Raw genomic sequence first — 57,671 nt, 5'->3', positions numbered from 1 at the left:
CGTAATCTCTACCTCTTTTTTGAATTCTTTTCATAGCTTCATCTACTGATATTTCTAGGTATACCATTAATTTTGGTGCTTTAACATGCTCTAGCATATTTTCTAAAAGCTCTTTATATAATTCAAACTCCTCAACTGTCATTTCGCCCTTTTCACATAACATCTTAGCAAATATAACATCTCCATATATACTTCTATCCATAACTGAATTTTCTACAAGTCCAGCTTCTTTTATATGCTTGAATCTTTTATTTAAAAAGAATACTTGAAGTGGAAAAGAATATCTATTCCTATCATAATAGAATTTTTCTAATATAGGATTGTCCACCACAGGTTCCTCATAAGCTATTAATCCTCTCTCTGCTAAGATGTTCATTAAAGTACTTTTACCTACTCCAACAACTCCATCTACAACTATCATTTCCCAATTTCCTCCTCTATCTATCCTATCTAGTATCTCTCTGTAAAGATTATTTTTCGTATTTAGAGACAACATTGTTCCTCCTTAAGCCTTATAAGTCATCGTTCACCTTATAAAATATTTTATGATCTCTCCATTCACCATTAATGTATAAGTATTTTTCACTAATACCTAATTCATTAAATCCACAAGCTTTTAATACTCCTTGAGATCTAGAATTATCCATTAAGGTTGAAGCCTCTAGTCTATGTAAACCCATTTCTTCAAAAGCGTAACTACATACAGTATTAAGTGCTTCTTTCATATAGCCTTTTCCTTGATGCTCCTTATCTATGGAGTATCCAACAAAGGCATTTCTTAATATTCCATAGACTATATTGGATAATTTTATTTTTCCTATTAGTTTTTCATCTTTAAATATACCTAAATCAATTGAAGTCCCATCTATAAACTGTCTAAAACTTTCTGTTAAAATTTCCTTTTGTCCTTCATAAGTATAAAAACCGCTATCTCTAGTAGGTTCATACTGTCTTAAATGCTCTTCATTTCTTATATAATAATCAAGCATTTCTTCTGTATTCTCTGGAGTTAAATTTCTAAGGGCTAATCTTTCAGTATTTAATTGAAACTGAACTAATTTAACCTTATCATTAAAGTCATTTATATTTATCCCCATAATATATTCATCTTTCTGAATACCATTGTTACATACATTATCTGATAATATACCCTCAAGCATAAAACCTAAATCTAAATAAGCATTAAAGTTTTTTATATCTGAAACAAAAAGATTAATTTTATATATGTCTTTTTCAGCAAATAAAACCTTTAAAATCTTTCTTAAAGTCTCTTTCATAAGTTTATAGTTATCTTCTTTGTAAAATTTAAATTTAACATCAACTTTCTTATTTTTACTATCTAAATCCTTCAAGAAAAATCTACCTAGTATTATGCCAACTTTATCTTTTACAACGTATTCCCTATCATTTCCTCTTATTGCTTCTATAAATACATTTTTATCAAAAGACATACTCTACTCTCCAATTTATATTTTTTACTTTACTAGCCTCTTCTTAGTATTTAAGTATAAGTAGAACATTAAAATGGCAGATAAAATTGCACTTGCAGGTATAATATAAAATGCCTTATCTGGTCCAACACTTTCATTTAACAATCCAATAGCCTTGTTAAGAATCATACCAACTAAACTAGCTGATGTTATTACAATACCTGTAATATATGCAACATTCTTATCAAAAACCTTACTAATAGTTAAAACTGTAGTTGGGAATGTTATTGAGAAGAATAATCCTGATACAGATATTATCACCATACCGTTTCTACCTAAAAGTAAACCTAAGATACAAAGTGCAGCTCCTATTATTAATGTTTTATATAATATATTGAAATATCCTCTTTTTTCTACTACAAATCCACCAAATAGTCTTCCTATGGTGAATATAGCAAAAAATAGTGATAAATACATTCCTGCCTTTTGCTCATTTATATTATAACCGTACTTCATGTAATTTACGAACCAATTTGATATACCTTGCTCTGTAAATACATATAATCCTAAGGCAAGCATATAGGCAACTATTACCTTATTTGATAAAGCTTCTATTATAGTCATCTTATCTTTTTCTTTAACTATTTCTGTTCTAGGTATTTTAACGAATATAAAGCATATGAATACTGCTAAGTAAACTAAACCTACAAAGAAATACATAGTTCTCCAGTTAACTCCTCTTGCAGTTAATGAACCAAATAATCCTTGGCCAACTGAAGAGCCTAACCCGTAGCAAGCATGCATAACATTCATTATTACGTTTTGTGCCGTTAATGCTAATATAGGAAGAACTGTGTTACATGATATTGCAACCATAGCTATACCAGCACTACTTATTACCATTCCTGTATATAACATTAAATAGTTTTTTGTAAAAGATAAAAATATAAGTGATAAAAATATCACCATCAATCCAGCTAAAAATACCTTTTTCTGTCCAAACTTTTCGCAAAGCATTCCACCTATAAATGTTAATACCATATAAGCAGCTGAAGTAGAAATAAGTAAGTTACTTATAGTATTATCGTTAACTCCAAATTCCTGTTTAAATACTGGTATGAATATACCTTTAGTATTTTCAACTATAGCTGCTAAAATCATCATTATAAATAGAAAAGCTAATGCAACATAATTTTGCTTTTTACTGTTCATTATTACTTCTCCTTATTATTTAAAATAAATAAAACTTTATTAGATCTATATTATTAAAATATACTACTTTAAACCATAAAAAATATATAATCTATAGTAGTTATTTATAAAAAACAAAAACATAAAAATTATACCATAAAAACATTGAATAGTGCTTAATTATGTATACTTACTCTACATAATTAAAAACTTCTTTATATTTTAAAATTAAAACCTTTATAAATAGAAAATGGGCCCATACCAAAATAAGTTTTATTATATTTTGATAAAGCCCAAAATTCTCTATATTAAATATATTCTTTTATTAAATCTTTAACCACTTCTGATGCTATTATCATACCAGCTACTGGAGGCACGAAAGATACACTTCCTGGTATTTGTCTTTTAGCTGAACATTTTTTAGTTCCACCAGTACAAACACATCCTGTTTTACAAGTAACTACATCTTCAACCTTTGGTTTTCTAGGCATTTCTTCTGAATAAACAACCTTTAATTTCTTAACCCCTCTTTTTCTTAGTTCATATCTCATAACCTTAGCTAGTGGACATACCTTTGTATTATATATATCAGCTACTTTAAACTCTGCTGGATTTAATTTGTTTCCAGTTCCCATTGAACTCATAAGTTTTATTCCTTTTTGTTCACAATAAACAGCAAGAGCTATCTTAGCTGAAACAGTATCAATAGCATCTACCACATAGTCTACATCATCTGGTATTATTTCTTCTAAATTATCTGGAGTAACAAAAACTTGTATAGTTTCCACATTACAATTTCTATTTACTGAAAGAACTCTTTCCTTCATAACCTCTACTTTGTTTTTACTTATAGTTTTATATGTAGCATGTATTTGTCTGTTTAAATTTGTTAAACAAACAGTATCATCATCAACTAAAATTAAGTTTCCTACTCCTGCTCTAGCTAAAGCTTCTACAGTAAAGCTTCCTACTCCACCAACTCCAAATACCATAACTTTGCTCTTTGCTAATTTATCTAAAGCATCTTTACCTATTAGTAATTCTGTTCTTGACAATGAATGTTGTAACATAAACTTTCTCTCCTTCTTAAGTTAATAAAATTTCCCCTATGTTAATCCTCTATAATATGTTCTAAAATAAATATCTCAAACTTATAATGTTTATTCTTATACTTAATAAACACACAAATTCATTAATATTATATACATTCTACTTAATATAAATAAAGTTTTTCATTTATATTAACATATAATTCTTTTAAAAACTTACTTCTCTCTAGAAAATTTATATAAAATTTCTTAGATTAAACTCTAATTTAAGTAAATTCTAATTAATAATAAAATTATAAAGTTTGTTTTTAAATTGATTTACTTTCTAAATTTCTATGATATGATCTTTTTTTAATATATAATAACTTTATGAATTTAATTTGAGGAGGAATTTAAAATGACTTTAGGAATAATCGCCGCTATGAGCGAAGAATTAGAAATTCTTTTAAAAGACATGGAAGTAAAATCTAAAGAAACTAAGGCTAATATGACTTTCCACCAAGGTACTCTTTGGGGTCAAGAGGTTGTAGCCGTTGTATGTGGTATAGGTAAGGTTAATGCTGCAGTTTGTACTCAAATATTAATAAGTGAATACAAAGTTAATAAGGTTATAAACGTTGGTGTTGCTGGTGGTATAGGCATGGAAATATATCCTGGAGATGTTGTTATAGCTAACTCATTAGTTCAATATGATATGGACACATCTGCCTTTGGAGATCCTATAGGACAAATACCAAGATTAGATACATTTGATTTTAAATGTTCACAAGAATTAGTTAACCTTTGCGAAGAAGCTTGTAAAGAAAATGAAGAAATAAAGAGCTTCACTGGAAGAATAGTTACTGGTGACCAATTTGTTGCTAGTGTAGAAAAGGTTAAATGGTTAGGAGAAGAATTTGGAGCTTCTGCTTGTGAAATGGAAGGTGGAAGTATAGCTCACGTTTGTTACTTAAACAATATTCCATTTGTTGTTATAAGATCAATATCTGATAATGCCAATAATGGAGCACATATGGACTTCGCTGAGTTTACAGCTATAGGAGTTAAAAACTCTACTTCAATATTAAAATCAATGATTTTAAAAATGGCTTAATATAAAATAAGATTTATTATTTTTAAAAACAAAAACCTTAATCAAAATATTGATTAAGGTTTTTAATATAAATTAAATCATATCCTGTAAAATGTTGAATTTATTCTCCATTTCCTTTTCACAAGTTCCACTATGAAACTCATTGCAATTTAAACAGCTTTTACAAGAATTCATTGAAGATACTGCCTCTCTATGCCTAGCTGAATAATCAACACAATTTTCTGCTATATCTATAAATTCTTCACTAATAGCCATACAAATTCTCCTTTCTCAGAACAATACTATATGCTTAGTATTTTCTAAGAAAGTTTTTTTATACTAATTTATTCCTCTTCATCATTCCAAAATAAAACTGACTCTGTTTCTCTACAGTATTTTACACATATACATTGTCCTAAATTTCTAGGGCAAAGTCTACAAAGACAATTTTTTTCTGTTCCATCACATCTATCATTCTTAAAATCTATACAATACTTACAATTTATACTTGTTCCAACAGCCATAACAAACCTCCTGTTTCTCTCTTACATACAGTTAAAAGTATATCACTTTTAATCTTTTCTTTAAAACAAAAAGATTCTTATAAATATTATATTTATTTAAATTGTAAGTTTAAGAGGAAGACTACTCTATTTGCTTAATTCTCATTTATCTTATAAACTATCATTAAAATTTTCTTCCTTATCAATTGTCTTATTATCTAAAAACCCTGTAGTTTCATCAAATTCAATAAAATCACCTATATAAGGTTGAATCTCATTGCATACTTCAATATTATCTTCTACTAAATCCTTATTTAATATCTTTCTTCTATATAAAATCTCTAAAAAAACAAATAATAAAACCATAGAAATTAAAGATGCTATGTTAACAATAAAAGTTCCCTTAACATAACTTACACTTGGAATAAACATTATAATTAAATATCCTATGGCATTTACAAATACAAATCCAATTAATATACTCATAGAAATATAAATAAAATATCTAGGTATTTCAAAGAAATATGGTCTATCTAAATATTTAAAATTTATTATTTTTAAAATTAATCTTGAAAGATAAATAAGTAATACTGAAATTAACACTAAGATTATTATAAATATAAACTGTCTCCATAAAGAAAAGGAATTTTTATCAAAATCTAAATTTAATAAATTAAAAATTAATAAGACTTTCTCACCAATAAAACCTAAAGAATTTCTTACCCAAATAAGTTTATCACTAATTAAAAGCTCACTTACTGAAAAGATTAAAATTAAACCCTCCATAAAGAATATTGGAAAGATTCCTGCAAACATTCTATCCTTAACAATTAAATTCATAGTAAAAATTATGGAAGTAAATAATAATCCTAATGCTATGAAATAAAGAAAACTTATAATAAGCTTATCTAAACTAAAAGAATTTCTATATGGTATATAAAAAATTAATTTTATAAATATGTTAATTAGTATAGATATTAGGGAAACTCCATAAATTAAAATAACTTTAGAAAAGAAATATTTCTTTGTATTCTCCTCTCCCACAGCTAAATTTTCCTTTAGCTCCTTTTCCTTATCCTGAAATAAAAATCCAACACTCCAAACTAAAAATAAAAATAATAAAAATTTATCTACACTCCCCATTGAAAAACATTTATTTATTATGGAAATATCTAAATTCCCTTGCCCTGCCTGAAAAAAGTATCTTATCATACTGTAATTTCCCATTAAAAAGAAATAAGCTATTCCTAAAACTATTAATCCTCTAATCCCTCTAGACTTGTATTTATCTAGAATTAAGTTATTACTCTTCATAAAATTCTCCATTCACTAAAGTATAAATTCTCTATAAATATACTTTTATAAATATATTTTTATGATTTTTATTTCTTTAAGTAGCAAATTTTATTTAAAAACATATATTAATATAAAGAGTGATTAATTGCTTCTTCATTTTTTGACTACTCCTCTCCTTAGAAAAGGAAGAAGTGCTTAATACATTCCTTGCTTACTTTGCAAGTTTCCTCCCATCTAAAAATAAAAAAACAGGTGATTTCACCTGTTTTTTTATTTATATAAATTCTTATATTTATCTAACAAAAACTTGGAATAATATCATTAAAACTACTCCAGGTATTCCTAAAATACCTGCTATTAAAGCAGTTAATAAGTTTATTCCTATAGTTATGCCAAAATAAGCTCCAAAGTAATTAACAATCATAAGTAGTATAGCCCCAAAGACACTATTAATAACTAAGCCTATTATTTTCCCTATTGATCCAAATATTAATCTTAAAATTAATATTGCAACAAGCACTCCTACAATTAGAAGAATTATATCATCTAAGGATAACGCTCCTATATCCATAAATCTACCACCTTTTTAAATTATACTTATCCTAGCATTCTTAAATATATGTTCCATACTAACTTTTATACCTCTTTTTTTAGCTTCTCTTATTAGGTATTCATATCTAGCGTTAATATCTTGCTCTTTATATATTAAAGATTCTATAAGTTTATCATCACAAGCATTTTGAAAAGCTGATCTTGCAACCTCCATTTCTAGTATGGTTTGCTCAATAGCTTTTAATATTTCCTCATCTTGATTTGAATAATCTATCTTTTTTATTAAGTAATCAGAAATTTTCTTTTTATCCATAACTAACACCTCCAACTTATTCTTTTGGAATTATTACCAAAATGTCCAAGTTATATTCAGGTGTTATAAAGATTTAACTTTGTATTTTAACTTTTTTAACTAGTTAATTTCCTTTGTGTTTATATTATTTAATTACCGATATAAAGATTTAATACTATATTTTAATCTCAATTTGTATTATAAAATAATTTAGCTCTTATTTAGAATCACAATCTCTAAATAATCTTTATATAACAGTTCTACCTTCTAAGGCTTTAGATAAAGTTACTTCATCTGCATACTCTAAATCTCCCCCAACTGGGATTCCTGCTGCAATTCTAGTAACCTTAATATCTAACGGCTTTAATATCTTTGAAATATACATAGCTGTAGCTTCCCCTTCAATAGTAGGGTTTGTAGCTACAATAACCTCTTTTACATCTCCGCTCATTCTTGCTACTAATTCTCTTATTCTTATATCCTGTGGTCCTCTTCCTTGCATTGGAGAAATAGTTCCATGTAAAACATGATATAAACCATTAAATTCTTTAACTTTTTCCATTGTCATAATATCCTTAGGTTGTTCAACCACACATATTATATCTTTTTCTCTATTAGGATTTGAACATATTGCACATGGATCTGTATCTGTAAAGTTACCACATACAGAACAATATTTAATAGTTCCTCTTGCTTTTACTAAGGCATTTGCAAATTCCTCTACCTCATCCTTTGGCAAATTTAAAATATGTAAAGTTAATCTTTGAGCTGATTTTTTTCCTATACTAGGAAGCTTTGCAAACTCTTCAATTAACTTTTCTATAGCTACTGGATAAAATTCCATCCTTTTTCCTCCTATTATTTAAACTAAATTCTCTCTATTTATAAAAAACTCCGCTGAGAAGTTTCAGCAGAGTTTTCAAATTTAATAAGTATTTCTATTAGAATAATCCTGGCATTCCCATTCCACCAGTTAATTTACCCATCTTTTCTGAAGTTTCTTCAGAAGCTTTTTCTAAAGCTTGCTTAACAGCTGAGAAAACTAGATCTTCTAACATTTCAACATCATCTGGATCTACAACTTCTGGCTTTATATTAAGTGCGATTAATTCTTTCTTTCCGTTAACTTTTGCAACAACTGCACCGCCGCCAGCTGAGCCTTCGAATTCTGATGCTTCGATTTCCTCTTGCATTGATTGCATTTGTTTTTGAAGCATTTGTGCTTGCTTCATTAAATTATTCATGTTTCCCATTCCGCCTGGAAATCCACCTCTTGCCATACTTACATCCTCCTTAAAAATTAACTCCTTAATATTATATAGTATTTTTGAAAAATTTACTATAATATTAGATTATATGCTTAACCATTATTATTTGGTTACAATTTTATTCTATTCTTCAACTATTTCTAGACCATCACCCATAATACCTGAAAGTCTAGCTTCTAAATCAGCTTCCTCAGCTTTTTCCTCTTCTGTTCCTTGTTCTACACTATATACAACTCTTACAGGTTCCTTTAAAACTTCTGAAAATATATCATTTACTATTTTAGAGAAATCATGTTTTTCAAGTCTTTCTTTATTATGTCTATATTCATAAGTATATCTAAATTCAACAACACCTTTGTTACAAGAAACTTTGCTTATACCCTTTGCTAAGGCTATATAAACCATATACTTTCCTCTACTCTTAAAGGTTTCAAGTATATCTTTCCAAACCTTTCTTAAATACTCTGGTGTTAGGGTTGAATTTTCATTTACTACCTCATAATTATTTGAACTTTTTGTAGCATTCTGTTGTTTATTATTTAAAGTTTTATTATTTGAAGTCTCATTTGAAACTTGTGATTTAACCTCTTCTAAATTAGTATTAACCTGTATATTTCCACTTCTTATTGCTTGTTCTAACTTATTTATTCTTGCTAGCATAACTTCCTTAGATGTATCATACTCTATTTTGCACATTTTTATTACTGCAAGCTCTAAATAAACTCTGGCCTGTTTACTAAGTTTAGCCTCTTCATCACATTCTTGCACAATTCTTATGCATCTCATGATTTCTTCAACCTTTAACTTAGCACCTTGCACTTTAAGTTTTTCTATATTTTCCTCAGCAGTATCTAAAACTTCCTCTGGATTTGAAGTTACCTTTATCATAAGCAAGTTTCTATAATGAACTATTAAGTCCTTTATAAAAAGAGTCATATCCTTTCCTGTAAGAACTAATTCTTCTATTATTTCCATAGCACTTTCTATATCTCTTTTTATTATAGAATCCACTATTTTAAATAAATTATCATTAGTTACAAGACCTAACATAGAAACTAACTCATCATAATCTACCTTACCATCCCCTATAGAAATAGCTTGATCTAATATACTTAAAGAGTCTCTCATAGCTCCATCAGATACTCTTGCAACAAGGTCTAAGCTCTTATCATCACAGAATATACCTTGCTCAGTAACTATTTTTCTTAATCTTCCTGTTATATCTTTTCTACTAATCCTTTTGAAGTCAAATCTTTGACACCTTGATAATATAGTTATAGGTAATTTTTGAGGATCTGTTGTAGCCAAAATAAATACCACATTCTTTGGTGGCTCTTCTAAAGTCTTTAAAAAAGCATTAACTGCCCCAATAGAAAGCATGTGAACCTCATCCATTATGTAAACTTTAAATCTAGCTTCTTGAGGTGGGTATTGAACATCATCAATTATATCCCTTATGTTATCTACCCCATTGTTTGAAGCTGCATCAAGTTCAGTTACATCTATTGCTAATCCTTCATTTATTTTTTTACACATCTCACACTGATTACAAGGCTCTCCGTCTTTTAAATCTAGACAGTTTAAAGCCTTAGCCATTACCTTAGCTGTAGAGGTTTTACCAGTTCCTCTAGTACCACAAAATAAATATGCATGAGCTGTTCTTTCATTTATTATCTGATTTTTTAATGTAGTGGTTATATGCTCTTGACCTACAACATCGTTAAAAGTTTGTGGTCTCCACTCTCTATACAAAGCTTTATATGCCAAATTATTCACCTCTCTAAGCCTGTATTAACATATAATTATTATACATCAAAACAAGCCATAATACCTATCACACTTATTTTATATTTTTCTTAGTTAAACCATTATATCATGATTAATATTTTCTTTTTTAAAAATAAATATATAATTATCTTAATAATATTTTTATGTTAACCTTGAAAGGATTTTTTATATGTTTTCTATAATTGTTGCCAAAAGTATTAATAATATCATTGGAGTTAACAACAAAATGCCTTGGAATATTCCATCTGATCTAAAAAGATTTAAAGAACTTACTATGGGGAAAAAAATATTAATGGGAAGAAAAACCTTTGAATCTCTTCCTTTTGTTTTACCTGGAAGAACTCATTTAGTTTTAACTACAAAAAAAGATTTTTCTTATAATCATAAGGACGTAATTATTTATAATGATTTAAATAAGCTTATTTCTGAGTATAAAGATAGCAATGAAGAAATATTTATAATAGGTGGTGGAAAAATATATTCTGAGCTTTTAAAATATACCTCCAAATTATATATAACTGAAGTTTTAAGGGAATATAAAGGAGATACCTATTTTCCTAAAGTAGATTATTCTAAATGGATAAAAACTTACAAAAGTTCTATTTATGAAGAGAATGATACTAAATTTAAATATGTAATATATGAAATTTTATAATATATAATAAAACCGAATATATTTTAATTGAAAAATATCAATAAAATATATTCGGTAAATAATATTAAAAGCAAATTATATTCTTTCGCTCAAAACTCCATTTTCCATAGTGTATACACAATCACATATTTCATCTATATCGTCACTGTTATGACTTGCTAATAAAATTGTAACAGAGTTAGACTTTAGCTTTAATAAAATTTCTCTAATTTGTTTTACACCTTCTGAATCAAGACCGTTCATAGGTTCATCAAGTATCAATAGTTTAGGATTCTCCATAAGAGCTTGGGCAATACCTAATCTTTGCTTCATACCTAAAGAAAATTTCTTTACTGTTTTTTTATCTTCAGGATCTAGCCCTACTAAAGCGATTGTTTCTTTTATTCTTTCATCACTTATTTTATTGTTTATACTAGCTAATATTTTTAAATTTTTAAAAGCAGAATATTGAAGTAAAAATCCCGGATTTTCAATAATCATTCCTACATCATCTGGAAAACTTCCATTCTTTATAACCTTATCAAATACAGTTATACTACCTTCTGTTGTATTAATTAAACCGCAAATAGCTTTAAATAACATACTTTTTCCTGATCCATTCCTACCAACTATTCCATATGCTTTCCCACTCTCAAGTTGTAAATTAACTTTATTAAGTACTTTTGTACCTTTTATATCTTTTGTTAAGTTAGAAATTTCTACAACATTTCTATTTCCCATGTATTTTTTCCTCCTACCCCTATATGTTTAATACGTAATATCTAATAAATCTCTCTTTACTATTAATCTATTAATAATAACTAAATTAATAAATATAAGTATTCCTAAAAATATAAATGACCAATTATAACTAAAATTATAAATTATATGTTTTGATAATATCCCTTGATTTAATGGAATAAACTTATCTATATTAAAAATATTTCCTATGGAAATTGATACATAAAATTCTACTATTAAAATTAAAAATGATTTAATGTGACTTTTAATAACCATTATATTAAAAATATACACAGTTATAGCGTAGTAACTGGATAATGATAATAATACAACAATTTGTAAAGTATCAATTATATTGCTAAAATTAAAACCTTTATTTAATATAGCTGTAAATATAAATTCAATAAAAGTTCCTAAAGCAAAATATATAATACAAGCTAAAAAGCACGTAATTTGTAAACAGATATTCCAATACTGTTTATTTCCTAATCGTGGTATAACATAGATACTTCTTGTACTAAGTTCATTAAATATATAATTTCCAATAATATATATTAAAAAAGCTTGATAAAATGTCCATGTAAATATTTCAGATATATTATCTAAATTAATTGGTCCAGCAAATATAACTTCAAGAATTTCATTAAAACTAAAATTGGAATCATAATTATTAATTTTTACTGAAAAAACATAAATAAAAATAACAATTATAAAAATTAAATTTTTAATGGAAAATATTGATCTTAAATTATTACTTATAATATTCAAATATTTTTTCATATCTAATCACCAAAATTACAATCTTTCTTCTTAGTCAATACAAAACCTATAAAAGAAACTAATAGTATTAAAATTATCCAATAACATAATCTTGATATTATATAAGTGCCATTAGTTATTTCAATTGCTTTAGAATTTAATATGTAAATATTATTAGTGAATAATAATTTACTATTATCAATAGCCATATTAATACCATTTAATATAATTATTAAAATAAAAGAAAGAGCTCTTTTTTTAAAAATTAAATTAAATACAATAAATAAAATAGAAATAAAAACTAAGTATAACATAACAAAGATATTAGTAATAAATACATATGATATAGGAGTTAAACTGTCAGTAACAAGTTTCACAGTATCCTCATTTAAAGCTAGGTTTACATTATTTAAATTTGCTGCAAAAAAGTATTCACTCCATGAATTATCAAAACTCATAAAACTTCCCATTAGTATAGATATAATATTTATAGCTATAATGAACATTATAGAAAAAATTAAAGCTGTAAGTATATTTGCTATATACATTTCCTGCCTTGAAGCAAATTTAATACTTAAATAATTATAAAAATTCTTTTTCTCAAAAATATTGTAAATCATAATTAAAAAAATTAAACTTGTGAAATAAAATAATGCTAAATATGAAAAGTTAGACCAAATAAAATCATAAACATTATAACTTCTACCATCAAAAATTAATGATAATAATAATGAAAACTGATAAATTACTAATATAGTAAAAAATATTAATAAATTTGTAGAATGAATTTTAAATGATATATAATTATAAATCCTTCTCATTTTTAATAACCACTCCCATATAAAATAAAGCTACTCCTACAATAAATATTAATAATGGATAAACAATTACATTTGTTAGCTTTGTCATAGAACGGCTCAAAGAAATAACTCTAGCTAAGTGAAAATCAAAAATCCTATTAATTCCCAACCTTTCTACTATAGTTCCACAAAGAATGTAATAAAAGAATGGTGCAATTAAAACTAAATATCTATTTTTAACCCAAGCTGATATACCTAAAGATAATGTTGCTGTAACCATATACGCTATACTAAATAATAAAATAATTATTAAAGCATATATTAATCTTGTACCTCTTGAATCAAGTAAATAACTTAATGGTCCATTTATATTATTCGTATAAGAAGCGATCTGAGGATTTCTAATACCAACTGCAACTACTAAAAAAATAAGCATAAAAAGACTTGATGCCCCTGCAACTAATGCACTAGAAATACTGTTTACTATAACTTTAATAGAAACATATTTTTTTAATGGCATCCTTGTATAAATAAACTTTGTGAATCCACTTTCTTTTTCTTGTAAGTATGAATCTGAAAATATAATAGTTGCTAATAGTGGAAATACTATAACTATAGTACTTGACATTACGATTAGAAAAGCATCTATTGCATCAAAAGTTGGATATTGAGAAATATACCTTATTGATTCAAATCCAAACTCCTTCATAAATGCTGCAATGAAAATCCCTAGTGTAATTGAAAAAGATATAATAGCATTTTTTCCAAACAAAGCTCTTTTCAATTCGTTTTTAAAATAATATTTCAAATTTAAAACACATCCTTTCATCTAAAAATTTAATCCTGTTTTTAATGATTTTTTCATGTTTATTCCCCTTATAAATCATTTTTATAATAAAAATTTTATACCTTTACACCTTTTTTTGTAAATTAATTAATTTTAAACCATATTTTTCACTTAATTTATTTTATTTTTATTTTTTTAATTTTTATTTTTTAATCAATATATTACTATTTAACTAATTATATGTTAAATACATTTATACTAATTTAACAATTTTCTTCTAAAGATACAACTTCTCTTTTTCTAAATATTAACCCTGCTATTAAGCCTCCAACTATAGCTGGAACAACCCAGTTAAATCCTAGGTTTGCAAGAGGTAACTTATGAACAAATTCAATTTTTATTCCTAAGCTATCAATTACAGTAAGTAAACTTATTAAAAGAGTTGCATAAGTAGCTCCCTTTACCACTACATCATTTGGAATGAATTTTTCAAATATATTCATTACTACTAATAATATAGAAATTGGATAAATTAAACTTAGTACAGGTACTGCAATTTCTATTATTTTGTCTACTCCTAAATTAGAAGCTAATGCACTAAATACACATATTGCTATTACTATATATTTGTATTTTAATTTTTTGTTAGATACATCTTCAAAATATTTAGCCGTAACAGAAGTTAATCCTACAGCCGTTGTAAGACAAGCAAGTCCTATTACTATTGCTAACATAATAGTACCTGTTGAACCTAAAATTGCATTAGTTATATTCATAAGTAATGTTGTTTGTGAAATACTGCTATCATATAAAGTTGAAGAGGTAGCCCCTAAGAATGTTAATCCTCCATAAACAATAGCTAGTCCAATACATGCAATTAAGGCAGATTTTATTGTAAGCATTCTATTTTCGTTTTTATCCTTATAGCCTTTACTTGCAAATGAAGCCATAACAAGTGCTACAATCCCTCCAGTTCCTAAAGCATCCATTGTTTGATATCCTTGAGTAATTCCAGTCATAAATAACTTACCTGAATTAACTTTTTCTAAATCTCCAATAGGATTTATAATACCCTTTATTATTAATACTGCTAATGATATAAGTAATAATGGTGTTAGGACCTTTCCAATTATATCCATGACCTTATTAGGCTTTATTGTAAGCACAAAAACTATTAAAAAGAATATTACTGAAAATACATATGGATTTATATTTCCTAAAAGTGGAGAAATACTCATTTCAAATGTTGTTGCTGCAGTCCTTGGCACTACTAATATAGGACCTAAGCATAGCATCATTAAAATTTCTAAGATAATACCAAACTTTTTACCTGCCTTTCCTACAACGCCTTGGAAAGACCCTGTTTTAGAAACCGCAACTATGGATAAAAATATTATTCCTACATCTGATATTATGAATCCTAAAAAACTAATTAACCATTGATTTCCTGATGTTAATCCTATATATGGAGGAAATATTAGGTTTCCAGCCCCAAAGAATATAGAGAATAAAGCGAATCCTATTACTAGTATATCTTTCTTTTTGTTCATTTTTTACAACCCCAATCTAATTAATTTATATTTTTCATATAAAAAAGCCACATAGTGTAAAACTATGTGGCCTTAGTGCCTTAAATAAAAAGCCACATAGTGTTTATCTATGTGGCTCTACATGCATTTTAAACTTAGCCATCATAGATACAAAACCTAGTTTGCATCTATGAATCTTATATATATCATAAACGCAAACTTAACTATAATAGCTAAAGTAAAAGGTATTTAATTTTGAAGCTCTAGTTAAGTTTAAATTTTTCATACTCAATACTCTCCAAATTTCAATTTATTATCTTAATAGAATTTTAATTGTTAAACCATAAAAAGTCAATAGAAATTAATGATATAATATTAAAAAAACTTTGAAAAATCTATAAATAACATAAAATAGCTTTAAAAGATTAATCTATTTATTTTTTAACCACTATTATTTAATTTATAATATGTTATTAATTTAGCATCCAGCATAATAAACTAATACTTTATCTACTAAGTTAGATACTTCCCTATTGCTTTCTATAAAAATCTTTGCATTACTTTTTATAATTTCTTCATCATGAGAATTTTTCATAGCCTCTAAAGAAGTTTTAGCCTTATTTAAATAATTTATTATATCATCATTATATGAAGCAAACGCTTCAGGAACACTTACCCCTTTTAAGTCTTCTATTAAACATTTAAAAAAATTATTTGATATTTCTAACTGCTTAATCATAGTATCATTTAATTTACCAGTTTCAGATATTTTTCTCATATTTTTTATAGATCCATCTACACTCATATTAACAATAGTAGATGAAATTTTTTCTATATACTCTTCTTCGTCTTTATGTTTCTCTTCTTCCATACTCTTTTCTCTAGGAATATTGGTTATATTTTTTTCACTGCTTGTATTACATCCAAGAAAGAAAAGCGATAAAGTTACCCATAGTATTCCTACCAAAAGTTTTCTTCCCATAGCTTCCTCCGTAAAATTACATTTTTGTCATAAGCATACGTACATAATTATAACAACAAGTCTAAAACTTTTTATTAATGTTTCGTAAACATATAGAAAACATAATTTTACAAAACAAAAAAACTTTTAACATAATCAGTTAAAAGTTTAAATACATAATAAAACCGTGCACCTCACTTCGACAATAACTTATGAACGTTACCTATGCAGTTAGCTCAAGCCAGACGTATCCACGGCACATGAAAATGACTGCTTATCGCTGCTTCCTTCCGGACCTGACGAGGTTCACAGGTTTCCATTGCGTGGGGCCCAACTCTCAACACCACTTACATAGGGCAGACTCCACAAGTTAGAGCCTCTATGAGGACTTCGATCCTGCTGTAGCGGATTGCAGGTTACAGGGCACCGCTAACTCCCCATCTAGCACGGCATGGCGGAGAGAGAGGGATTTGAACCCTCGGTAGAGTTTCCCCTACACACGCGTTCCAGGCGTGCTCCTTCGACCACTCGGACATCTCTCCATAATAAATATTAATTTGTAATACTTTTTCATTCTAACATATAAGTCTAACCAATTCAATACTGAAAATTTAATTATAATTATTATACTTGCATGAATAAAATTGGTATAAATTAGAAATTTTAATTTAAATAATACTTTTACCTTATATTTATTATAATATAATTACTTAAAAATTAGCTGTATCAAAGCTTAAAAAGAAAATTAAAAATAATATCTTCTAAATAAAATTGATACAGCCCCCTATAAATCTAATTCATAAATATACCTTTTCTCTTTTTCTTTCCTCTTGAAACAATAATTATTATTGCCATAATTCCAATAATAATTCCTAGTAAGCTAACTAATTGAGCAACTCTAATATTCATAAAATATAAACTATCTGTTCTTAGCCCTTCAATAAAGAATCTTCCTAGAGAATATAAAGATATATAAGTAGAAATAACTACTCCCTTATATCTATCTGTAATATTATATAAAATTATCATCAATAAAATGGCCACAAATATATCCCATATACTTTCATATAAGAATGTAGGGTGATAATATGCTCCATTTATGTACATACCCCTTTGAATAAACTCAGGAAATTTACTAATAAACTCACTAGTTACTTGTCCACCATGTGCCTCTTGGTTAAAGAAATTTCCCCATCTACCTATTCCTTGGGCTAATATAAAAGCTGGAGCAACAATATCTGCATAGGCTAAAAAATCTACTTTTTTAACCTTACAATAAATAAATGTAGTTAAGAAAGCTCCTATTATTCCTCCATGAATTGCTAAGCCACCTTGTCTTATGTTTATCATATCCCAAAAGCTATGATAATTTTCAAGCTCAAAAAGCACGTAATATGCTCTAGCCCCTATAATAGCAAAAGGAAAGCACCATAAAAATAAATCTAAGATAACATCAAAGTTTAAATTCTTTTTCTTTGCGTTAATACTTACTAAGGTCATTGCAATTAAAATTCCTAATGCTATGATTATGCCATACCATCTTACTTCAAAACTACCAATTGAAAATGCTACTGGATTCATCTAACCTCTCCCATTCCTTTTAATTTTTTATAATAATACTACAGTAAGATTGTTAAGTAAATATGTATCATTCTCATTTAAATAAAAATATTATAAAAAAACTTAATAATAAAATCTGTAATATAACAGTCTTATTATTAAGCTTCTATAAACTTCTATCTTATCTATTTAGTTTTATATTTAGAATCATGTTTTAAGCTAGTATTAATTTTTATTGATATATTCATACATAAGATAATTTATTAAAAAGTCTCTTTAATTTTTTATTGATTAAATCTACTGTAATGTATCTGTGTAAAATACATTTATAAATGGAATTTCAATTTCTTCTCCTACACTATTTTTAATCTTTTTAGATTCAACTAATCCCTTAACTTTTATTTCACTTCCATTTTTTAAATCTGGCAAATCGCCCTTGCATAGTACTCCTAAGTACACTGAATCAGCTATGCAGCAAGTCATATCTATTTGAGTAATTGCAAATTCTTCTTTTTCATATAATTCACTAACATATAAAAGCCCTTCTATAGAAATTTCTTTTCCTACAAAATCTTCTAGATGAAGTATTAATTCTTCTAAGGAACTATGAAAATTTTTCTCTGTAAATACTAACGCTTCATTACTATTTAATTTTTCATTAGAGTGCAGGTGATTATGTTCACTCTCTTTATGTCTATCATGATATAACTTAACCCCTTTTAAGTTTAAGGAGACCTGATTAATATTTAATCCATTAGCTATATTTAAAATAAATAAAGCAAAAATAAAAATTAAATATCCACCCTTAAAACTCCTTCTAGTTGATGTTTTAAAAATATTGAAAAATTGTATAACTAAAATCAAAAATAATAATATTATGGCCAAAATTACATATGCCTTCATATCTCTTGATATAATCAAAAAAATCTTTTCACTCATAAACATTTTTACTATTAAATATTCAAAACAAAATAATATAAGAAACCATATGAATTCACTAAAATTAAATTTTCTCATAAAGTTTCCTCCTTAAAATATCAAAGCTGAAGCTATGAAGCAAAGTGAAAAGACTACAAATAAAAGTTTAACTACAAAGGATTTTTTAAATATAGAAAATAACATTATTGTATTTTTTAAATCTATCATGGGACCTATAATCAAAAATCCAGTTATTGATCCTAAAGAAAATCTATTCATAAATGTACTAGCAACAAAGGCATCTGCCTCTGAACACAAGGAAATTAAGAATGAAAAAGCCATAAGGATTATTATTGATAAAACTGCACTATTTTCAAAATAAAAAATAATATCCCTTGGTACAAAGGTTTGAAATATGGCTGCTAAAGTTGCTCCAACTATAAAATATTTCCCTATTTCATAAAACTCTAGGGATGTATGCTTTAAAAGTCTTATAAGTTTACTAGAATTATCATCTATTTCTGAACATCCACAAAGACATTTTCCTTGTAATTCTCCCTCACCATTATCTATGAAAATATTATTTTCTCCACTTAAACAAAGCATAAGTAGCCCAGCTATGACAGCTATTGAAAAGCCTACGCCCACTCTCACCAATACTACCTTTATGTTTCCATCAAAGGCATAATATGTTGATAATATAACTAGTGGATTAACTATAGGAGCAGATAACATGTAAGTTATAGCCACATTTAAAGGTACCTTTTTATTTAATAATCCCTTTGTTATAGGCACTGTGGCACATTCACAAACAGGTAAAAAAACTCCTATTATCCCAGCTTGAATTGATCCTAATAATTTATTTTTAGATATGATTTTATTAAAAATATTATTTGAAATATAAACTTGCATAAAGGAAGCTAGCACTGCCCCTATAAGTATAAAAGGCAGTGCTTCTATTACTATACTAGAAAAGACTATAGAAAATTTATTTAAAAGCTCCATGTTTATCCCATCATCCTGTTTATAAGTCTTTCTTTATTAAAGTTCATATTAGTTTCTTCCTTACCTATGCAATTAACTATATGGGCATTATGATTAAATCTTTCTATCATATCTTTATATTCTTTTAAAGCATTTTCACTTATTTCATTACATTTATTTAAGACAATAAGATTGCTTAGTGATATGTTCGGTATTATCATTGAAGGTATATTCTTTAAAAACATATTAAAAGTTGTCATATCAATTAAATTAACTATAATCCCAATCTTTAAATATTCCTTAAGCTTACTATTTGTAACTTTATCTATAAACTTTTTAGTTTCACTAACCCCATTACACTCAATAAAAACTCTCTTAGGTGCATAAAACTTTATGCTTCTTATTAAATCCTCTTCCTTTAATTCATCCATGCTATAAAACTTTTTTACATTAATATTTTTCCTACAATTTATTAATTCTTCCTGTCCACGCTCACATTGTATTACTAAAACCTCCTCCTTAGAAAAATCATCTAAAATGTGATTTATGAAGGATGTTTTTCCTGATGATAAAAAACCTGTTATTAAATCAACTGAACATTTTTTCACATAACCCTCTCCCTTATTTTTAAGAAAATAATTTATCTATGCTATCTTTATTTAAATTTCTTCCTATAACACAAACTCTGCCTGTATAATCACTTTTATAATTAACAATAGAAATATCATTTGGTACAAAATCAAATTTAAACCACTTATTATCTTTAGATTTTATTATCCCCTTTGCCCTTAAAACCTCACCATGCTTGTTGTTTTGAAATTCATTTAAAATTTTTACTAACTCAGAATATTCAAAGGTTTTTGGTGTCTCCACTCCCCAATTTTCAAAAAACTCAGGTGCAGAAACTCTTCTTAAACCTATTCTTTTAGGCTTTTTATTTATATTCTCTATTAAATTTTCAACTTTTTTCTCTGAAACTTGAATTATTCTTTCTGGGCTTAACTTACTTAACTCAGTGGTTATAATGTTAGCCTTATTGTTTATTGTTTTTATTTCATTACAAACATGAGTAATTTCCTTATCAGAAAGTTTTTCTACCCTAGTTAATATTATTGTGTTTGCATTTACTAATTGACTTCTATAAAAATCTCCAAAGTTTTTCATATACATATGAACATTTTGAGCATCAACCATGGTTATTTTCATATTTATTCTTAAGCCCTCTATATGAGCTTCTTTTATAGATTCAAGAACTTGAGAAAAATTAGCTACTCCTGAAGGTTCAATTATGATTCTATCTGGTCTGTAATTTGATATTATGTCTAAAATATTTTGTTTAAAGTCTCCCTTTATGGTGCAACATATACACCCAGAATTAATTTCTTTTACTTCAATTCTTCTATCTTTAAGTAAATCTCCATCAATTCCAACTTCTCCATATTCATTTTCCACAATAGCTACCTTTTCATCCTTTACTAAGGTATCTAAAAGCTTTTTTATTAAAGTAGTTTTGCCAGCTCCTAGGAATCCTGAAATTATATCTACTTTCATTTAATCCTCCTAATATAGAAACCATATTCTTATTGATTATATTCTTAAAACAAAAGGATTATTACTTAAAGTAATAATCCCTAAATCACTAAAAATAAGTAAAATAAAAGCTTAAGAAAGACTTTATCTTTCCTAAGCTTTTATTTTGTAAATACCACCAAAACCAATAATTATTTTTTTACTTTTATTATTTTATATTATAAGTTGAATTTCCTGAAATCCACTCATTTATATCTTTGTCTACTACAACTTTTCCATTTGCTATTACCTTTATGTTTTCTGGCTTATAAGCATCTGAGAATGCTGTATATTTTCTTTTTCTAATCCACATATTTTGTATATCATCAATTTTTAGATTTTCATCTTTTAATTTGAAAGTATAAGTATCTTTACTTCCAGTCATAAAATCATTTCCTGGGTTGTCCATTTCCCATTCTTGAGTTTTTCCATCCTTTGTTTTGATTCCAAAATACATGTAGTCATCTGTTCCAGCATCTTTTTCACCACTAGTTGATATGTAAGCTACTAGTTCTTTTACATTCTTTCCAACTGATGGATCATTACCCTCTGATACATCGTGTAAGAATCTATAAATATATCCTGCTGTTCCTTTTTGAGAGTTAGCTAGAGTTACCTTTGCTGCATAGTCCCAATCATCCCAACTATGACTCATGCTAGCATGACTATAGTATATTGATTTTCCTGTTTTAGCAAAACCTCTTGCATATTCTTTTGACCATGCATTAAAATCCTTGTTTTTTAAGATATCAGCATAAAAATCCTCTTTAGTTTTGCAACCTACTGTGTTTATTTTATACTGTTCTTTTCTTTCCTCTGCAAAAGTCTCAAACTTAACATGTCCTGCGCTATCAACAGCAGTAACATTAGCAGGATGATATGGAGTATCTATATCTCCAAAATAGTGCATAGCCTCTCCAAGATAGAATGTAGCTTGCTTATAGTTTCCTCTTTGCCATTCATATCTAGCTAATGCTGAAAATTTTCTTATTTGTGATTCCCCTGTGTCAGGTATAGAATAAGCTAAATACCAACTATTATCCTTTGAGAAATTATTATCTGTATCAGGATCCCAGAAATGATCTTGATATAGATCATAGGCATTCTTATCATAATCTGGATAAGTAGAACCTAATTGAAGTTCATGCATGTTCTCTTTTAAAATCTCTAAGTTTTTTCTTACACTTTCTGGTTCATTTTTGGACAGATCATTTTCTAAGATTGAAACCCCTTGAGTTACAATCATAGCATGAGTTCCTGTTCCATCAATCTTTCCATCCCAAGCGTAGACTTTAGTTGATGCCCCAGCCCATAGGCTAGTTGCTAGCGCGGCACAAATAAGCACCTTACAAATCTTTCTTTTCATTTTTATATCCCCCGTTAATTTTTTTCAAGTATTAATCTCCCCTTTTTTGATAACGATTAACACTTGCACTGAAATTATACCATATAATTACCATAAGCTCACTAAATTTTTGAATATTTTTTAAAATATTTTTGAATACAATTCAAATTTAAATTAAACATATCTAACTTCCCCCCCTATAAATTGTTAAACTTATTTTTAATATGAAAATTTACAATTATTAGTGCTATAATAATTTAAATATTGTTTTTTAATTTAATAAGAATTTTTACACATAATATAAGGGATGGAATAAAATTTGAAATAAATTATAAGGCAAAGGATTTTAATATGGATAATAAAAATTTTCAATCAAAAACAGGTTTTAACTTAGAAAACACTTATTTAACTCTTCCAAATATATTCTTTAGTGAACAAAATCCCAAGGGTTCAAAAAATCCTAAACTTATTAAGTTTAATACTTCTCTTGCTGAAGAACTTGGACTTAATGAAGAAGTTTTAAACAGCGATTTTGGACTTAATATATTTGCAGGAAATGAAACATTCCCAGGAATTGTACCAATTGCACAGGCTTATGCTGGTCACCAATTTGGTCATTTTACAATGCTAGGAGATGGTAGAGCCCTCTTATTAGGAGAACATGTAACTAAAGATGGTAAAAGATATGATGTTCAATTAAAAGGGTCTGGTAGAACAATATATTCAAGAGGTGGAGATGGAAAGGCTGCACTTGCACCTATGCTTAGAGAATATATAATAAGTGAAGGTATGCATGGTCTTGGAATTCCTACAACTAGAAGCCTTGCGGTAGTAAGTACTGGTGAGGAAGTTTTAAGAGAAAGATTTGAACAAGGTTCTATATTAACAAGAATAGCTTCTAGTCACATTAGAGTTGGAACTTTTGCTTATGCGGCTCAATGGGGAACTTTAGAGGATCTTAAAAGCCTTGCTGACTATACTATTGAAAGACACTTTCCTAATATAGCTAAGAGTGAAAATAAATATATTTTATTTCTTGAAGAGGTAATAAATCGTCAAGCTGAACTTATAGTTAAGTGGCAAAGTGTTGGATTCATTCATGGGGTTATGAACACTGATAATATGGTAATCTCAGGAGAAACTATAGATTATGGACCATGTGCATTTATGGATACTTATGATACAAACACAGTATTTAGTTCTATTGATTATGCTGGTAGATATGCCTATGGAAATCAACCTAATATGGCCTTATGGAACTTAGCTAGATTCTCAGAAGCACTACTTCCTCTTCTAAACCCTAACCTAGATGAGGCTGTTAATATTGCTAAAAAGTCCATATCAAACTTTTCTAAACTCTATAAAAAATATTGGTTCAATAAAATGAGAGCTAAACTTGGTCTTTTCACAGAAAAAGAAAATGATGAATTGCTAATTGAAGGGCTTTTAAGCACAATGCAAAAATATGAAGCAGATTTTACTAATACCTTTGTATCTTTAACTCTTAATAAATTTGAAGATGAAAAAGTATTTAGTAGTGATGAATTCAAAACTTGGTATGCTCTTTGGCAAAATAGATTAAAAGAAGAAAATAGACCACAGGAAGAAGTAAGGAATTTAATGATGAATAATAATCCTTATATAATTCCTAGAAATCACTTAGTTGAAGAAGCTCTTAAAAATGCTGAAAAAGGTGATTTTACTTTTATGGATAATCTATTAGAAGCATTAAAAAACCCATATAGTTATTCTAAAGATTTAGAAAAGTACACTAAGTTACCTGAGAAAAGTGACACTCCTTATGTAACATATTGTGGAACTTAAAATTTAATTATATAAATTAATAGAATATAAATTAATGGGATATAAAAAGCTTTTTTATAAGCTTTTTATATCCCAATTTTTATATCTAAATCTCTATATAATTTTCCTAACTTAAAATATATTCATTACCTCTATGTCTTTATTTCCTGCCCCTTCCATCATCTCATTGTACATTCCAAGAATTTCTTCTCCATAGGTAGGACTTGGTGCCCAATTTTTGCTTAAATCAATTACTGAATTAGCTTTCCCAAATATTGAAGCAAAGTGTCTAGGGTCCTTTGTTTCAGCCTTTGGATATCCTTCTGCCCCTGCATATAAGGCTAAATGATCCAAATGAGCCTTTACTCCCTCATTCCAACTTTTAAATTTCATATGAGCTTTAGGGTCTTTATCGCTCCCACCCTTATTTGTTTTTAACCCACACGGATTATGATATGAAGCATCTAATACTCCTCCAAAATTACCGTAGGCAGTTTCCTTAGCTGCTTGTACATACGCTAAAGCTGGATTAACATCCCCATGTTCATCTGAATATTCCCAATATAAATCAGCAAGCTCAACAAATTCCTTAGTGGCTCCTTTTCCTTGTGCCCATTTCTTAGCATCATCTACTGTTATAAAAACATCTGAAACTATTGGTATATCCTCTTCTGTTTCTATTTCTATTTTTACGCTCTGCGCCTCTGTTACATGAACCACATCTATGTTTATTATTGTTAACATTACTAATATTGCTACTATTAAAGTTTCTATGTTAAATTGGTCTTCCTTCACAATAGGATCCTCCTAATACTATTGCATAATATTCTCTATAAATAATATGCTATCCTATTCTTATTTATGTAAAAAAAGTGAACCCAAAACTTGAGCTCACTAAAAATCATTACTCTTTATTAATAACTTCCCAAAAGATTAAAATTAAAGTTCCTACAAAATAGCATATAATATCTTTTACATCAAAAGATGTACCTATGAGAATTGTAAAAAATCTACTATTTTGAAGATGTAATAACTCAACTATTCTAAAGTACTGTAAAATCTCAACTAAAACACCAAATAAAAAAATATATATAGGCAAATTTTTTATTTTTCTTCCAATTATTCCTCTTATAAATGTGTATATAACTATTACAACTAAAACATCACCTATATAAGGTCTAATAAAATTATCATGTACAAATAGTGCAATAAAAACCTCAATAATTAATAAGATTAAAAAGGCAACTAAATATCTTTTATTTATTTTCATAAAAACACTTCTTTCAAACTAATTTCTTTAAATAAAAATATCATAAATTTTTATTAATTATAGCACATAAAGAAAAATCAGTAAGTAAAGCTTTACCTACTGATTAAAAATATTATGAAACCTTTAGTGATCTTATTTTACATTCTTTTTGTAAGTAGTTATCTTTTATATAGTTGAAAACTTCTTTATAGTCCTCTTCACCATATTTTTTAACTAACATAACATTTAAACTTGTACCAAACCATACTCTACAGAAAGAAGGATCTATCATTAATTTTGCCCCTTCTTTACCATTTATTCTTACATTTTCATCTCCTAATAATGTATTAAAGTGATTTATAAGCCCCATCATTATTCTGTCACCCATTTTAGGATCTTCATCAGCTATTGTAACGAAGTAATATGACCAAGCATATAAAAGATTTTCTTCTATAGCTATTCCTGCCACTTTTTCTCCTATAGTTTCATTAAAACATCTATGCATATAGTAAGATAATTTCTTTATGTTTTCTTCAAATTTCTTTTCATAGAAATTCATTTCATATCCTACCATCATATCTAATTTGCTCATAATGCACCCCCACCAATATTTGTATTCTCAGTATAACATAAAAAGGGTAAGTAAATCATTACTTACCCTCGTCTATCTTTGAAAAATTTTGTTAATATTTTACTACATTTTTCATCATTCTCCCAAACTACTTCAAGAAAATAATTTAGATTATGATTTTGAAGAATATTAACTACAGAACCAGCTGCTCCTGTTGTATCATCAAAGGTACCAATATAAATTTTTGAAAGTCTACTTTGAAGAATAGCTCCAGCACACATAGGACAAGGCTCTAAAGTAACATACATCTCGCAACCATGAAGTCTCCAATTATTTAGTTTATTACAGGCTTCTCTTATGGCAAGAATTTCTGCATGGGCTGTTGGATCTTTTAAGGTCTCCTTTAAATTATGAGCCCTTGCAATGATTTCTCCATCCTTTACTATTACAGCCCCTACAGGAACTTCTCCCTTTTCTCTTGCTTTTTCTGCCTCTTCCAAAGCTAAACTAAGCACCCTTAACTCTCCTCTTTTTCTCGTTTATATGTGTAAACTCTAACCTTTTTTACCCTATTTCTATCTAATTCTTCAACAATAACTCTAAAGTCATTAGTTTTAATTTCCTCGCCAACCTTAGGCATTCTTCCTAAATAACCTATTACATATCCTCCAATAGAATCAAATTCCTCAGATTCTATTTCAAATCCTATCATATCACTTAAGTCAGAAAGTCTTGTGCTACCATCTACTACGAACTCATTTTCTTTGATAACTTCTATATCTTTATCTCTCTCATCGTATTCATCTTCAATATCTCCTACGATTTCTTCTATTAAGTCCTCAATAGTAACAATACCAACTGTTCCGCCATATTCATCTAGTACTACTGCTATGTGATTTCTAGTTGTTTTCATCTCTGCAAATAGTTCTGTTATCTTTTTAAATTCAAAGGTTCTAAAAGGTTCTCTCATGTATTCTGTTACATTGAAATTTTCCTCATCACTATCTAAAAGAATTAAATCTTTAACATTTAAAATACCAACAATATCATCTATTGATTCATTATAAACTGGTATTCTTGAAAATTGTTGTTCTTTTATTACTTTTAATACTTCTTCGTAGGTAGCTGTAACATTCACTGCAATGACATTTACCCTTTGAACCATTATATCTTTTACTTGAAGATCTCCAAATTCAAAAACATTGAATATCATTTCTTTTTCTTCAACTTCAAGAACTCCCTCTTCTTCACTTACATCAACCATTGTTTTTAATTCTTCCTCTGTTATAAATGGCTCACTTTTATTTAAATCTCCACCTAATAATTTTACTATTAGGGATGATACTGAAGAAAATAACCAAACAAGAGGTTTGAAAACTGTAACCACTATATTTATTATAGGAGCTACGGCTAAAGAAACCTTCTCTGCATTTTGCTTAGCTAAGGATTTAGGTGTTATTTCTCCAAAGATTAATACTAATATTGTCATAACCCCAGTAGCTAAAGCAACTCCACCATCACCAAATATTCTAAAAGCAAGTGTTGATGCTAATGATGATGCACCTATATTAACTATATTATTTCCTATTAAGATTCCACCTAATAATTTATTAGGGTCTTCTAATAATTTTTCTAATAACTTAGCTCCTTTTACTCCCTCATCAACCATATGCCTTACTCTTATTCTGCTTAAAGCCATTAAAGCTGTTTCTGAGGCTGAAAAAAATCCTGATAAAATTATCAAGATAATAAGAAGCACAATTTGAAACGTATATGGGTCCAAATAAACCCCTCCTATTATTCTATATATTTTTCTTCTTTTTTTATTTTCCTATATAATTATTATATTATACAAAAATTTCATATTAAATAATAATATTTAAAAAACTCCATATAAATATGGAGTTTTTCCTTCACAGTTAAAACCATGGTATCCCCAGTAGGAATCGAACCTACATTTATCCCTTAGGAGGGGATTGTTCTATCCATTGAACTATGGAGACTTATTTGAATTTTATAATAATTTTAACTCTTTAACTAATATATGTCAACAAAGCTTATTTTATAACTATCCCCTCTAAGATGTTAATTGTAATCTCATCTATAACTTTATTAACATTAAACTCTTTATCTCTACTTAATTCATATAGGGATGTTGATATAAGACTTCCAAATAAACTGTGAGCTAATAAAGAAATATCACACTCTCTTATTTGTTTTTTGGAAATAGCTTCTTTTAGTATTCTCTCTATTCCTTCAATATACTCAGTTATTTTATTTCTTAGTTCATCCTGCCTAGTTTCTTTTCCCCAAAGCTGACTCATTACCATTTTAAAAAATGCTCTATTTTCATATAATAATTCAAATTGCATTTTAAAAAGTTTTTTTAATTTTTCTATAGGCTCATCTTCTAAATTTTCTATATCAGTTAATTTTTCATGCCAAATTTCTAAGCCTTTACTAATTACAAAATTAAAAATTTCCTCTTTACTTTTAAAATTATAATAAAGTGTTCCCTTAGCAACATTAGCTTTAGATGCAATTTCATCTACAGTTGATCCATTATAACCTGAAGTAGCAAAAACGTTTATAGCTGCTTCAAAAATAGCTTTCTTAGTTCTATTCATACTACCAACTCCAACACTTATTCTTAAAACAATTTAATCATATACCACTTATTTTATTTAATCAATAATATAAATTTGTAATTTCTTGTTTACAAGTTGAATTTATATATATAATAATATAATATATGTATTTAACATAATTTTTAAAGGGAGATTATAATTTATGATAAAAATTTATAACAGGAAAACAAAAGCTTATGATGTTGAGCAAGTAGCTGGTCTTAAATATATAAATTGGTCTTATGCATCTCCTATAGGAAAAAGCTTCTTAGAATTATTTATTAAAAAGAAGATGTTCTCAAAACTTTACGGAAATTTTTGTGACTCTCCTTTAAGTAAGAAAAAAATTAAAGCCTTTATTGATGAGTTTAATATTGATATGTCTCTTTGCAATAAAAATATAGATGAATTTGAAAACTTTAATGATTTCTTTGCAAGGACCTTAACTCCTGAAGCTAGACCTATTGATTATAGTGAGAATATTTTAATTTCTCCTGGAGATGGCAGATTATCTGCATTTGAAAATATAGATCTTAATAAAGTTGTTCAGATAAAAGGATATACATATTCTTTAAAAGAATTAATAGATGATCCTAAAGTAGCTGAAGAATTTGAAGGTGGAACTTGTCTTATACTAAGATTATGCCCAACTGACTATCATAGATTTCACTTCGTAGATAGTGGAACTTGTAGTGAAAGCAAGAAAATTTCAGGTTTTTATTATTCAGTTAATCCTATAGCTCTTAATAATGTATCTGAACTTTTCTGTAAGAACAAAAGAGAATGGTCTATTTTTAACTCTGATAATTTTGGTGAAATTCTTCATGTAGAAGTTGGTGCTACTTGTGTTGGTACAATACTTCAAACATATTCTCCTGAAAAAAGAGTAAAAAAAGGAGAGGAAAAAGGATACTTTAAGTTTGGTGGTTCAACTACTATCTTATTCTTTAAAAAAGATACTATAAAAATAGATAGTGATATAGTTGAACAAACTAAATTAGGTTTTGAAACTAAAGTTAATATGGGTGAAACTATTGGTCATAAATAGTTAAAAAGGAGCTTAATTATTTTAATAATTAAGCTCCTTTTTTATAAAATAAGATTATAGGAGAATTTAAATTTATTTTCTCCCTATTTTCTTTATTTATCCCAAATAAAAATTTTATTTTATTATTTTTTCTAATTCTTCTTTAAATGCTTTTTTATTGCCATCAAAAACAACTAAGTTTATTCCCATCTCTTTAGCTCTTTTTGAAATAGATGATTTAATTGGAGGGTGTGTTGCTACTAATATTTTTATTACATTTTCTCCTCCTAATTGCTCAGAATAAACATTTAATTCATTTAAGGCAACTTCATCATATTTTTTTGAATCTTTACAAGAAACACAAATAAGTACTGAATCCTTTATGGCAACAACATCTAACTCATTTTTAACTCTAGATTCTTTATCATTCCAAAGAAATAATAAACCACTTTTTATATCATCAATGCTTTTTATTTCCTCAATAATATTTTTTGTTAAAACTTCAAGCCATGTTCCACTTTTAAAAATAAATCCTTTTATAAATTCATTTTGAAATGTTACCTTTAAACATTGCTCTAATTCTTTTACTTTTATTTGGCCATTTTTCTCTAAAAAGTTAAGTATTTTATCAAGAAGCATAACTTCTTCTCTGCTCAATAATTCCTTATCTATTTTTATAATTCTAGGATTTGATTCATCATGGATAAAAACAGAATTATCACTTAATCTTATTTTATACTTTTTCCAAAGATCTAAATTACTAGCTATATAGTTAGTCATAGTCTCTATAATATTTATCTCTGAAATTTCTGTTGAATCCACAACAATAGAAGCCCCTATACTGTCTATGATGTCTTCTACATCCAAATCTACGAAATTACACTTTTCACATTGTACACTTTCTAAATTTAACTTTAAAAGTTCTTCTTTAGGTATATCAAGAAAGAATCCATCTATATTATGTTTTAAAGCTAGGGTATACATTATTAAAATATCTTTTTTATCCCCTTGATTTAAACATATAGCTGTATTTTTACTTTTCATTCTCTTTATAATTTCTTCTATGGATGAAATAATATCCTTTCCTAACTTTTCATCACTAAAATTGCAATTAGGAAATTTATTTAAATAAAACTGTCTCAATGAATTTAAAACCTTTAATTCTTCATCCTTTTTATATAAATAAATTATCTCTTTAGGCTTTAACTTTTCAGCTAATAAAATACTTGATTCATTATGTTCATCTAAAATCGTAATTATAAAATCATAATTCATATTCTCACCTTTAGCATATTATTTTATCTTATTTATAAGATAATCGGACTAAAATTCTTGATGAATTAAGCTCATTTTATAATTATTTTCACCTAAGTAAATTTTTTTATTCTAACTTAAATACACTATTATACCTAATTAAACTCTTCAACAATTTCTACAACTTCTATCCTGCCATCTATAATTGTTTCTATTAATTCATTTTCACAAAAATCATTATTCCAATAATTTTTAGCAAATTCAAATTGTTTCTTTATTGAGACTGTCTCAGTTTTTATATTGTATGAATTGCCATCAAAGGAATTGCCTATTGACTTTAATTTTACTATTTGAAATGTAGGTCTACCAAAATAAATAAAACTTTTTGCCCATTTCTTAGCATCCTCTAAATTCCTTGATACATATAAACAGGCCATCCTTGAAGGAGCATTAATATTTTCTCTTCTTCTCTCAATTTCTAATATCAACTCTCTATATCCTTTTGTTGACCACTCTAAGTAATTACTTAAGATCTCCGTATCCTCTTTATTTAAATTAAGTTTTCCACCCTTAATATTTTCTCTTACTATTTCAAGTGATGTCTTTCCATTTGAATTTCTAAAATCAAAATTTAAACTTCTCTCATATACTCCATTATGATTATCCTCGTCAAAAATTATAACTTGTCCTAATTTCATAGGTTTTTCTGTAACAACATGATAAAAATATTGTTCCTCTTTTTTCATAACTCTCTCCTTTTGTATATTTTAATTTTTATATTTAACTTTATAAGTTATATACTTTTCAAAATATATCTTTTCTCTCTACCCTAGTTAAAATCTATAATTTATTATAAACCTATTATATTCTCTATTTAAAAAATTGCATAAAAATAAGGGTTACAAAAACTTGTAACCCTTGAAATTGGTGCGGCGAAGAGGATTCGAACCCCCGACCAATCGGTTCGTAGCCGACTACTCTATCCAGCTGAGCTACCACCGCATATTAACAGACTTATAATATCATATATTCATTAATAAATCAAGATATTCCATATTATTCCCAAAGCTTAAATTATTATTAAATATTTTATTTATGGGCAATTCTTATGTTATACGCCCTAGATATTTTTTACATTAAATATTATACTTATTTAGAATAACTCTATTAAGAAAAGGAGGAAGATTTATTTTGAAAAAATTTGTTATATTTACTGATTCGGCAGCTGATCTGCCAAAAAGCATGGTAAAAGATTTAGATATTAATTATTTAGGACTTATATGTAATATTAATAATACAGAATATATTGATAATATTGATAGCGAATTAACTCCAAAAGCTTTCTATAATAAATTAAGAGAAGGTATCATGCCATCAACAAGCCAAATAAACTCATTTAGATTTGTTGAAGCCTTTGAAGAATATGTTAAACAAGGGATCTCTATTTTATACTTAGCATTTTCATCAGCCTTAAGTGGAACATATAATAGTTCACTTATTGCTAGAGAGGAATTATTAGAAAAATATCCTGATGCTGATATAAAGATAATAGATACTAGAGCTGCCTGCTTAGGCCAAGGATTACTAGTTTACTATGCTGCTCAAATGAAAAAGGATGGAAAGTCTATAGATGAAATTTACTCTTGGGTAGAGGAAAACAAAAATAATTTATGTCATTACTTTACTGTAGATAGCTTAGATCATTTAAAAAGAGGTGGAAGAATTTCATCTACAGCAGCAGCTATTGGTAGCTTGTTAAGTATAAAGCCAATGCTATATGTAAATGATGCAGGGGAACTTCATAACTTTGCTAAGGCTAAAGGAAGAAAAAAATCTTTAAAAATGTTATTCCAAGAGCTTGAAAAGCGTATTGTAAACCCTGATGAGCAAACAATTTTTATTGCTCATAGTGATTGTGTTGAAGATGCAGAGACTTTAGCAGAAATGATTAGAGAAAAATATCCTGTAAAAGACATACTTATAGATTATATAGGAATAGTTATAGGTTCTCACACAGGTATAGGAACATTAGCTGTCTTCTTTTTAGGAGATACAAAAGAACCTTAATAAATTAAGTTTATTATAAATTATTAAAATAAATAAAAAATTAAAACCTATAAATATATTTTGATTAATTATCTAAATATATTTATAGGTTTATTTTATTTAATCTTATTTTTCAGCATAAATTTTTATTATGTTTAGTATTACTTCAACAGCTTTTTCCATTGAATTTATTGATATATATTCATATCTTCCATGGAAGTTTTCTCCGCCAGTAAATAAATTTGGTGTTGGTAGTCCCATAAATGATAATCTTGCCCCATCAGTACCTCCTCTTATAGGATTTTTGATTGGCTCAATTCCACATTGTTTCATTGCTTTTTCAGCAGTTTCTACAATATGCATTCTAGGTTCTATCATTTCCTTCATGTTCATGTATTGGTCTTTTAAAGTTACTGTAACAGTACCTTCTCCATACTTTTTATTTAACTCTTTAGCTATTTCATTAAATCTTTCTTTTCTATTTTTAAAGCCTTCTTTATCAAAATCTCTTATTATAAATGATAATGAAGTTTTTTCTACTTCACCTTGTATATCTAATAAAAATGAGAAACCTTCATATCCTTCTGTTTTTTCTGGAACTTCATCTAAAGGAAGCATAGAAACAAATTCATGAGCAACTAAAATAGAGTTAATCATTTTTCCTTTAGCACTTCCTGGGTGAACATTTTTACCTATTATTTCAACCTTAGCACTTGCAGCATTAAAGTTTTCATATTCTAATTCACCTATTCTTCCACCATCTAATGTATAAGCAAAATCTGCTCCAAAGCCTTCAACATCAAAGTGATCTGCTCCCTCTCCGATTTCTTCATCTGGAGTAAATCCTATTTTAATATCACCATGTTTTATTTCTGGATGATTTATTAAGTATTCAATAGCTGTTACTATTTCTGCTATCCCTGCCTTATCATCAGCGCCTAAAAGAGTAGTTCCATCAGTAGTTATTAAAGTTTGACCTTTATACATTGGAAGTTCTGGTGAAAAACTTGGTGATAATGTATATCCATTTCCAAGTTCAATATCTTTACCATCATAATTTTCAACAATTTTAGGATTAACATTTTTTCCACTCATATCTGGTGCAGTATCCATATGTGAAATAAATCCTATTTTCGGAATATCCTTATTACAATTGCTCTTTAAGCAAGCATATACATATCCTTCTTCACTTATTCTTACTTCATCTACTCCGATTTCCTTTAGTTCTTCTGCAAGGATTTTTCCTAGTTCTAATTGACCCTTTGTACTAGGAGTAACCCTTGTTGTCTCATCTGATTTAGTATCTACTTTTACATATTCTAAAAACCTTTCATGAACTTTCTTCATGCTCAACACCACCTTACATAAAAATTGTTAATATTTTGTTAAAACCATTACTTTATACTAATATTATGACTGTTTCACAAAAAAAATACAATAGTTGTCATTTATTAATGAGTAAAAATGCCCTATAATGATTAATGTTGGTATTATTGTCCATAATTAAAGTAAATTACTAAATTTAAATAGAGGTAAAAAATGAAAAACAAAAAACTTTTAATTTCAATTTCTTCAACAATATTAATATTATTAATTATAATTGTTGCATACTTTATATTGTCATTCTCAAACAACTTAAACAAATTTAAAGAGGATTTAGCATTAAATAATTATGAAGCTGCCTCCAATTGTTTTAATAATGGGACAAAGAATATTATATTAAGAAAAACTTTTCTTAAATCATCAGATAATGTAATCATAGAAAAATTATCAGAAATAGAAAATGATTATTATTCTGGAGATATATCTGAAGAAGAAACTGTAGAAGATTTAAATGGACTATTATCCTTAAATACGTCTAATGAGGAAATCTTAAATTTTAAAAATACACTTCCTCTAATAAAAGATTCAAAGGACTCATTTGATATTGGAATTTCTAAGCTAGATGAAGAAAATTATTTAGAAGCTTTAAACTACTTTAAAAGTGTACATAATCTTTCAGATTGTAAAGCTCAAGCACTAGAATATGAAGAAACTTGCTTAGATAAAATAAGAGAACCTATTTTAAAAACTGTAGATGAATATATATCTAATGAAAAATATTCAAAAGGAATAGAATATTTAGATTCTCAAATAAACTCTCTACCTGATGATCCAAAATTACAGGAAAAAAGAGATGAATTAGAAAATCTTAGATTGGAGCATCTTGAAGATTATAGCCAAAAGAATATAGATAAAGCTACAGCTAGAACTGCTCCAGTTATGGAATATTATAAAAAATTAAATGAAGATACAATAAACCAATTTGATATAACTAGTAACACTAATTATTTGGTTTTTGTAAATATAGCTGAACAAAAAACTTATGTATATGAAGGCTCAAAAAATGATTGGACTTTAGCTAAGACATTTACATGTTCAACTGGTATTGAAGGAAAAGAAACTCCTGTAGGAGTATTTACTGTGCAAAATAGAGCTCCTTGGTTTTTCTCACCTAAATACGGACAAGGTGGAAAATACTATGTTCAATTTATGGGTAACTATTTATTTCATTCAATCCCATTTGATTCTGACAAAACTACAATATCTGACCCAACCTTAGGGGTACCAGCCTCCCATGGATGTATAAGATTAGCAGTTGAAGATTCTAAATGGCTATATGATAATGTACAAAATGGTTCAAAAATAATAATTTACTAAAATAAAAAACAGCTCATTCCGAGCTGTTTTTTTAATTATTTTTTTCATACATTCCGTGATTATATATTCTTCTACTATCTAAAGACCAAATTCTTTCTGAGAATTCATTTTCCTTAGTTTCCTTAATTGCCTTTTTCATATCGTACATTCTAGCATCCATTACATCTAAATAATGTAACATCTCAGCTTCTGGTATAAGAGGCTTAACAGGACTTCCGTATTCAGGCTCATAGTGATGTGATAAGACCATATGTTGAAGTAACATTATAATCTTACTATCTGCATTAACTTCTTTTCCTATTACCTCAATTTCCTTTATTCCTTGAGTAATATGTCCAAGTAAAGTTCCCTCTAAAGTATATTCATCTACTATGCCCATTTCATTAGAAGACATCTCTTTGATTTTAGCCATATCATGAAGTATTACCCCTGCATAAACTAAATCTCTGTTTAAGAAATTATATATTCCACAAATATTTTCAGCTAATTTTAACATAGTTGTTATGTGATATAAAAGTCCACCCTTTATAGAATGATGATTTGACTTTGCTGCTGGATAGTACATAAGTTTATCCTTATTAATCTCTAAAACTCTATTTAGAATGTTCTTTATATCTATATCATTCATATTATGAACAGTATCTTTTATAGTATTAAACATTTCATCGCTAGTATATGGCGCACTCTGAACAAAATCATCTAAGTTTATATTATCTTCTTCAGTAACCTTGCTAGCATGTTCCACTTTTAACTGTAAAGTTCCCTGCCAACTATTAACTGTACCTCTAATCTTAAATACTGTATTGCTTTTTAATTCTTCATGCTCAGGTTTAATCTCCCATACTTTACCTAATATATCACCAGTTTTATCACTTAAAACTAAATCTAAATATTTTTTCCCACCAGAATTAGTAGTTTTTAAAGTAACTGATTTTAAAAGAAAAAAACCTTCGACTCTTTCTCCTTTAACGAACTCACCTATTTTTTTTACCGGTATTTCCATAAGTCTATCCTTTCTTTCCATTTTAATCTCTATTTTAATTATTGCATATTATTATTTTTTGTAAACAAATAAGTACTCTATTTATAGCTAAAATTTATATTAATTGATAAAATAACTACTAGGAGGTGACTTGTTAATGAAATTACCTAACAATGTCCAATATATCTTAGAGAAATTTAACTCTAATGGTTTTGAAGCCTTTATAGTTGGTGGTTGTGTAAGAGATTCTTTATTAAATAAAAAACCTCAAGATTATGATATTACAACCAATGCATTCCCTGAAAAAATAGAAGAGCTTTTTGATAAAACTATTCCTACTGGTATTAAACATGGAACAGTAACAGTTTTAATCGATAAAAATCCTTATGAAGTAACTACTTATAGGGTAGATGGGGAATATTTAAATAATAGAAAACCTAAAGACGTAAAGTTCGTTTCTAATATAGAAGAAGATTTATCAAGAAGAGATTTTACTATAAATGCAATGGCATATAGCCCATATTTAGGATTTAAAGATTGTTTTAATGGAAAAGAGGATCTAAAAAACAAATTAATAAGATGCGTTGGAGATCCTGATAAACGCTTCTCTGAAGACGCCTTAAGAATGCTTAGAGCAATTAGATTTAGCTGTCAATTAAACTTTAAAATTGAAAAATTAACTGCTGAATCTATAAGAAAGAATTTTAAATTAATAAAGAATATAAGCATGGAAAGAATTCAAAGTGAATTTACTAAAATCATTTTAAGCAATGATCCTGATAAAGGTCTTATGCTTCTTAGAAAGCTTGGATTTTCTGACTTTTTAATCGAGGAATTTAAGAGTTTAAAACTAATAAATTGCTATGATGTATATGATGATATTCATGATACTTATGGATTAATAAATTCACTTCCTAAAAAGCTTCATGTGAGATTAGCAGGATTATTTTATAAGGTTTTTAATTCTGAAAATGCAGTTGAGAAGTGCAGAACTATATTAAAGAAACTTAAATATGATAATAATACAATCAATGATACTTGCAACTTAGTAGAAAATATAAATAATATTTCATGTAATATGACAAGAAAAAAACTAAAACTACTTATAAATTCAGTTGGAACTGAAAATATCTTTGATTTATTAGATTTACAAAAATCATATTTATCTTATATGGATGAATATGATACTGAGTGTATAGATATATTAAAAAACAGAGTTTCTGATATATTAGCTTCAAAGGAACCCCTATTTATTAAGGACTTAGCCATAACAGGAAATGACTTAATTACTGAACTTAATTTTAAACCTGGAAAAAATATAGGTGTTATATTAAATTTTCTTCTTGAAAATGTAATGCAAACACCAGAGTTAAACAATAAAGAAGACTTACTAAACCTTAGTAAGCAATTTTATTCATATAATTAAACTTAGCACTCTAAAACTTTGAAAACAGGTGCTTTAACTTTAAGTCGCCTGACACCATAAGCAAGTTTAATCCTAAACATAGAAAATATTAAGTATTTGTATTGAAATAACTTTTTATAATATAAAACTTACAAACATAATGAAGAGAATATCTAGATAAGCTTTAGACTTTAAATTATTACAGAGAAGATATTACGTTAAAAAGCTGAGACTGTTAATTTCTTAGGAATACAATCTCACAAAGTTCGATTGCATAAGTTCAAGAATCCAAATTGAAAATTTGGACTTTCACTTAAGTTTCGAAGCTTTAGTAATATCTTCGTAGTAATAATTATAAATTCTTAGCGCAATCTAGTAATTCTCGGAATATGTTTGTAAGTTTTATTATATTTTTAATTCTTTTTCAAGATAGAAGGAATACAGATAAGCTTCCTTAACTTCTTCTCCTAAAATTTTATTCAATGTGTCTTTATATAAGTTAATCTGAATTTTATATTTATTTATGAAGTTTTCTTCATCTCCCTCTTTAACATAATCAGTTTTATAATCTAAAAGAACATATCCATCTTCTTCCTCAAAGAAGGCATCTATAATACCCTGTAATCTTACTTTTTCCTCTCCATAGATTTTAGGATCAAGATTTTTTTCTATAATACTACTTGGAATCTCAGTTATAAATGGTAGTTCTCTATATACCTTTTTGCCAGATTTATATGAACTTAACATTCTCTTACCTAAATCACTTTTAAAGAATTTTTGTATTTTAAATACATTTACCACTTTTCCTTCTTCTTCTGTTAAAAGCTCTTTTTTAACCATTTTAAGAACTTCTTCTCTTATTTCATCTATATAAGTTACCTTATCTAAATCAATATGTTGCATTACAAAGTGAGTTATAGTCCCCTTCTTAGCTGCTGAGAATTCCTCCTGTCTTTCCTCCATAAATCTTGGTTTTCTTTTTATTTTTTCTTTTTTATTTTCTTCATTACTTTCATTATCAATAATATTATAACTTTCTTGCATAAACTCTTCTTCTTGATGAGCTCTCTTTAATTCAGTTACAGAAATATTTGAAGGAGTATTACAAGACTCTATATATTTATATTTAAAGCCTAGTCTATTTCTTATTTCTATAACTTCTTTTATATCTTTTTTAGATTCAATCCAATTATTACTTTCAAAAATATCAATATTATTTTTTTCTTTTTTATTGTTATTTGTTTCTAAAAGCTCACTTCTATCCCAGCTTTTAAAACTCCAATTAGATTTATCATCTAAATTTAAAGTTATATCTCCATTACCAATATTTCTTATGGCATCTCCATCCTTGTGCTTTGTTAAAGCCATTCCAATCCAATCTAAATAACTCTTTCCCTTTAAAACATTTCCAGGATTTATTCTATTATCCTCTGAAGAAGCTGAAGCTTTGCACCAATTTTCACAAGACTTTTCTAAATCTGATACAGCACCAGTTATAATTAATTTTTCCTTAGCTCTTGTAAAGGCAACATAAAGTATTCTCATTTCCTCTGATAAAACTTCTAATTCACATTTTTTCTTTATAGCATGCTTTTGTAGAGTATCATACTTTATTCTCTTCTTAACATCTATACAATTTGTTCCTATACCTAAGGTTTCATGAAGAAGTATATCTTCTCTTAAGTCCATCTTGTTAAATTGCTTTCCTGTTCCACCTAATATAACAACTGGGAACTCTAGCCCCTTACTCTTGTGAATACTCATTATCCTTACAACATTCTCATTTTCTCCAAGAATCTTTGCACTTCCCATATCTCCAGAAGACTTTTTAAGCTTATTTATGAAGTTTATAAAATTAAATAATCCCTTAAAACTAGTTGATTCATATTGCTTTGCTCTTTGGAATAGTATTCTTAAATTTGCCTGACGCTGAACTCCATTTGGCATTGTCCCAACATATCCATAGTATGATGTATCAGAATATAAGAACCAAATAAATTCGTCTATTGGCATATAGGCAGCCTTTTCTCTCCACTTATTTAAATAATCTAAGAAGTACTTACACTTTCCTTTTAAATCTTTAGATATACTTTCATCATAAGTTCCATCTACAACTTCCTTTATTATTTCAAAGAAGTATTTATCTCTATTTAATAATCTTAAATCTGCAAATTCTTCAGATGTAAATGAAAATATTGGTGAACGTAAGGCAGATAATATATAAATATCTTGCATTGGATTATCTATTATGTGTAATAAGGCTAATATAGTTCTGATTTCAATAGTTTGAAAATATCCTGTTCCTGTGTCAGCATAAACAGGTATTCCATAAGTCCCTAGCTCATCAACAAAGGTTTCTGCCCAGTTCTTAGTTGCTCTAAGTAATATAACAATATCCTTGTATTTAATCTTTCTATATTTTCCTAAATCCTTATCAAAAACCATATAGTGACTTCCATCTTCAGGATTCATTAGCTCATTAATCTTTTTGCCAATTATTCTAGCTTCTAACTGTATGCTATCTAAATCTTCTTCCTCTTCTCCTAGTTCATCATCACTATAATCCTTATTGCCTGCTTTATTTAATATGTTTAGCTCTATATCACCAGCAACTTTTAAATTCTCTATTTCATCTATATATTCTTTCTCTACATTTTCTTCATTTAATTCACCATAGGAAGCCCCTAGGTTTAAAGCCTCTTTTTCATCATATTCAAGCTCTCCTACAGTATTGCTCATTAAAGTTTTAAAGATATAGTTTACTCCATTTATGATTTCTTCTCTACTTCTAAAGTTTTTATAAAGCATTATTTTTCTATTAGAATCTTCAAACTCTCTATAATTAATATATTTCTCTAAGAAAAGTTCTGGATTTGCCTGTCTAAACTTATATATACTTTGTTTAACATCTCCAACCATAAATACATTATGATTTTCTACATCTCTTCTTGATACCATCCCTACAATAGTTTCTTGAATTGTATTACTATCTTGATATTCATCAACTAAAACTTCTTCAAATCTATCCTTAAATTCTAAGGCAACCTGTGAAGGTTTTATATTTCCCTCTTCATCTTTATCTATTAATATTTCTAAGCAAAGATGCTCTAAGTCATTAAAATCCAAAATATCCTTTTCTCTTTTTTTATCTCTATACCTATTAGAAAATTCAATTACTAAACCACTTAAACATTTCATTAAAGGATACATCTTTTTCATTCCTAAAACAGCTTCTTCTAAAGAAGTTTCAAAAACATTATCCCTTAAATTCTCTATTATTTTTTTACTTTCATCTCTAAGACTTTTTGTTTTTTCTAAGGCTTTTTCATCATCGACACTAGCTTTTCTAACTGATTTTAGTCTTCCAAAACTTGCTCCCATAAGCTTATTATAAAACTTTACTATTCCTTCACTTAAAGCAATTCTAAGCTCTTCAACCTGAATTATTTCAGGATATATATTTACTAAATAAGGCTCAAGTCCTCCCCCCATTTCAGCTATATCCCTTGCTTGAGTAAGCATTGAATAAGCATTATTTAAATCTAAAATTATACTTTCCTTTAAGACCTCTATCCACTTCTTACCTTTAAGTTCCTCTATAGAATTTATGTTAAATTCCTCTACCTTATTCTTTAACCAAGCCTCTGGCCAAGGACCACTCATTATAAAATTATAGAATTTTAATATTATGCTATTTAAATTATCATCACTTTTACTTCCACCATAGGCCTCAACTAAATCTTTAAAGCATTCATCATCATTAGCATACATATCTTCAAAAAGATCTGCTAAAATATCTTGCTTTATAAGCTCACATTCTGTTTGATCTCCTATTCTAAAACCAGGGTCTAAGTCTATTAAGTGGAAATTATTTTTTATAACTTCTAAACAAAAGGAATGCATAGTTGTTATACTAGCTCTATTTAAAAGAGCTAATTGTCTTTGAAGCACTTCGGAACTAGGATCTTTCTCCAAAGCTTTAGAAATTGCATCACCTATTCTCTCTCTCATTTCAGAGGCAGCAGCATTAGTAAATGTAACAACTAGTAACTTATCTATATCAACAGGATTTTCACCCTCTGTTATCATTTTTATAATTCTTTCAACTAATACAGCAGTTTTTCCTGATCCAGCCGCAGCCGCTACTAAAAGATTGCATTTTCTAGTATTTATAGCTAATTCTTGTTCTTCGGTCCATTTAGTCCCCATTTACTTCACCACCTACTTTTTCATTTATACTCTTCCATATGTCTTCTTCTTTTTTCTTAGGAATAACTTTGTATCTATTGTCCTCTAAACTAGAATCAAACTGGCATATATGTGAGTAATTACAATAATCACATACTATATTTTTATTTTCTTTACATGGTTCTATATCAATTTTACCTTCTATCATGTTTTGGCATATCTCAACCATTTTTTCATTTACATACTTTCTTAATAATTCAAACTGCTCCATAGTTATTAAAGCTTTATTTTTCCCTAAATCCCCTGCCTTTTTCATATTTGCAGGTATTATAAGAGAGTGTGTTCCAGGTTCTAAAGTATTATCCATTGCCTTAACAACTTTTACGTCGTCTAGTAAAAGCCCTTCTAATTTTAATTCTTTTAAAACCTCACTTTTTATTTCTTCTTCTGTTAAATCTCCCTTAGACTTTAATATAGGGTCATCTATTCTAAAATAAAGTATTGCACCTGGCATAGCTTGATTTTCAACTATATTTTCTGAATTATTTATAAGGGCATCTAAATAAACTAAAAGTTGCATTTGAAGTCCATTATAAAATTTATTTAAATCAAACTTTTTAGAACCAGTTTTGTAATCTATAATTCTTAAATAAGTTTCACCATCTAAATTTAATTTATCAACTCTATCTATTCTTCCATTTAAATAAAAACTTTCTCCTGAAGGAAGATCTAGTTTTATTGAGTTCACATCTTTAGAAAATCCAAAGGCCAATTCATTTTTATAAATTTCAAAGTCACTTCTCTTCATCTGTTCACTAATTACCATAACTGATTTTGTAAGAATTCTCTTAAATCTATCTGTGAAATAAGAATATCTCTTTGAACTATTTAATATAGATGACTTATTGTTTTTAACTTGATTATCAACTAAAGCATTTATTATGTTTCTGCAATTCTCCTTACTTAAATCACTCCATTTTAAATCTTTTTCTTTAATTTCATTGGTAAACTCATCTAATATTTCATGCATAAAACTACCTAAATCAGGTGCTGTAAACTCATATATTTTTCTGTCTTTAGCCTTTAATCCATATTGTATATAGTAAGCAAATGGACACTGAGCATATCTCTCTAATCTTGAAACGCTTAGTGAAATTTTATTTTTATTATCTTCATAAAGCTTTTTAGCCTTTTCCTTTGAAATATTATTTTCTAAATTAGTGTATTCAAGTCCTTTCTTTACATACTCTATTCTTTCTTTCCATTTAGGTTCTCTTAAATACCAATGGTAAACATATTTCCAATAGTCCTCTATTTCAGCACCATCATAATTTTTTCTAATTGCTATCATAAGCTCATTTAAAGTAGGAAGCTTAGCAGAAATCTTATCATACTTATCATTTACTAACTTAAATCCTTCACTTTCTTCCTTTACATTTGGAAGTATCTTTTTAAGTCTATGAACTATAATAGAAGGTCTTTGTGATTTACCCTCAAAATCTGCTAAAGGATAAGTAACAACCAAGTATTCCTCTGCTATAGTAAATGCTGTATAAACTAAAAACTGTTCCTCAAAGATTTTTGTTCTAGTATCTGAAGCTAGTGAAATTCCTTTTTCAAGTAAAATTTCTCTATCATTATCTGATAATATTCCTTCTTCTTTGCTAGCTGAAGGGAGTACCCCATCATTTACTCCTATAATGTATAAAGCCTTTGTTCCTCTACTTTTTATTCTTGTGATATCTCCTATGTTCACTTGATCTAAGGCTACAGGAATTAACCCCATTTCATATTGAGATAATCCAATATTTAATACCTTCATAAATTCATTTAAATCCATAACTTCATTTCCTAGAACATCAACTGCCTGCTCTAAAACATCTATGAAAATATCTCTTACCTCAGAATACTCCTTTGCCTCAATAGCCATATCATTTTCCTTGAAATACTCAACATATTTATCTAGGGTATCCATAATATCTAATTTAGAATCTAAAAATTCATATAAAATTGTTGCAAATTCCTTTAAGGTTTTCTTTCCTTTACACTGTTTATTAAGGTCATCTAAAGGAGTTACTATAGTCTCTCTAATATCATTTAATCTTTCTAATCTTTGCTTATTTTCCTCTGATATATCTTCTTCTTTTAAAATGCTAGAACTATAATTAACCCATTCTTCCATCCACTTTTTGCCCTTTATTCCATAGGCCAATACATAGTTTTCTAGTTCATCAATAAGCTCTGCCCCTTCAATCCCTCTAAACTCTTTAATAAGACCAGTTTTAAGATATTTAAACATGCTTTCATAAGTCCAATTTTTACTTATTATATCTACTGCTGAGTTTATAAAAACAATAAGTGGATTACTAGCTATATCTATCTTTTTATCTATATAATAAGGAATCTCATACTCTGCAAAAATCGCTGATACAACCTTCTCATAATTATCTACATCTCTGCATATTACTGAAATATCCTTAAATCTGTATTGCTTCTCTCTAACAAGTCTTAATATATCCTTAGCTACAAATTCTATTTCATCATAATTATTATTTGCTCTATAAAGTCTTAAACTATTATTTTTTCCTCTATACTGTTTAAAAGGATATGCATAGAGTTGCCTTTCTATATGTGCTAATTCCTTATTTTCTTTGAATCTATAGGGAATATCTTCATTTAAATTAATATATCCATTAAAAGCAATTCCTTCTTCTTGTATTAAATTCATTAATCTTTTTTCTGTATTTTTTGTAGCAACAAAAAGATCACTTTCCCCTTTAGGTGAATTTACCTCATCTATGGATAAAGTTATGTTAACGCTTTTAGCTCTTTTTAATAACTTTCCTATAACACTTAACTGATTAGGAGTAAAGGAACTAAACTCATCTATCCAAATTTCAGCTCCATCATATAAAGAACATCCATCTAATTTTTCATTTAATAGTAAAAGTTGATCCTCTTCATCAACATATCCCTCATGAAGTCTTGAGTTAAATTCATTAAAAACATCCTTTAATTCTTCCATCTTCATTTTTAGATTTTCATCTTCTATTTCATTAATAGTTAAATCCAAAACTTCATTATTAACATTATACTTTTTAAACTCAGTTATTGTTTTTGATGCTATGTCTATAAAGCCCTTTTGTCTAGAAGCATTTTTAAACACAGTCATATTATCCCCTAAATCTTCTAAGACCTTAAAAATAAGCATGCTTTTACCAGCATCCCCCATAATAGTTCTAGTTGCTCCTCCACACTCATTAAAAACATTGTGAGCAAGTCTTTTAAAACTAAGAACCTCAGCATTTAAAACATACCTTTCTCCTATAGCACTTAACACTTTATTCTCAGTCTGAAAAGTAAATTGTTCTGGAACAATTAAAATTAATTTATTGTTAGGTGAATTATTTATTTTCTTTTTTATTTGATTTATACAAAAAGTACTTTTACCAGTACCTGCTCTTCCATATATAATTTTTAAGCCCATATTTACACCTCGAAATTTATTTATATATTTCCAAATTATTACCTCTTATAATAACATTTTATACTTAATTATGCCTTTTAAATAGCAATATGACAAAAAAAATATATAAGGTATTTTATTATAGAAATAGATTACAATACATTATATAATAATGGTGAAATCATAAATAATCCTAAAGATGATTATTAACCAATAAGGGGTGTTTTAAATGAAAATAGGTGATACTTTCAAAAAATTTATGGATACTACAGCTGAAATTGAAACTAAGCTTGGTAACCCAATGGCATGTTTCCTTGAAGAGCAAGAAAGAGAAGAAAAAGAAAAAAAAGAACACCATAAAGAAGTAAAAGATAATGGAAAGAATGATAATTAAAATATAATTTATTAACATAAAAATTGAAATTATCAACAGAAAATATAAAACTCTAATGTTTTTTGTGTATAACATTAGAGTTTTTTCTTTAATAATTTTCTATTCTAATAGGCCCACCTATAATATCTCTTCCAACAAAAAGTGATCCTTTTTCATCGGCTTTTATTGTCCACTTTATAAGTGAAATCTCTCCACGCTCAATTTCTATAGCTGTAATAGTTCTAGGTAATACACAGCACCCTATGTTAAAGTATGTTGATTCCTTCCTACTCTTAGGAAATAGCGTTTTATGAGTATGTCCTAAAATAACTCTAGTTTTATTTTCCTCTGCCCACTTACTTATTTTCTCATCAAATAAATTTCTTTTATTATTACTCTTTGCAGGACTTGTAGGATCTTTAAACCCCATAAAAGCTTCTAAAATAGCCCAAACATATCTCACTAAAAATTTTGATAAAAATGCTAATTCATTATTTAAAAAGTCTATTTGATGACCATGAATTACAAAAAAATCTTTTTTACTTTCTTCATGTACTAATACTAAAGATTCATATATCTTTAAAGTACTATAAAAATCTGAAGCAGAGTGATTAAACCTATTTCTTCTCTTGTTTTTTCTTAAAAATTTTATTTTACTCTTATCCTTATCATGATTTCCATATATCATATAAAGTCTATTTTTTTCTTTAAACTCTTCTAATACTTCATAGATTTCATAATTCATATCATATATCTCTTGTATATCTTTAAACTTCCATAATTCATCACCATCTCCAACTTCTATATAAGTAAATTTATTTTTATAATAATACCTTATAGCTGACAGATAAATGTTGATATTAGGGGCTAAACTATCTTTATATGTGCCATCTCCCCTATGACAATCACTAAAAAAGACTATTTTAGAATTACTATTAAAAATAATTTCTTTAGAATTATTTTTAATATCATTTAGTTTTTCAACTTTCATTCATAACTCCATAAAATACTGCTTCATATATATTTATATTTTTCTTACATTGATATATTCTCTATGCTAACTAGTTTAAAGTTAATTAAAAATAAATATAACTTAATTACTTCTTCTTAAGAATAATATTATATTAAATTAGTCAAATCTTATAAAAACTATTCTTATTAATTACTTATAATAACTCAATTACAAATTTATGGTATAATATCTTTAATTTAAGAAGGGGGAAAATTTTTATGGATATATTTTTTTATTTTATATTTTTTACTTTTATTCTTTATATATTACTTAAGGGATTTTTTAAAAAGGTTTTTAAAGAAGCTTTTATTGAACTTTTAAATAAAGATAATGAAAAACTTAAACTATTTATTAAGGAATGTCTTAGGGAACATGACTTCTCTAAAAGAAATAAAAATTAAGCAAATAAAAAAGCATCTAGTAAAACTAGATGCTTTTGGCGGAGAATCCGGGATTTGAACCCGGGCGCCGGTTGCCCGACCTACTCCCTTAGCAGGGGAGCCTCTTCAGCCACTTGAGTAATTCTCCACTTGTGGCGGAGAGAATGGGATTCGAACCCATGGTACGCTCACACGCACGCCGGTTTTCAAGACCGGTGCCTTAAACCAACTCGACCATCTCTCCACGTTTGACACATTTATTATTATATCATTTTCATTTTATATGTCAACTACTTTTTTATAAAAAAAGATACTATTTTTTATTCCATTATAGTATCTTTTTTCTTAATAATTATTTTAATGGTATCTTCATAAATAATACCCAAGTAAATACTGTTAAAAGAAATCCTATTATATTTAATATTAATGGTAATTTACCTTCATTGTGCTTTTTAAAAGCTATGTAACCAGCAATAATACCAGGAATTGAAAAAGGTAATCCTACAATGAAAAAGTATAGTGCTGCAAAAATACTACTCCATCCTAAATATAAAGATAGTGTGTATGCTGTTGATCTTTTTGGTTTTTTAGCTCTAACTGGCCCTGATGATCCTTTCAAAATATCTCCTCCCAATAAAATTCATATAATTAAATTATACATTTTTAACTACAAACAAGATTATATTATCTATAAATTTTATATTAACAATTTTTGTATTTAATAAATTATAAAAATATTTTGCTTGAACATGTTTTTTAAGACTTATTAATTACATAAAGAAGTTTATCTAAAATACTTTATAAAGTAAATGCCTCTTCAAATTATTTTTTAATTTTACATTAAACATAAATAAAAGCACCTAGTAAAACTAGATGCTTTGGCGGAGAATCCGGGATTTGAACCCGGGCGCCGGTTGCCCGACCTACTCCCTTAGCAGGGGAGCCTCTTCAGCCACTTGAGTAATTCTCCATAATATCCCATTTTTATTTTTTATAAAAAAAATGGCGGAGAGAATGGGATTCGAACCCATGGTACGCTCACACGCACGCCGGTTTTCAAGACCGGTGCCTTAAACCAACTCGACCATCTCTCCGCGGTACGATAATTATTATATCAACGGTTTAAATTTATGTCAATACTTTTTTATAAAAAAATAAAAGATACTATATTTAATTTAAATACAGTATCTTTTATCTAAAATTTAAAACTTATACAAAAATAAGTTTATTATCTATCCTTACAGCAATATTTACAACCACATCCAGGTCTTCCTGGCTTTTCTGGTCTTTCTGGTCTTTCAGGTTTTTCAGGTCTTTCTGGTCTTTCATTATTTTTGCACTTTTTATAGCATTCAACTGTAGCAAATAAATGTTTGAAAGCTTCAAAAACTGTCTTATCTAATTCTTCATCTAGTTCCATTGCTTCACATAATAAAGATTTTTGTTTTTTTCTTAAACATTCTAATCTTTCTTCTAATTCATCAATTTCTCTTTGAATATATTTTACACCTTCAAGTTTTTCTTCAACTGCTTCATTAAGTTCAGCAGATTCTCTAGTTAACTCTTCAGCTATTTTCTCTAACTTTCTACATTTATTGCAGTTATTGCAGTTATCCTCATATTTATCCCAGTTACATTCACAATTACATTTATGGTTATATTTACAGTTATCCATAATAATTACACCTCACTTTTATTTCACCTAATTTATACTATGTTAATGATTTATTTTTTGACACAAAAAATAAAAAAAAACGGTATTAAAAATACCGTTTTTTTATTTCTAACCAAAATTTTAATATATAAATATAAAATTAATTAAATATTTCTCCTAAAAGAAATTATATTATTTTAATAAATCACATCTCATATATTCTTTTAAAGCTTCTGGTATAACTACTGATCCATCTTCTTGTTGATAGTTTTCTAATATAGCAGCTACAGTTCTTCCAATAGCAACCCCTGATCCATTTAATGTATGAACAAATTGTGGTTTTTCCTTTGGAGAATTTTTATATTTAATGTTAGCTCTTCTAGCTTGGAAATCTTCAAAGTTTGAACAACTTGAAATTTCAACATATCTATTGTAGCTTGGCATCCAAACTTCTATATCATATTTTAATGCAGCAGTGAATCCTAAATCACCTTTACATATTCTAACTATTCTATATGGTAATTCTAAACCTTGTAATACAGATTCAGCATCTTGAACTAATTTATCTAATTCTTCATAGCTTTGCTCAGGTTTACAGAACTTAACTAACTCAACTTTATTAAATTGGTGTTGTCTTATAAGACCTCTTGTATCTCTTCCTGCTGAACCAGCTTCTGCTCTAAAACAAGCACTATACGCAGCATGTTTTATTGGAAGTTTATCTCCCTCTAAAGTTTCATTTCTGTACATATTAGTTACAGGAACCTCAGCTGTTGGTATTAAGAAATATCCATTGTTTTCTACTTTGAAAGCATCTTCTTCAAATTTTGGAAGTTGACCAGTACCAGTCATACTATCTCTATTTACCATATATGGTGGTAATACTTCAGTGTATCCATTTTCAAATGTGTGTTTATCTAAGAAGTAGTTGATTATAGATCTTTCTAATCTAGCACCCATTCCTTTGTAAACTGTAAATCTTGATCCAGCAACCTTTCCACCTCTTTCGAAGTCTAAAAGATCTAAATCTGTTCCTAAATCCCAGTGTGCTTTTGGTTCAAAGTTGAATTTAGTAGGCTCTCCCCATCTTTTTATTTCAACATTGTCCTCATCAGTTTCCCCTTCTGGAACAGCTGGGTTTGGTATATTAGGAATTCTTAGCATGATGTAGTTAATTTTATCGTTTAACTCAGCAACTTTAGCATCATCAGCCTTTATTTTATCTCCTATTTCTCTCATTTCAGCCATTACTTCTGTAACGTCTTCTCCAGCTTTTTTTCTCTTTGGAATTTCAGCTGATACTTCGTTTCTTTGTTTTTTTAAAGCCTCAACATCAACTAAAATTTTTCTTCTTTCTTCATCTAAAGCTATAACTTCGTCTATAACATTTACATCAAAGTCTTCTCCTCTATTAGATAAAGCTTTTTTCACTTCTTCAGTATTACTTCTTAACTTTTTTAAATCTAACATTGCCATTCTCCTTTCAAGAACCTTATTTATATTTAAAATTTTATTAACTAAAAAAATATATAAAAAAGGAGCCTCCATTCCCTATAAAAAGGGACGAAAAGACTCCGCGTTGCCACCCTAATTGATAAAATCAAAAAAGATTTTATCCTCTTAAAAACTTTAACGGTTAATTCCGTACTGCTCATCACAGTCCCTCACAGGTGGATTCATGAAAATATTGTACTAGTTCACACCAAAACCACTAGCTCTCTGAAAGCAATATATAACATTACTAGCCTGATCAACGGTTTATTATTAATTTAAACATAATATATAAAAAATATACTTTAATATTTGCTTTTTGTCAATTCTTAACTATCTTTTGGTAGATTTTTTGTGCATATAATGTCTACGCCAGTATTCATTATATTTTTACATACCACATTTCCACTTCTAGTTGGCACTCCAACATATAATCTACTTAAAACATTTGAAAAATCAATCCACTTAGATATCTCAACTGGTTTATTACTTTTTACAGGAACTACATTATATTTTTTAGATCCTCTAACTCTTACCACACTAGTAAATATATCTTTATGCATTAAACCACCCCTTTAGACTCTATCAAATTCCTTAATTCTAGATGCTAAAACTTTAGAATTCTTTGAATCCTCAACTATTTCTGTTGGCTTTTTTTCAAGCTCTCTTGCTAATATATTTATTATTTTGCTTATACAGTAAGCTCCATGACAAGTTCCAAAGGTAGCACCTGTTCTTCTTTTTACACCCTCAACAGTTCTTGCCCCTAGTGGACGTCTTATGCAGTCTACAATTTCCCCTTCGCTAATACCATTACAAAGGCATACTATCTTTCCATATCTCTTATCTAAAGATATAAGTTCATTTCTCTCCTCATCAGATAATTCTCTAAAACGATAGAATTCCCTTCTTTTATCTACAAAGTTTTTATTTAAACTGCAATTTAATTTATCTATTATCTCATCACATATTATCTTAGATACAGCTGGTGCTATAGTAACCTCACCATAGTGATTACCCATAACCTTTATATATCCCTTATTTTTTCTACTATCATCTATAATCAGTCTATCCTGATTGTGATTATCATAGAAAATATCCTTAACATGTTTTCTACTAATGCTATTTATCATCTCTTTAGCTATTTTTAATGACTTCATAAATCCTAATGAATTATTGGAGTTTATGCCTATTAAAGTATCTCCATTAACAGTATTCTTTTGGATTATAAACTCCTCTTCATTTTTTAATTTAACAACTATATTTGATGTTTTCTCTTTTATTTCATCATTTAATAATAGATAATATGTTTTTAAAGCATTTTTTTGTTCGTAATCTTTATCTTGATCTATAGTATAATGTTCACCTGGAGTTGTATTTATAACAAATCTACAAGTAAATTTATTCTTATTCGTAGTTACTTTAAAGCCTTTAGCTATGCTTTGAATATCTAAAACTATTTCCTCTAATCTAAAGCTTACTCCATTATCATAAGCTATTTCAGCAAATCCTATAGCTAAATCATATGGACTTGTAACAGCTATATTTTCTGAATACATAGCTTTCTTTATTTCACCTTTATAATTAGGTTCTATTTCTCTTGCTCTTTTTTCATCAATTAAATAAATATTATTTATTCCTCTTGATTTAGCTCTCTTATAGTTCTCTTCAATTATTCTAACTGTTTCATCATTATCAGCTATAGTTAAATGTCCTACCCTCTTAAATGGAACATTTAATTTTTTAGTTATTTCAGGTAACATCATGTTTCCCATATTCTCTAAGTAACTCATTAAATTGTCCTTGCATTCAGAACCGTCATATACAATTGCTGTATTAACAAAGGAAACATCATCTGCAATATCAAAATCCTTCTCTATAAGAGCTATATTTAAGTTATACTTTGATAACTCATACGCAACAGAGCATCCTATGATTCCTCCACCTAATATCAACACATCATAATCCATATGTTTCACCCCTAGCTCTTAGATATATTCCACTAAAAATTATATCATAAAATATATATACTATTGTAATCATTCCTAAAATTATAGCAATATAAAAAAAGAGTATTCAAGTAAATTTCTATAAAATCTTAATAAATTAAAATTAAAAAAATCTACTTAAAATACTCAAATTTATTTTATATAAATTACAATATAAAATTTTTAACTAGTCCTTAGTTATTTTTTAAGAACTAATAATTAATTTATTCTTGTGACATTTTGTTTAAAACATCTCCTAATTTATTTATAAACTCTCCATAAGTTGCCCAGTCACCATTTTTTTGAGCTTCTATAGCTTTATTAAATAAATCAGCAGCTTCCTTTACTCCACTCTTATCTGAAGTTGTTTCAGTCTTTGGAGTTTCATCCTTATTTGAGTTTTTATTCTCTTCAGATGAATTATAATTAAATAGCTTTAAAAGTGCCTTTTCTATATTTTCTTCTATAACTATTTTATCTCCATTAGAAAGAATTACTCTCTTCATTTCAGGCATACTATTTTCTGAATTTGCCTTTAAATAAATTGTATTTAAATATAGTAATGAATCTTCTATAGGAACAATAATTATATCACCATATATAACCTCTGATCCTTTTCCAGCCCAAAGACTTATTTCCTTAGAAATGTTAGGATCCTGTTGTATTCTATTCTTAAATAAAATTGGACTATATATGGTTCTTTGGGGAGGGAATTTATACATAACTAGTTCTCCATAGTTATCTCCATCCATTCTAGCTCCTAAAAGTGCTACCATACTTTGTTTGCCTCTCATATTAAAATAATCTAAAAGCATCATTTCAACATTTTCTTCATCAGGTAATTTCGTCATAAGATAAAGGCCTTCATTTTCAGCTTCATTATTTTTATTTTCTTTTGCCTTATTAAGAATAGATTCTTCCTTACCTTCATCTCCTTGACTTAGGTTCTCTCCTCCATGCTTAACAACCTCTAGTGATCTATCCCATAAATCTTCCTCAGTAAATAGTTTAATAGGATCATCTACATGATATTTTGTTAATACCTTACTTTGTAATTCAAATAAGTCTTGAGGATATCTAAAATGTTCCTTTAAATCCTCTGGCATTTCTGATAAAGGCTTAAATAAACCTTTATATATTTTTAAATAACAATTAATTATAGGGTCATTCTCATCTGTTACATAAAAATCTACATTTCCATTAAAAGCATCAACCACAACCTTAACTGAATTCCTTATATAGTTTACTCCTTCATGAGGCTCTGAAAATGGGTACTTATCTGTTGATGTATATGCATCCATCATCCAAACCAATCTTCCATCATGGACAACTATATATGGATCACTATCATAAGTTAAAAATGGGGCTATTTCTTGAACTCTCTTAACTATATTACGATTAAGAATTATTCTACTTTCTGAAGTTATGGAACTAGACATTAATATTTTAGGATTTCTTTCATAAATACTAAATAACACTCTATTAAAAGGTGTCATCTTTAATCCACCAGTTCCATTATAATTAAATGTATTTTCAGTATCTCCTGTTGGATAGTCAAACTCTCCCCCTTCAGTATTTACAATAACATAATCATTATCACTTTCTCCAAAATAAATTCTTGGATTTTCAAGATTAATATCTGTTGTATTTACTGTTGGTATATCTTTCATAACAAAATCAGGTTGTCCAAATTCTGTTACGCTATTAACCCTACTCATAGCTAAGCCATACCCATGGGTATATCTAAGATGCTTATTTTGCCATGTAGTCATAGAATCTCTGTTTATTTCTCTTGGAGATACAAATACTTGCGTATATTTACCATTTATATTATATCTATCTGTGTCTGCATCATTAAATTCATAATAATTTTTTATAAGTTGAACTTGCTGATAAAAACTTAATAAAGGTCCTGTTGAATTAACCTTTAGGTTTTCAATGATGTCTTTATTATCTTCTAATTTTTCACTAGTTATATTTTCATTTGGTTCCATTTCTTTAACTTCAATCTCATCAATATTAAAAGCCCTTTTAGTAGCATCAATACTATATGAAATATAAGGTTTTTCAAGTTCCATTTCATTTGGTTTAACTACAAACTGTTGAGTAAAAATGGCTACTACAGGCTCTAAAACAATAAGTACAGCAATTGATGCAATTGATATTATAATAGGTCTAAATTTAAGCTTTAAAATTGAAATAAAAACTACTATTGAAGATATTATACAAGCTACAGCTATAACCTTATAAAATATCATTGTTATTTTAACATCTGTATAACCAGCTCCATAGGATACTCCTCTAGTACTATAAACTAAATTATATGACTTTAATAAATAGCTACATCCTATAAGCAGTGATAATACTGAAGCCAAAACTGCTAGTTGTTTTCCTGCAAACTTTCTTATTCCATAAGTTTTGCTATTTATATTTATAACGTTATCCTTGTTTTGATAAATTTTATCTTTAAATCCTAAAGCTAAATATATAATAACTGTTATAAGAACTAAAATAATTATTAGGGAAATAGCTGTACTAAAAAGAGACTGTACTAAAGGTAATTTAAAAACATAAAAAGATATATCCTTATTAAAAATAGGATCTACTTCTCCAAAAGGAACTGCATTAGTAAATTGAAGAATTTTATACCACTGAGTTGTGGCAGTAGCTCCAGCTCCTAATATTGATATTACTAAATTTGATAATAAAAAGTACTTCTTAACTGACTTAAACTTAGTATCACCTACCAAGCTTCTAATACTTTTTCTCAAAGTAAATAAATATATAGCTATTACACAAAAATATAATATAAATATAGGTACAAATAATTTACATATAGCTATAAGCTTAGTAAAAAATACATTTAAATATCCTACTTCCTTAAACCATTGAACATTAATAATAAAATTAGTTGAAACGAAAAAAACTACAACTAGAAGTAAGATACTAATAAGAACTGTATTAAGTATCTTATTTTTCAAAACTTCCCCTCCTTAAATTTTGACATTTCATATATATAAAATAAAACTTCACTAAAACTAAAATTCATATAAGTTTATATAAAATCTTCTTTAGATTATATCTTATTTTCTAGACATAAAATTTATATGAAGTATTATCCTTATAATTAAAGTTAAAGTAAATTATTTAACTCCACAGAATATAAATTGAAATTATTTCAACATAATTTATACTGAATATTAGCTTTAATAAAATTTATTTAAAAACTATGCACCTATTATTAAAATTAATTCATATCATCAGCTTCTTTTAATATAGATAACAATATGTTTTCACTAGATTTAATAGAGTGATGTCCTCTAATTGCTTCTACAAAAGCCTTATCATAATCATCTTCCCTTAGATAATCAAATGCCTTATCACCATGATTATAATAAATATATACTGATTTTATATTTTGAAATTTACTTATTCTATTTTTAGATATTTTCTTGCCTAAAACTAAAAATGACTTTGTCATTATATTTAAAGGATAATATAATTTTCCTATGTCATGTAATAATCCTAGCTTAGAAATTTTTCTTAATTCACTCTCTGAATTTATTCCTTTACTCTTAGCTAAATTAACACAATCCTTAGAAACCTTTATGGAATGTAGCTGTTCTCCTTTTTTTAATCTCTTAAATAAATTAAACTCATAATCATTTAAGATGGAGCTTACATAACTATAATCTAACTCTTTAAAATTTGCAGAAATAGCCCATAAAAATTGTTTTATTCTATATGACATCTTTAGGTATTCACCTTCTATTCTCATTAAAGATATTAATACTGTAAATTATACCATATAAAGATAATTATTATATATTATCTTTCCGTTAAAATATTTATCCACTAAATACTCCCTATATGTAGATAACTTATTTGTTTTCTGTGGATAACTTGTTATTCTTTTTAAAATTTTGTGGAAAACTTTTAAGATTAGTTAAATCAATAGATTTGTTTTAGATTTGAATATATTTAAGAAAAATAAAAAAACTCTAAACAAATGTTTAGAGTTTTTGGTGGAGGTAAGGAGATTCGAACTCCTGACCCCCTGCGTGCAAGGCAGGTGCTCTCCCAACTGAGCTATACCCCCAAAAATGGTGGACCTTCAGGGACTCGAACCCCGGACCTACCGGTTATGAGCCGGTTGCTCTAACCAACTGAGCTAAAGATCCATATTACCTGGCAACCACCTACTCTCCCACACAGTCTCCCGTGCAGTACCATCGGCCTCAATAGGCTTAACCTTCGTGTTCGGAATGGAAAACGGGTGTTACCCTAAAGAGCATCATCACCAGATGACATGTATATGTTATCAAATCTCTAATAATTTGTCAACATATTTTTGAAAGTTTTTGTTCTTTCAAAATTGCACATATTTAATTTACTATATTTGGTCAAGCCCTCGATCTATTAGTATC

53 protein-coding genes, 9 tRNA genes, 1 rRNA gene, 1 other RNA gene and 1 other annotated feature (1 of these 65 running past the window's edge) are annotated in these 57,671 nt (G+C 27.6%); of the genes, 9 read left to right on the top strand and 55 right to left on the bottom strand.

The genetic code is table 11. From position 1 onward, the window contains the following. From QP548_RS15240 to QP548_RS15225, 4 genes are all read right to left on the bottom strand, one after another. Positions 1-493, bottom strand: partial view of a deoxynucleoside kinase gene (locus tag QP548_RS15240; RefSeq protein ID WP_003458147.1) — the 5' portion only. It extends 191 nt beyond the left edge of the window; only the first 493 of its 684 coding nucleotides appear in the window; the start codon lies at positions 491-493; its stop codon lies beyond the left edge, outside the window. Between the two features lie 19 nt (positions 494-512). Further along, positions 513-1,451, bottom strand: coding sequence for a GNAT family N-acetyltransferase (locus tag QP548_RS15235; RefSeq protein ID WP_061426052.1), 939 nt, complete (start codon positions 1,449-1,451; stop codon positions 513-515). Positions 1,452-1,475: 24 nt separating this feature from the next. Then, a complete protein-coding gene (locus tag QP548_RS15230; RefSeq protein WP_003472591.1) occupies positions 1,476-2,642 on the bottom strand; it encodes an MFS transporter in 1,167 nt (388 codons plus the stop codon). Positions 2,643-2,929: 287 nt separating this feature from the next. Beyond that, entirely contained in the window at positions 2,930-3,691 is a 762-nt protein-coding gene (locus tag QP548_RS15225) for a tRNA threonylcarbamoyladenosine dehydratase (protein ID WP_003450981.1), read from the bottom strand. Positions 3,692-4,067: 376 nt separating this feature from the next. On the opposite strand from QP548_RS15225, the gene QP548_RS15220 reads away from it, so the two are divergent. Further along, positions 4,068-4,763, top strand: a complete 696-nt coding sequence (locus QP548_RS15220) for a 5'-methylthioadenosine/adenosylhomocysteine nucleosidase (protein ID WP_061426051.1) — start codon at positions 4,068-4,070, stop codon at positions 4,761-4,763. Between the two features lie 72 nt (positions 4,764-4,835). Here the strand turns inward: QP548_RS15220 and QP548_RS15215 are convergent, their stop codons facing one another. The 8 genes from QP548_RS15215 to dnaX form a co-directional block, all read right to left on the bottom strand. Then, positions 4,836-5,018 (bottom strand): hypothetical protein, encoded by a 183-nt coding sequence (locus QP548_RS15215; protein ID WP_003450908.1) that lies wholly within the window; start codon positions 5,016-5,018, stop codon positions 4,836-4,838. A gap of 68 nt (positions 5,019-5,086) precedes the next feature. Further along, positions 5,087-5,266 (bottom strand): hypothetical protein, encoded by a 180-nt coding sequence (locus tag QP548_RS15210; protein ID WP_003450880.1) that lies wholly within the window; start codon positions 5,264-5,266, stop codon positions 5,087-5,089. Between the two features lie 150 nt (positions 5,267-5,416). Beyond that, the gene (locus QP548_RS15205; RefSeq protein WP_061426050.1) at positions 5,417-6,559 is read right to left on the bottom strand and encodes a hypothetical protein; all 1,143 of its coding nucleotides are present in this window, start codon (positions 6,557-6,559) and stop codon (positions 5,417-5,419) included. 274 nt (positions 6,560-6,833) lie between these two features. Continuing rightward, entirely contained in the window at positions 6,834-7,112 is a 279-nt protein-coding gene (locus QP548_RS15200; protein WP_003450885.1) for a pro-sigmaK processing inhibitor BofA family protein, read from the bottom strand. 15 nt (positions 7,113-7,127) lie between these two features. After that, positions 7,128-7,406 (bottom strand): YaaL family protein, encoded by a 279-nt coding sequence (locus QP548_RS15195; protein ID WP_003450842.1) that lies wholly within the window; start codon positions 7,404-7,406, stop codon positions 7,128-7,130. A 226-nt stretch (positions 7,407-7,632) separates the two neighbouring features. After that, positions 7,633-8,229: a recombination mediator RecR gene (gene recR, locus QP548_RS15190; RefSeq protein WP_061426049.1), complete on the bottom strand. Its 597-nt coding sequence runs from the start codon at positions 8,227-8,229 to the stop codon at positions 7,633-7,635. 97 nt (positions 8,230-8,326) lie between these two features. Next, the gene (locus tag QP548_RS15185) at positions 8,327-8,665 is read right to left on the bottom strand and encodes a YbaB/EbfC family nucleoid-associated protein (RefSeq protein ID WP_003458189.1); all 339 of its coding nucleotides are present in this window, start codon (positions 8,663-8,665) and stop codon (positions 8,327-8,329) included. 111 nt (positions 8,666-8,776) lie between these two features. Beyond that, on the bottom strand, positions 8,777-10,420 hold the full coding sequence (gene dnaX, locus QP548_RS15180; protein WP_061426048.1) for a DNA polymerase III subunit gamma/tau: 1,644 nt from the start codon (positions 10,418-10,420) through the stop codon (positions 8,777-8,779). Positions 10,421-10,610: 190 nt separating this feature from the next. Between dnaX and QP548_RS15175 the strand changes: the two genes are divergently transcribed. Next, complete coding sequence (locus tag QP548_RS15175; protein WP_061426047.1) at positions 10,611-11,096, top strand: dihydrofolate reductase; 486 nt, start codon at positions 10,611-10,613, stop codon at positions 11,094-11,096. 75 nt (positions 11,097-11,171) lie between these two features. Here the strand turns inward: QP548_RS15175 and QP548_RS15170 are convergent, their stop codons facing one another. The 14 genes from QP548_RS15170 to cpa all read right to left on the bottom strand — a co-directional run bounded on the left by QP548_RS15170 (position 11,172) and on the right by cpa (position 23,049). After that, positions 11,172-11,816, bottom strand: coding sequence for an ATP-binding cassette domain-containing protein (locus QP548_RS15170; RefSeq protein ID WP_003464014.1), 645 nt, complete (start codon positions 11,814-11,816; stop codon positions 11,172-11,174). Positions 11,817-11,843: 27 nt separating this feature from the next. Next, on the bottom strand, positions 11,844-12,596 hold the full coding sequence (locus tag QP548_RS15165; protein WP_061426046.1) for a hypothetical protein: 753 nt from the start codon (positions 12,594-12,596) through the stop codon (positions 11,844-11,846). Between the two features lie 2 nt (positions 12,597-12,598). Next, positions 12,599-13,033: a hypothetical protein gene (locus QP548_RS15160; protein WP_242944918.1), complete on the bottom strand. Its 435-nt coding sequence runs from the start codon at positions 13,031-13,033 to the stop codon at positions 12,599-12,601. A gap of 346 nt (positions 13,034-13,379) precedes the next feature. Next, positions 13,380-14,183: a hypothetical protein gene (locus tag QP548_RS15155; protein ID WP_061429402.1), complete on the bottom strand. Its 804-nt coding sequence runs from the start codon at positions 14,181-14,183 to the stop codon at positions 13,380-13,382. 242 nt (positions 14,184-14,425) lie between these two features. Then, positions 14,426-15,712 carry a branched-chain amino acid transport system II carrier protein gene (gene brnQ, locus QP548_RS15150; RefSeq protein ID WP_061426044.1) on the bottom strand — a complete coding sequence of 429 codons (1,287 nt, stop codon included), beginning with the start codon at positions 15,710-15,712 and terminating at the stop codon, positions 14,426-14,428. Between the two features lie 457 nt (positions 15,713-16,169). After that, complete coding sequence (locus QP548_RS15145) at positions 16,170-16,673, bottom strand: hypothetical protein (RefSeq protein WP_003458229.1); 504 nt, start codon at positions 16,671-16,673, stop codon at positions 16,170-16,172. Positions 16,674-16,837: 164 nt separating this feature from the next. Further along, positions 16,838-17,102, bottom strand: an RNA gene (gene ffs, locus QP548_RS15140) — signal recognition particle sRNA large type. A 2-nt stretch (positions 17,103-17,104) separates the two neighbouring features. Beyond that, a tRNA-Ser gene (locus tag QP548_RS15135) sits at positions 17,105-17,194 on the bottom strand. A gap of 250 nt (positions 17,195-17,444) precedes the next feature. After that, positions 17,445-18,233, bottom strand: a complete 789-nt coding sequence (gene lgt / locus QP548_RS15130; RefSeq protein ID WP_061426043.1) for a prolipoprotein diacylglyceryl transferase — start codon at positions 18,231-18,233, stop codon at positions 17,445-17,447. Positions 18,234-18,509: 276 nt separating this feature from the next. Then, positions 18,510-19,229 (bottom strand): hypothetical protein, encoded by a 720-nt coding sequence (locus tag QP548_RS15125; RefSeq protein ID WP_061426042.1) that lies wholly within the window; start codon positions 19,227-19,229, stop codon positions 18,510-18,512. A 12-nt stretch (positions 19,230-19,241) separates the two neighbouring features. Continuing rightward, entirely contained in the window at positions 19,242-20,135 is an 894-nt protein-coding gene (locus QP548_RS15120; RefSeq protein ID WP_061426041.1) for a permease, read from the bottom strand. 2 nt (positions 20,136-20,137) lie between these two features. Next, positions 20,138-20,722 carry a GTP-binding protein gene (locus QP548_RS15115; RefSeq protein WP_061426040.1) on the bottom strand — a complete coding sequence of 195 codons (585 nt, stop codon included), beginning with the start codon at positions 20,720-20,722 and terminating at the stop codon, positions 20,138-20,140. 19 nt (positions 20,723-20,741) lie between these two features. Further along, positions 20,742-21,665 (bottom strand): GTP-binding protein, encoded by a 924-nt coding sequence (locus tag QP548_RS15110; protein WP_061426039.1) that lies wholly within the window; start codon positions 21,663-21,665, stop codon positions 20,742-20,744. A gap of 187 nt (positions 21,666-21,852) precedes the next feature. Beyond that, positions 21,853-23,049, bottom strand: coding sequence for an alpha-toxin (cpa, locus tag QP548_RS15105; RefSeq protein WP_061426038.1), 1,197 nt, complete (start codon positions 23,047-23,049; stop codon positions 21,853-21,855). Between the two features lie 330 nt (positions 23,050-23,379). Here cpa and QP548_RS15100 point away from each other — a divergent pair, with 330 nt between their 5' ends. Beyond that, positions 23,380-24,852 (top strand): protein adenylyltransferase SelO, encoded by a 1,473-nt coding sequence (locus QP548_RS15100; protein WP_061429401.1) that lies wholly within the window; start codon positions 23,380-23,382, stop codon positions 24,850-24,852. A 111-nt stretch (positions 24,853-24,963) separates the two neighbouring features. Here the strand turns inward: QP548_RS15100 and QP548_RS15095 are convergent, their stop codons facing one another. The 7 genes from QP548_RS15095 to QP548_RS15065 all read right to left on the bottom strand — a co-directional run bounded on the left by QP548_RS15095 (position 24,964) and on the right by QP548_RS15065 (position 29,278). Continuing rightward, complete coding sequence (locus tag QP548_RS15095; RefSeq protein WP_003458203.1) at positions 24,964-25,626, bottom strand: glucosaminidase domain-containing protein; 663 nt, start codon at positions 25,624-25,626, stop codon at positions 24,964-24,966. A 109-nt stretch (positions 25,627-25,735) separates the two neighbouring features. Next, on the bottom strand, positions 25,736-26,101 hold the full coding sequence (locus QP548_RS15090; protein WP_061426037.1) for a DUF2809 domain-containing protein: 366 nt from the start codon (positions 26,099-26,101) through the stop codon (positions 25,736-25,738). A gap of 112 nt (positions 26,102-26,213) precedes the next feature. Next, a complete protein-coding gene (locus tag QP548_RS15085) occupies positions 26,214-26,672 on the bottom strand; it encodes a hypothetical protein (protein ID WP_061426036.1) in 459 nt (152 codons plus the stop codon). A 62-nt stretch (positions 26,673-26,734) separates the two neighbouring features. Next, a complete protein-coding gene (locus tag QP548_RS15080; RefSeq protein WP_003450857.1) occupies positions 26,735-27,166 on the bottom strand; it encodes a nucleoside deaminase in 432 nt (143 codons plus the stop codon). Positions 27,167-27,168: 2 nt separating this feature from the next. Continuing rightward, positions 27,169-28,434, bottom strand: a complete 1,266-nt coding sequence (locus QP548_RS15075) for an HlyC/CorC family transporter (RefSeq protein WP_061426035.1) — start codon at positions 28,432-28,434, stop codon at positions 27,169-27,171. 145 nt (positions 28,435-28,579) lie between these two features. After that, positions 28,580-28,654, bottom strand: a tRNA-Arg gene (locus tag QP548_RS15070). A gap of 54 nt (positions 28,655-28,708) precedes the next feature. Next, the gene (locus tag QP548_RS15065) at positions 28,709-29,278 is read right to left on the bottom strand and encodes a TetR/AcrR family transcriptional regulator (RefSeq protein WP_003479653.1); all 570 of its coding nucleotides are present in this window, start codon (positions 29,276-29,278) and stop codon (positions 28,709-28,711) included. 163 nt (positions 29,279-29,441) lie between these two features. Between QP548_RS15065 and QP548_RS15060 the strand changes: the two genes are divergently transcribed. Then, the gene (locus tag QP548_RS15060; RefSeq protein ID WP_003450844.1) at positions 29,442-30,326 is read left to right on the top strand and encodes a phosphatidylserine decarboxylase; all 885 of its coding nucleotides are present in this window, start codon (positions 29,442-29,444) and stop codon (positions 30,324-30,326) included. A gap of 114 nt (positions 30,327-30,440) precedes the next feature. Here the strand turns inward: QP548_RS15060 and QP548_RS15055 are convergent, their stop codons facing one another. From QP548_RS15055 to QP548_RS15045, 3 genes are all read right to left on the bottom strand, one after another. After that, positions 30,441-31,580 (bottom strand): Card1-like endonuclease domain-containing protein, encoded by a 1,140-nt coding sequence (locus QP548_RS15055; RefSeq protein ID WP_003479654.1) that lies wholly within the window; start codon positions 31,578-31,580, stop codon positions 30,441-30,443. A 134-nt stretch (positions 31,581-31,714) separates the two neighbouring features. After that, positions 31,715-32,305, bottom strand: a complete 591-nt coding sequence (locus QP548_RS15050; RefSeq protein WP_061426034.1) for a DUF2441 domain-containing protein — start codon at positions 32,303-32,305, stop codon at positions 31,715-31,717. 179 nt (positions 32,306-32,484) lie between these two features. Then, positions 32,485-32,561, bottom strand: a tRNA-Arg gene (locus QP548_RS15045). 189 nt (positions 32,562-32,750) lie between these two features. Here QP548_RS15045 and QP548_RS15040 point away from each other — a divergent pair. After that, complete coding sequence (locus QP548_RS15040; protein ID WP_061426033.1) at positions 32,751-33,626, top strand: DegV family protein; 876 nt, start codon at positions 32,751-32,753, stop codon at positions 33,624-33,626. Positions 33,627-33,731: 105 nt separating this feature from the next. Here the strand turns inward: QP548_RS15040 and pepT are convergent, their stop codons facing one another. Beyond that, positions 33,732-34,952, bottom strand: coding sequence for a peptidase T (pepT, locus tag QP548_RS15035; protein WP_061426032.1), 1,221 nt, complete (start codon positions 34,950-34,952; stop codon positions 33,732-33,734). Positions 34,953-35,144: 192 nt separating this feature from the next. On the opposite strand from pepT, the gene QP548_RS15030 reads away from it, so the two are divergent. Further along, complete coding sequence (locus QP548_RS15030) at positions 35,145-36,305, top strand: L,D-transpeptidase (RefSeq protein WP_061426031.1); 1,161 nt, start codon at positions 35,145-35,147, stop codon at positions 36,303-36,305. Positions 36,306-36,336: 31 nt separating this feature from the next. On the opposite strand, the gene QP548_RS15025 is transcribed toward QP548_RS15030, so the two are convergent. Next, positions 36,337-37,329 carry a 3'-5' exoribonuclease YhaM family protein gene (locus QP548_RS15025; RefSeq protein WP_061426030.1) on the bottom strand — a complete coding sequence of 331 codons (993 nt, stop codon included), beginning with the start codon at positions 37,327-37,329 and terminating at the stop codon, positions 36,337-36,339. 115 nt (positions 37,330-37,444) lie between these two features. On the opposite strand from QP548_RS15025, the gene QP548_RS15020 reads away from it, so the two are divergent. Beyond that, positions 37,445-38,713, top strand: coding sequence for a CCA tRNA nucleotidyltransferase (locus QP548_RS15020; RefSeq protein WP_061426029.1), 1,269 nt, complete (start codon positions 37,445-37,447; stop codon positions 38,711-38,713). A 384-nt stretch (positions 38,714-39,097) separates the two neighbouring features. Here the strand turns inward: QP548_RS15020 and addA are convergent, their stop codons facing one another. Together addA and addB are read right to left on the bottom strand one after the other, a co-directional pair. Further along, positions 39,098-42,901 carry a helicase-exonuclease AddAB subunit AddA gene (gene addA / locus QP548_RS15015; protein ID WP_061426028.1) on the bottom strand — a complete coding sequence of 1,268 codons (3,804 nt, stop codon included), beginning with the start codon at positions 42,899-42,901 and terminating at the stop codon, positions 39,098-39,100. Next, on the bottom strand, positions 42,891-46,367 hold the full coding sequence (gene addB, locus QP548_RS15010; protein WP_061426027.1) for a helicase-exonuclease AddAB subunit AddB: 3,477 nt from the start codon (positions 46,365-46,367) through the stop codon (positions 42,891-42,893). Before addB ends, addA begins: the two co-directional genes overlap by 11 nt. A gap of 208 nt (positions 46,368-46,575) precedes the next feature. On the opposite strand from addB, the gene QP548_RS15005 reads away from it, so the two are divergent. Further along, entirely contained in the window at positions 46,576-46,740 is a 165-nt protein-coding gene (locus tag QP548_RS15005) for a hypothetical protein (RefSeq protein ID WP_164472970.1), read from the top strand. A gap of 88 nt (positions 46,741-46,828) precedes the next feature. On the opposite strand, the gene QP548_RS15000 is transcribed toward QP548_RS15005, so the two are convergent. Then, positions 46,829-47,710 carry a metallophosphoesterase gene (locus QP548_RS15000; protein ID WP_061426026.1) on the bottom strand — a complete coding sequence of 294 codons (882 nt, stop codon included), beginning with the start codon at positions 47,708-47,710 and terminating at the stop codon, positions 46,829-46,831. Positions 47,711-47,949: 239 nt separating this feature from the next. Between QP548_RS15000 and QP548_RS14995 the strand changes: the two genes are divergently transcribed. Then, a complete protein-coding gene (locus QP548_RS14995; protein ID WP_061426025.1) occupies positions 47,950-48,132 on the top strand; it encodes a hypothetical protein in 183 nt (60 codons plus the stop codon). Between the two features lie 36 nt (positions 48,133-48,168). Here the strand turns inward: QP548_RS14995 and QP548_RS14990 are convergent. The 14 genes from QP548_RS14990 to rrf all read right to left on the bottom strand — a co-directional run bounded on the left by QP548_RS14990 (position 48,169) and on the right by rrf (position 57,549). Beyond that, positions 48,169-48,259 (bottom strand) — tRNA-Ser (locus tag QP548_RS14990). Positions 48,260-48,264: 5 nt separating this feature from the next. Next, positions 48,265-48,355 (bottom strand) — tRNA-Ser (locus QP548_RS14985). A 108-nt stretch (positions 48,356-48,463) separates the two neighbouring features. Then, complete coding sequence (locus tag QP548_RS14980; RefSeq protein WP_011591204.1) at positions 48,464-48,730, bottom strand: hypothetical protein; 267 nt, start codon at positions 48,728-48,730, stop codon at positions 48,464-48,466. A gap of 260 nt (positions 48,731-48,990) precedes the next feature. Then, positions 48,991-49,081, bottom strand: a tRNA-Ser gene (locus QP548_RS14975). A 33-nt stretch (positions 49,082-49,114) separates the two neighbouring features. Beyond that, a tRNA-Ser gene (locus tag QP548_RS14970) sits at positions 49,115-49,205 on the bottom strand. Between the two features lie 134 nt (positions 49,206-49,339). Further along, the gene (locus QP548_RS14965) at positions 49,340-49,786 is read right to left on the bottom strand and encodes a hypothetical protein (protein ID WP_061426024.1); all 447 of its coding nucleotides are present in this window, start codon (positions 49,784-49,786) and stop codon (positions 49,340-49,342) included. 171 nt (positions 49,787-49,957) lie between these two features. After that, positions 49,958-51,235: a serine--tRNA ligase gene (gene serS, locus QP548_RS14960; RefSeq protein WP_061429400.1), complete on the bottom strand. Its 1,278-nt coding sequence runs from the start codon at positions 51,233-51,235 to the stop codon at positions 49,958-49,960. Positions 51,236-51,321: 86 nt separating this feature from the next. Next, positions 51,322-51,528 (bottom strand) — a binding site (T-box leader). Between the two features lie 57 nt (positions 51,529-51,585). Continuing rightward, positions 51,586-51,819 (bottom strand): DUF1667 domain-containing protein, encoded by a 234-nt coding sequence (locus QP548_RS14955; RefSeq protein WP_061426023.1) that lies wholly within the window; start codon positions 51,817-51,819, stop codon positions 51,586-51,588. Between the two features lie 12 nt (positions 51,820-51,831). Further along, positions 51,832-53,226: an NAD(P)/FAD-dependent oxidoreductase gene (locus tag QP548_RS14950; RefSeq protein ID WP_061426022.1), complete on the bottom strand. Its 1,395-nt coding sequence runs from the start codon at positions 53,224-53,226 to the stop codon at positions 51,832-51,834. A gap of 242 nt (positions 53,227-53,468) precedes the next feature. Next, positions 53,469-56,225 carry a UPF0182 family protein gene (locus tag QP548_RS14945; RefSeq protein WP_061426021.1) on the bottom strand — a complete coding sequence of 919 codons (2,757 nt, stop codon included), beginning with the start codon at positions 56,223-56,225 and terminating at the stop codon, positions 53,469-53,471. Positions 56,226-56,491: 266 nt separating this feature from the next. Then, positions 56,492-56,995, bottom strand: coding sequence for an HD domain-containing protein (locus QP548_RS14940; RefSeq protein ID WP_061426020.1), 504 nt, complete (start codon positions 56,993-56,995; stop codon positions 56,492-56,494). A gap of 272 nt (positions 56,996-57,267) precedes the next feature. Further along, a tRNA-Ala gene (locus tag QP548_RS14935) sits at positions 57,268-57,343 on the bottom strand. Positions 57,344-57,348: 5 nt separating this feature from the next. After that, a tRNA-Ile gene (locus QP548_RS14930) sits at positions 57,349-57,425 on the bottom strand. Positions 57,426-57,430: 5 nt separating this feature from the next. After that, positions 57,431-57,549: ribosomal RNA gene (gene rrf / locus QP548_RS14925) — 5S ribosomal RNA — on the bottom strand. Between the last annotated feature and the right edge of the window lie 122 nt (positions 57,550-57,671).

Source organism: Clostridium sp. UMB9555A, from assembly GCF_030222355.1.
GTDB lineage: Bacteria > Bacillota > Clostridia > Clostridiales > Clostridiaceae > Sarcina > Sarcina perfringens.
This window is presented reverse-complemented; position numbering and strand designations above follow the sequence as displayed.

Bases quoted from the DNA above. Each gene is read 5' to 3' on its own strand.
- QP548_RS15235 (WP_061426052.1), bottom strand. From the start codon at position 1,451: ATGTCTTTTGATAAAAATGTATTTATAGAAGCAATAAGAGGAAATGAT.
- QP548_RS15230 (WP_003472591.1), bottom strand. From the start codon at position 2,642: ATGAACAGTAAAAAGCAAAATTATGTTGCATTAGCTTTTCTATTTATA.
- QP548_RS15225 (WP_003450981.1), bottom strand. From the start codon at position 3,691: ATGTTACAACATTCATTGTCAAGAACAGAATTACTAATAGGTAAAGAT.
- QP548_RS15220 (WP_061426051.1), top strand. From the start codon at position 4,068: ATGACTTTAGGAATAATCGCCGCTATGAGCGAAGAATTAGAAATTCTT.
- QP548_RS15215 (WP_003450908.1), bottom strand. From the start codon at position 5,018: ATGGCTATTAGTGAAGAATTTATAGATATAGCAGAAAATTGTGTTGAT.
- QP548_RS15210 (WP_003450880.1), bottom strand. From the start codon at position 5,266: ATGGCTGTTGGAACAAGTATAAATTGTAAGTATTGTATAGATTTTAAG.
- QP548_RS15205 (WP_061426050.1), bottom strand. From the start codon at position 6,559: ATGAAGAGTAATAACTTAATTCTAGATAAATACAAGTCTAGAGGGATT.
- QP548_RS15200 (WP_003450885.1), bottom strand. From the start codon at position 7,112: ATGGATATAGGAGCGTTATCCTTAGATGATATAATTCTTCTAATTGTA.
- QP548_RS15195 (WP_003450842.1), bottom strand. From the start codon at position 7,406: ATGGATAAAAAGAAAATTTCTGATTACTTAATAAAAAAGATAGATTAT.
- recR (WP_061426049.1), bottom strand. From the start codon at position 8,229: ATGGAATTTTATCCAGTAGCTATAGAAAAGTTAATTGAAGAGTTTGCA.
- QP548_RS15185 (WP_003458189.1), bottom strand. From the start codon at position 8,665: ATGGCAAGAGGTGGATTTCCAGGCGGAATGGGAAACATGAATAATTTA.
- QP548_RS15175 (WP_061426047.1), top strand. From the start codon at position 10,611: ATGTTTTCTATAATTGTTGCCAAAAGTATTAATAATATCATTGGAGTT.
- QP548_RS15170 (WP_003464014.1), bottom strand. From the start codon at position 11,816: ATGGGAAATAGAAATGTTGTAGAAATTTCTAACTTAACAAAAGATATA.
- QP548_RS15165 (WP_061426046.1), bottom strand. From the start codon at position 12,596: ATGAAAAAATATTTGAATATTATAAGTAATAATTTAAGATCAATATTT.
- QP548_RS15160 (WP_242944918.1), bottom strand. From the start codon at position 13,033: ATGAGTTTTGATAATTCATGGAGTGAATACTTTTTTGCAGCAAATTTA.
- brnQ (WP_061426044.1), bottom strand. From the start codon at position 15,712: ATGAACAAAAAGAAAGATATACTAGTAATAGGATTCGCTTTATTCTCT.
- QP548_RS15145 (WP_003458229.1), bottom strand. From the start codon at position 16,673: ATGGGAAGAAAACTTTTGGTAGGAATACTATGGGTAACTTTATCGCTT.
- lgt (WP_061426043.1), bottom strand. From the start codon at position 18,233: ATGAATCCAGTAGCATTTTCAATTGGTAGTTTTGAAGTAAGATGGTAT.
- QP548_RS15125 (WP_061426042.1), bottom strand. From the start codon at position 19,229: ATGAGAAAATTTAATTTTAGTGAATTCATATGGTTTCTTATATTATTT.
- QP548_RS15120 (WP_061426041.1), bottom strand. From the start codon at position 20,135: ATGGAGCTTTTAAATAAATTTTCTATAGTCTTTTCTAGTATAGTAATA.
- QP548_RS15110 (WP_061426039.1), bottom strand. From the start codon at position 21,665: ATGAAAGTAGATATAATTTCAGGATTCCTAGGAGCTGGCAAAACTACT.
- cpa (WP_061426038.1), bottom strand. From the start codon at position 23,049: ATGAAAAGAAAGATTTGTAAGGTGCTTATTTGTGCCGCGCTAGCAACT.
- QP548_RS15100 (WP_061429401.1), top strand. From the start codon at position 23,380: ATGGATAATAAAAATTTTCAATCAAAAACAGGTTTTAACTTAGAAAAC.
- QP548_RS15090 (WP_061426037.1), bottom strand. From the start codon at position 26,101: ATGAAAATAAATAAAAGATATTTAGTTGCCTTTTTAATCTTATTAATT.
- QP548_RS15085 (WP_061426036.1), bottom strand. From the start codon at position 26,672: ATGAGCAAATTAGATATGATGGTAGGATATGAAATGAATTTCTATGAA.
- QP548_RS15065 (WP_003479653.1), bottom strand. From the start codon at position 29,278: ATGAATAGAACTAAGAAAGCTATTTTTGAAGCAGCTATAAACGTTTTT.
- QP548_RS15060 (WP_003450844.1), top strand. From the start codon at position 29,442: ATGATAAAAATTTATAACAGGAAAACAAAAGCTTATGATGTTGAGCAA.
- QP548_RS15055 (WP_003479654.1), bottom strand. From the start codon at position 31,580: ATGAATTATGATTTTATAATTACGATTTTAGATGAACATAATGAATCA.
- QP548_RS15050 (WP_061426034.1), bottom strand. From the start codon at position 32,305: ATGAAAAAAGAGGAACAATATTTTTATCATGTTGTTACAGAAAAACCT.
- pepT (WP_061426032.1), bottom strand. From the start codon at position 34,952: ATGAAGAAAGTTCATGAAAGGTTTTTAGAATATGTAAAAGTAGATACT.
- QP548_RS15030 (WP_061426031.1), top strand. From the start codon at position 35,145: ATGAAAAACAAAAAACTTTTAATTTCAATTTCTTCAACAATATTAATA.
- QP548_RS15025 (WP_061426030.1), bottom strand. From the start codon at position 37,329: ATGGAAAGAAAGGATAGACTTATGGAAATACCGGTAAAAAAAATAGGT.
- QP548_RS15020 (WP_061426029.1), top strand. From the start codon at position 37,445: ATGAAATTACCTAACAATGTCCAATATATCTTAGAGAAATTTAACTCT.
- addA (WP_061426028.1), bottom strand. From the start codon at position 42,901: ATGGGGACTAAATGGACCGAAGAACAAGAATTAGCTATAAATACTAGA.
- addB (WP_061426027.1), bottom strand. From the start codon at position 46,367: ATGGGCTTAAAAATTATATATGGAAGAGCAGGTACTGGTAAAAGTACT.
- QP548_RS15005 (WP_164472970.1), top strand. From the start codon at position 46,576: ATGAAAATAGGTGATACTTTCAAAAAATTTATGGATACTACAGCTGAA.
- QP548_RS15000 (WP_061426026.1), bottom strand. From the start codon at position 47,710: ATGAAAGTTGAAAAACTAAATGATATTAAAAATAATTCTAAAGAAATT.
- QP548_RS14995 (WP_061426025.1), top strand. From the start codon at position 47,950: ATGGATATATTTTTTTATTTTATATTTTTTACTTTTATTCTTTATATA.
- QP548_RS14965 (WP_061426024.1), bottom strand. From the start codon at position 49,786: ATGGATAACTGTAAATATAACCATAAATGTAATTGTGAATGTAACTGG.
- serS (WP_061429400.1), bottom strand. From the start codon at position 51,235: ATGTTAGATTTAAAAAAGTTAAGAAGTAATACTGAAGAAGTGAAAAAA.
- QP548_RS14955 (WP_061426023.1), bottom strand. From the start codon at position 51,819: ATGCATAAAGATATATTTACTAGTGTGGTAAGAGTTAGAGGATCTAAA.
- QP548_RS14950 (WP_061426022.1), bottom strand. From the start codon at position 53,226: ATGGATTATGATGTGTTGATATTAGGTGGAGGAATCATAGGATGCTCT.
- QP548_RS14940 (WP_061426020.1), bottom strand. From the start codon at position 56,995: ATGTCATATAGAATAAAACAATTTTTATGGGCTATTTCTGCAAATTTT.